Raw genomic sequence first — 56,797 nt, 5'->3', positions numbered from 1 at the left:
AGGTCCAGCGGGCGTTCGGGGACGCAGCCGCCGAGCTGCGGGCCGCCGGTATCCCTCTCGACGGGCGGCTCGGCGCCTACCAGTACGTCACGCGCGACGGTGAACGCATCCCCATCCACGGGGCGCCGCACATCCTCGGCGTCCTCGACGTGATCACCCCTGTGTGGGACCCCAGGGCCGGAAACACCGAAGTGACCCACGGCTCCAGCTTCATCCAGGTCGTGGCCTTCCCCGGCGGGCACGGCCCACGGGCGGCCACCCTGCTCACCTACGGGCAGTCCGCCAACCCCCGCTCGCCCCACTACGCCGACCAGACACGGCTGTTCTCGGCGGGGCGGTGGGTCACCGACCGGTTCACCGCCGCGCAGATCGCCGCCGCGCCGGGCCTGCGGACGGAGGTGCTGACCGGCGGCCGGTGAACAGGAACGTCCATGGACACGGCACATCTGAGAGGAAGGAGGCCGACATGCCGGTGGCTGCGGTGAACGGGATTCGGCTGCACTACAACGACATCGGCTCCGGCGAGCCGGTGGTGATGGTGATGGGAAGCGCGGGCAGTGGCCGGATCTGGCACACGCACCAGGTGCCCGCCCTGAAGGCGGCCGGATACCGCGTGATCACGTTCGACAACCGGGGGATCCCCCCGACCGACGAATGCGCCGAGGGGTTCTCCATCGGCGACCTGGTCGCGGACACCGCCGGGCTGATCGAGCACCTCGGCCTCGGCCCCGTCCGACTCGTCGGCACCTCGATGGGCGCCTGGGTCGTCCAGGAACTCGCCCTGCAACGCCCCGAGCTGGTGCGCGCGGCGATCCTGATGGCCAGCCGGGGCCGCAGCGACGCCCTGCGTGCCGCACTGGCCCGGGCCGAGATCGCGCTGTACGACTCCGGTGTCGAGCTTCCGCCCCGCTACCGGGCGGTGGTCCAGGCCATGCACTCGCTCTCTCCGCACACCCTGAGCGACGAACAGGCCGCGATCGACTGGCTCGACCTCTTCGAAATCGCCCATGGGCACCTCGACCACGCACCCGGAGTCCGCGCCCAGATGGCGCTGGAGCCGATGCCGGACCGGCTCGCCGCCTATTCCGGAATACGCGTGCCCTGTCACGTCATCTCCTTCGCGGACGATCTGATGACTCCGCCGCAACACGGCAGGGAACTCGCCGACGTCATTCCCGGAGCAAGCTTCCACGTGATCAGAAGGGCCGGCCACTACGGCTATCTCGAATGCCCGGAAACGGTCAACGAAAGCATCCTGGAATTCTTCGCCGACGGGTGGAAAGGAGCCGCATGAGATGAACAGAATACTTCTCGTGCCCTATCCGCTGCATGGGCATGTGTTTCCCATGACGGCACTCGCCGCAGAACTGAGAAACCGTGGTCACGAGGTCACGGTGGCGATCGGACCGCCCTTCGCCGAGGCGTTCGTGGAGGTCGGCTGCGAGGTCACCGAGGTTCGGATCGAACCGCGGGCGGGCATGTCCGAGCCGCCCGCCCGAAGCGGCCCGGTCGCCTCGGCACGGGCCGCGCGTCACGCCCGCCGGCGCACCGCGGACGAACGAGCCCGGCTGGCCGTCCGGCTGGCCGAGGAGATCGGCAGGGTGGATCCGCACCTGGTGGTGTCCGACGCGATGGCCTCCTGGGGCGCGGACGCGGCACGGGCGACCGGGGCCCGCAACGCCACGCTGTACGCGACGTACGCCCTCAACGAGGAGGTGATCCTGGCGGACCTGGCCCGACGGCTGGCCCCCCGGACGGTGCGGCTGCTGCGCCGCTCCCGGCTGCTGCGCCGCCATCCCGCGGTGCGCGACCCCGCGGCCCGCTGCGGGCTCGTCCTGGTCAACAGTGTTCCCGACCTGCAGCCCGAGCACGGCTCGTTCGACGACCGTTACCACTTCGTCGGCCCACTGCGCCCCGCCGTCGCCGACCGCGGGTACACCGTCCGCGATGGACCGGACCGGCTGCCCTGGGAGCGCATCGAGAAGGGCCCCACGCTGTATGTGTCCACCGGCACCTTCTCGACGCGCGGGGCGGAGTTCTTCAGGACCGTGGCCGAGGCGTTCGACGGGACCGAGTGGTGCGTCGTCCTGGCCACCTCCCACACCGACCCCGCGGACCTGGGCGTACTGCCGGAGAACGTCACGGCTCGGCGGTACGTCCCGCAGGCCGCGGTCCTCGAACACGCCGACGTCTTCCTGACCCATGCCGGGATGAACTCCGCACTGGAGGCCTTGGTCCTGGGGGTGCCGACGGTGCTCGTGCCGTCGTTCTGGGACCAGCGGACCATCGCCCGGCAACTGGTGGCCATGGGTGCCGGTGTCGCGGTGGAGCCGAGCGCGTCGGCCGCGGAACTGCGCGAGACGATCACCACCCTGGCGGCCGACACGGACGTGCGCGCCACGCTGAGGGACCTGTCCGGCCGCATGGCGCGCACCGACGGGCCCGCGCGGGCCGTGCGAGTCATCGAGAAGTACGCCGCCTGGGGAGCGGCGCGCCGGCGATGAACAACGGCGACCGGGGACCGCCGGACCCTGTGGTCCGACGGCCCCCGGTCGTCACTGCCCGGCGGATTCCCTCACCAACGGCTGGCCATGCCCGAGGTGTTGCCCGGCTTCCCGGGTTCCCCCATGCCCCAGTGGTTCCAGATGAACGTCTCCTCCGGCAGGTGCACGAACGTCGCCCCCACGTCCAGCAGCGCCAGCCAGGCCCCCCAGTCGTCGAACGGACAGCCGGGGAAGTCCTTGGGCAACTGGAATCCCCCCGCCTTCTTGAAGAGGTCGGTGCGCACCAACGTCGTGGTCTGGATGTACGAACGACGGCGCAGTTCCTCTTCGTCGAACGGCACCCCGTAGCGCCCCATCGGGTCCCGCCCGCTCTCGTACCGCGGCACGCGCGGGATGGGGTAGACGACGTCGGCGCCCGTGGTCTCGGCGCAGTCGCGGATCCGCTCCAGATGGTGCGGAAGGAACTCGTCGTCGTCGTCCAGGAACGCCGTCCAGGCGGTCGTCACCTTGGCCAGCGCCCTGTTCTTCGTGGCCGCGGCGCCGGTCCGCTCGTGGTCGTACTCGACGACTATCGAGGCGGGCTGCAGGGTCTGCCGCGTCACCGACGCGAGCGCCTTTCGCAGATGCTCCTGACGCGGTGGGATCGTGGCAATGCAGACGGTTATGTCATTCACGCGGACTCCGCTCGTCTTTCGATTCCCTATATCTCGCGCAGTCTGCTCCGCCGCACCGGAGCCGTCAATGCGGTCGCGTACTGTTTCATGTACTGCTTAACAAGGGTGACCGGAAAGTGCGGCGCTGTTAGTGTCCGCTGGCAAGAATCCATGAAACAGCAACCTGAGTGCGGGAAATGGGGGAATGCGTGCCCGAATTGGATACCCGTCGGCTGGAGGACGTGAGCAGCAACAGCTCGCCGATCTACACGCTGTTCGACGCGGAGGTCACCGACGATCTCCGTCCGGACCACCTGCAGCGGCTCGCCTCCGGCGTGCTCGGTGCGGTGCGGGTGCGGGGCTTCGGCTCCGCCGAGATGTGCGCGGAGATCATGAAGGCGCTCGACGAGCACCCGCTGGGCGCCTACGACGCCGAGGTCGTCTATCCGCCGGTGGCCAAACTCGGCCCGGCCGCCTACGACTACTACGGCGCCCGCGAGCTGAACCAGGACTACTGGCACAACGCCGAGGAGTCGGCCGCCGTCCGCAGGACCCTGCTGGGCGGCACCGACCCCCTGGACCACGCCGTCGAGCGCTTCCGGTCCGCCTGGCCGGGGCCCGTCACGCCGGCGACCTGTCAGGGGCGGCCGCTCTTCGCCGGGATGATCCGGGAGATCTCCACCGGAATGAAGATGCACTGGGACGAGATCGTCCGCGAACTGCCCGGGGCACTCGACACAGAGCCCATCTGCCAACTCGCCTTCAACTGGTATCTGTCGATGCCCGAGGGCGGCGGCGACACCTGGGTCTACCGGCGCCGATGGAGCCCGGCGGACGAGCAGTTCCGCGACGGCTACGGCTGGGCCGAGGACATGGTCGCCGACGAGCCGGTCGCCGCCGTGCGCCCCGAGGCCGGCGACGCGATCGTCTTCGACCCCCGCAACTACCACCTGGTCAGGGCGAGTGAGGGCGAGGGACGCCGGATCAGCCTGTCCTTCTTCCTGGGCGTCACCGGGCAGGGCCGGCTCCTGTACTGGTCATGAAGCAAGTGGAGGAAAGAGTGCAGCTCAGTCCCGATCAGATCGCCCAGTACCGGGAGAACGGCTTCCTGGTCCTCAACTCCCTCTTCGATCCCACCGAGACCGAGGCCCTGTCGGACGCCTTCGACGCCGACTGCCTGACCCCCGGGCCGCAGCGCATCCTGGAGGAGAACGGCGAGGCGGTGCGCGCGGTTTACGCCTCGCACGAGCGACGCCATGAGTTCGCCACGCTGGTGCGCACCCCACGACTGCTCGGGCCCGCCCGGCAGCTGATGTCCGACGACCTCTACGTCTACCAGTTCAAGATCAACGCCAAGCCGGCCTTCGGCGGCGACAAATGGGCCTGGCACCAGGACTTCCTGGCCTGGAAGCTCGCCGACAACCTGGCCGCGCCGCGCCAGGTCAACATCGGCGTCTTCCTCGACGAGGTGACCGAGTTCAACGGCCCGTTGATCTTCCTGTCGGGCTCCCACCGCTCCGGCCTGCTCCGGGACTTCCGCAACGACGCGGCCCGCTCCGTCCAGCACCTTGACCCGGACGACATCGCCCTGCGCCCCGAGCAGATGAGCGCGCTGGTCGACCGGCACGGCATGGTCAGCCCCAAGGGCCCCGCCGGATCGGTCATCCTCTTCGACCCCGAGGTCGTGCACGGCTCCGCGCCGAACATGTCGCCGTTCCCGCGGCGGCTGCTGATCGCCACGTACAACGACGTCGCCAACGCGCCTGTCCCGGTCGGGGAGCCCCGGCCCTCGTACGTCGTCGGCCGGGACACGACCCCCCTGCGGTTCAGCGACGACCCGATCGACCTCAGGGTCGGGGGAGCGGTATGACCCCTCGGGCCGGCGTGCTCGACGGCCGTGCGGTGGTGCTCGAACGCTTCGGTGAACCACTTGCGCTGCGTTCGTTCGAGGTGCCGTCGGCCGGACCGGGCGAACTCGTCGTCGCCTGCCACTACGGCGGGATCTGCGGCACCGACGTGCATCTGAGCCAGGGACACCTCGACATCCCGACGCCGCTGGTGCTCGGCCACGAGGGGCTGGGCACGGTCCACGAGACCGGGCCCGGCTGCGGACAGGACGCCGAGGGCCGCCCGTTGCGCGAGGGTGACACGGTCATGTGGGCCTCCTCGATCGCCTGCGGGGTCTGTGTGCCGTGCCGTCAGTACCGGGAGCCCACGCTCTGCGAGAACCGCGAGACGTACGGCGTGAACCGGCCCACCACCCAGTCGCCCGCGCTCTCCGGTTCCTGGGCCGAGTACATCCACCTGCGGGCCGGCACCACCGTGGTCCGGCTGCCTGAGGGTGTCGGCCCGCTGGCCGCCATGTCCTTGGCCTGCGCCGGCCCCACCATGGTGCACGCCCTGTACGACCGCCGGCCGGTGCGGGTGGGGGAGACCGTGGTCGTCCAGGGCAGCGGGCCGGTGGGCCTGGCCGCGGCGGCGTTCGCCCAACTGTCCGGTGCCGCACGGGTGATCGTGGTCGGAGGGCCCGCCGCCCGGCTGGACCTCGCCAGGCGCGCGGGCATCGGGGACGAGCACGTCGACATCGTCGACGGCGGCCAAGACGCCACCGACAAGGTCCTCCAGGAGGTGCGCGACCGCACCGGCGGCCGCGGCGCCGACCTGGTGATCGAGTGCGCCGGCGTGCCGGCCGCGGTGGCACAGGGGCTGCGCCTGGCCCGCCGGGGCGGCGCCTACCTCGTCGTCGGTCAGTATACGGACGCGGGGGACACCCTGATCAATCCGCACCAGATCGTCCACCGGCAGCTGGACGTCATCGGCTCGTGGGCGTTCACCGGGGCCCACCTCGTCGACTACATCCGGCTGCTGCCGACGCTGACCGCACGCTTCGACCTGGAGGCACTGGTGACCCCGTACCCTCTGGCGTCGGTGAACGAGGCCGTGGCGGCGGTGTCCGCGGGATCCGTCATGAAGGCGGTTCTGGCCAGCTGAGACGGCCGCGACGAGGGGCTGCCCGGGTGCGAGATCCGCACTCGGGCAGCCCCTCGTCGGCTGTCCGCTACCGGCCGGTGCTCAGCAGCCACAGCCAGGTCGACGGAGTGCCGAACGGCTCACGGCGCTCGACGTGCAGTCCCGCCTCGGCGAAGGCCTTCTCGTAGGTGTCCAGTCCGAGGATCGGGGTCTCCATGAAGGTGTGCACCAGCTCGAACTCCGCGGAGAACACCGGCAGCGGCCCGCTGTGCGCGGACCAGTCCTGGGCCACCGTGTCCGCGATCAGGAAGTGTCGTGCGTCCGGGAAGACGTCGCGCAGCTTGCGCATTACGCCCGCCGGGTCCCCGGTGAGTTCGAACAGGTCATGCATCATCAGGAAGCTGGTGACCAGGTCGATGCCCGGGAAGGTCCGCTCGTCGACATGGTCGAGCACGTCGGCCCGCACCACGTCCAGCCGGTCCGACAGACCCTCCTCACTGATTCGCTGCCGCGCTGCCTCGCAGGCCGCCGCGTTCACCTCGATGCCGACGCCCCGGCGCGCGGTGTCGGCACCGCACAACCGGATCAGCCGGGACGCGTCACCGCACCCCAGATCCGCCACCGACGTGTAGTCGAGGGCCGACGCGACCTGCTTCTCGACCGGCAGCATCATCGTGCGCCCCGCCAGGCCCGACCCCACCGCGATGCGCCGGCCGTCCCGGCCCACCTCGCGGCCGAACGTCACGGAGCCCTCGGCCAGCCCGGAGAGCTGGCTCATCAGTTCGCCGTAGCCGCCGACACCCCAGGTGAAGTACCCGGCGTGCCGGACGAGTTCACGGCCGGCCGCCGTCAGTTCCACCCGGTCCGGGCCGACCTGAAGGTGGCCCAGGAGCGCCGCGATCCGCAGCAGGGCGGAGAGCCTGGTCTCCTCGGCGCCGGTGTGCTCCAGAAGGTCGTCCAGGGAACGGGGGCCGTCGCCGAGCGCGTCCCACACTCCGAGTTCGGTGAGGGCGAGCACCACATGCGCGCCGACGTACCCATTGAACAGCGCGGCCGGTTCCTGCGGCTCCAGGGTGGGGAAGCGCTCGGCGCCGCGCGGGGCGCCCAGGCCGCTGCTCGCCATGCGGTGCGCCGGCGGGCGGGGGACCTCCGCGGCCAGCGCCCGGCAGAACCGCTCGACCTGTTCGGGCGTGCCGACGCTGACCCGCACATGTCCGGGCAGACCGAAGATCCCCAGGTCCCGGGTGGCGATGCCGTGGTTCCGCGCCAGCCGGCCGGCCAGCTCGGCGCCGCCGCCGGGCGCCTCGACGAGGACGAAGTTGGCCTGCGACCTGACATAACCGACCCCTGCGGACTCCAGCCCCGCGTACAGCAGTTCGCGGGCCTCGGCGTTGCGCTGCCGGCTCAGCTCCACATGTGCGGGGTGGTCCAGGGCCGCGGCCGCCGCCCGCTGGGCGACGCGGTTGACGCTGAACGGCACGGTCCGGTGGGTCGCGCCGATCCGGGCGATGAGATCCTTCGGGCCGAGGACGTATCCGGCCCGCAGCGCGGCCAGCCCCCAGGCCTTGGAGAAGGTGCGCAGGACGAGGAGCCGCCGTCCCGCCCGCACCGCCCCGACCGCGTATGCGTACTCCGGTGACGCGTACTCCATGTACGCCTCGTCGAACACCGGTATCACGCCGGCTGCTTCCGCCCGGTCGATGATCCGCTCCACGTCGCCGGTGTCCAGCACGGTGCCCGTCGGGTTGTGCGGATTGCAGACGAAGGCCAGGCGGACGCCGTCCTGAGCCAGGCCTGCGGACAGCGCGTCCACGGCAACCCGGTGATCGGCCAGCGGCACCCCGCGCACCTCGGCGCGGGCGAGCGCGGCGGCCGCGGCGTAGCCGGGGAAGGTCGAGTCGGTGACCAGCACCTTGTCGCCCGGGCGCAGAAAGGTCAGGGCGGTCAGCAGTACCAGTTCGTCCGCGCCGTTGCCGACCGCCACCATGGCCTCGTCCACGTCGTAGTGCGCGGCGAGTCGTGAGCGCAGCAGCGTGGACTCGCTGTCGGGGTACTGGGAGCACCGCTCCCGCAGTTCGGCGGCGGCGGCCTCGACGACCCCGTCGGGCGGACCGTAGGGGTTCTCGTTGCAGTGCAGGCGCAGTGCGTCGTCGTCGGTCATGTGATGCCCTCTCTTGGGTGGTCAGAAGTGCACGCCGGGGGACTGGAACGAAGGACCGACGACCGTGCCGCCGCCGTCCGGCACCTTGGTGCCGAGCAGCTTCTTGGCCTGCACCTGCATCTGGTACATGAGGCCGACGGCGTCGTCCATCTCCTCCGGATGGCCGTTGAACACCCGGTTCAGGGAGGTCAGGGCGCGGGTGTACGACTCGTCGCACTGCTCGGAGTCACGGCGGGCGACGGAGCCGGCCGGCAGTTTGTAGGTGTCCGGGTCGTCGGCCATCGGGTGCACCCCGTCGGGGTCGAAGGGCACGCGTGCCCCCTCGAAGGCCCAAGCACCCTTGCCGTTCCTGACCAGCCGCCGTCCCTTGACGATCTCCTGGAATCGGTAGTAGTGCCCGAACTCGCCGGGGTCGGCCACGCCGTTGCCGTTGAGGTCGTGCGGACTGCCCTCGCCCTGCTCGATGATCTGATGGATGGCCAGCAGCGCGGAGCGCTTGTCCTCGACGCGGAACAGCACGCCCGGGGCGCCCGGCCAGCTCACCTGGCGGGCCGGGTCGCCCGTGAACAGCTTGCCCTCGCGGTCGAGCCGGATGACGGCGCGGGCGATCTGGTTGTAGAACCAGCCGATGGTCTGGGGCTCGTACTCGGCCTTCTCGAACCAGCTCTCCAGCGTCCGCACGGCCTTGTCGTCGGCCGCCAGGATCTCGCCCTTACGGCTGACCTTGACATCGTCGGAGCCGATCACGGCCCCCTTGAAACGCTTTCCGTCGACCACCGGGTACTCCGGCCGTTCGATCGCCATGAAGACGTTCTCCACGTGCTCCAGCGAGAGCTTGCGCAGCCGCACCGTCAGGTCCGACAGCACTGGGCCCGGTAGCCGCCCGGGATACGTCGGTACCGGACCGGGGCGACCGATCCGCGGTGTCCCGCCGACCGCGTTGAGGAGATTGCCCACCTGGGCCATGTGCTGCATCTCCTCCAGGACCACCCCCCGGATGATCCCGGCGATCTCGGTGTTGTGGCCGGACTTCACCGACAGCAGCGCCGCCAGGTAGGGCGGGATGGTCGCGTGCTCGACGAGCAGTGCCTGCTGGAGTGCCGACCGCAGGTCGTCGATCGAGTCGATGTCGAGCACGGGCGGAGCCGGTTCGGTGGCCAGCCACTTCACGATGGTGTCCCGCTTTCCTGGTGAGAGGTCCCGTGTCACGGGCATGTGGTGGGGTGAGTCCCGGGGCGCGAGCAGCGACTTGGTGATGTACACGGCGTGCCCGGTGACATGGCCGTAGTGGCCCAGGTCGAACACGTCGTGCATCGCCGGGTAAAGGTTGGCGTACTGCTGCAGGACCGGCTGGACGTCACGGACCCAGGTGGGCCGTTCCGGGGTGCGGTACAGGCTGAACAGCCGGATGCTGAGGCGGCCCTCCGGCACCTTGGGGCCGTCCTCGACGCCGTAGCCGAGATCGGCCACGATGCCGTCGATGACGCGCCGCGGGTTCCCCGGGTCCGTTCCGGTCAGCGTGATCTCGGCCCGGCCGTCGGAGCCGGTCGTCACCGTCTTCGGCGCCCGCAGCACCGCGGGCAGTGACCCGGTGTCGAGCGCGATGCGTACGCCGGCGGCCGGACGGCCGTACCGGGTGGCGTGCACGACCGTGCTGACGGTGTCATGCGGAGCTTCGGGATAGATCCGGAAGACGCCGCCGTCCGCCCGCAGGAAGGTGGCGTCCTCGTTCTCGGCCAGGACCACGGCGGGCTCGTCGCCGGATCTGTCCACGACGGCGAGCCGGCGCTCGCGCACCGACTCGGCCTGCGCCGGCGTCAGCCCCAGTGCGACGATGCCGGCCAGCCGCTCGTAGAAGTCCGCCTCCAGGCCCTGGAGCCGCCCGAGGTCGTGCTGGGTGCCGTCGCCGTCCAGGGACACCAGGTGCAGCGGGTCCACGCTCTCCAACGGCCCGCCGCGCGAGGTGGCCCGGATGCTGTTGCCCAGGTCCACGAAGACCGTGCGGGTGTCCTCGTCGATCCGGCACGGAGCGTGGTTCAGGGGGCTGGAGTCGCCGGATGTGCGCAGGCGGCGCCCCGCCACCAGGTGCCGGGGCTCGTTCTCGGCGTGCAGGCCGATGGCCCCCACGATCCGGCCGAAGGTGAGGGAGTCGATCCACCGCTCGACGCCGTCCTCGACTCCGTCCAGGTTCAGCTTCACCGACAGTGTGTCGCCGTACGTGGCCTCGCGCATCGTGCGCAGCAGCGGTGACGTCAGGTCCTCGGCCCATCGCACGCCCGTGAGGACGGACTGGTAGGTGGCCGAGGGATCGCCCCGGCCCGACGGCAGCGTCGCTCGGATCCACACGTCCTCCATCGCCGCCGGCGCGAAGTCGCCGCGCAGCTGCTCCCGGCCGTCCTTGTCCAGCACCCGCAGGCGCAGGCCGTAGATCTCGGAGACCATCTGGTTCTGCGGGTCCAGGTCCACGAACTTGCCGTTGGGGCGCCGGTCGTCGTCCGCGATCCGGCCGCCCACCACCGGGTCCTCGGAGCCCTCGGCCAGCACGCGTCCGTCGGGCCTGCAGACGCTGGTCACCCGCACGTCGGTGAGCCGCAGCGCGCCGGAACCGCGGGGATTCCACAGCCCGTTGGGGTCGGGCAGGTTCATACGCCACTGGAAGCGCGGCTCGAAGAGGTCGTTGTCGAAATAGGGGGCGAGGTTGTTCGCGGTGGCCACATCGGCCTGGAAGGTGCCTGCGAAATTGAGCCGTGGAAATCCGAGGTACGACACGGGCGCCTCTCAGTCGCGTGGTTCGAAGGTGATCGGAAGGCTCTTCAGGAAGCGGAAGTTGATGCTGTCGAGCCAGTCGGGCTCGCTCGTTGCGAGTGCCCAGCCGTCCACCCGCCGCAGGAGCGTGCGCATCGCCACATCGATTTCCGAAAGAGCGAGTGAGGCACCCAGGCAGTAGTGAATTCCATGACCGAAGGAGAGATGGTCGGCGGCTCTGCGGGTGACGTCGAGGGTGTCGGGTTCGGAATACCTCCGGGGATCGCGGTTCCCGGCACCGAGAACCAGTGTCACCGACTGCCCACTGCGTATCAGCTGCCCCCCGATCTCTATGTCGGCGAGGGCGATCCGCGTGGTGAACTGAACCGAACTGTCGTAGCGCATCAGCTCATGAGCGGCGTTCGTTGTCAGCTCCGGGCTCTCGCGCAGCAGCCTGGTCTGCTCCTCGTTCTGCAGCAGGGCGAGCACCGCGTTGCCGATCAGGTGCGTAGTGGTCGCCTGGCCCGCGTCGATGAGCAGCAGGAAGTTGGCGAAGACCTCGTCGTCGGTGTACTCCGCGTCGCGCAGCTGCGCTCCGATCACCCGGCTGAAGAGATCGTCGGCCGAGCCGTCCCGTCGGCCCCGGTTGCCTCGGTCGAAGGACTCCCGGAGCGCCTCGATGCGCCCGTTCTCCGCGCTGGACTGGGTGAAGAACTCGTGCAGCAGCCCCTGCCAGTTCTCCAGCAGATGCGCGGCGTCGTCCGGAACCCCGGCCAGCTTCGCGATGATTCCGCGGCTGAGCGGCTCCGAGAAGTCATGGATGACGTCCATGTGCCCCTGCGCCACGACCCGGTCGAGCAGCTCGTTCGCCAACTCCTCTATGAGAGGGCGCATTTCCCGTACGAAACGAGGGGTGAGCCCCGGTTTGATGAGGCGTCGCAACCCGGTGTGGCGCGGCGGTTCGTTGAACAGCATCATGTGCGACAGCGTTCTGGCCAACAGGGCGACGTCGCCTCGTGACTGCGCCGGAAGACTCTCGTAAAATTCGGCGATGCGGGCACCGGAGAGCCGTTCGTCCTTGGAGAGCTGGACAATTTCAGGGTGTCCGAGTATCGCCCAGGACTGCATCCATTCGTCCCACTGGACTGGGTTGTTCGCTCGCAGCTCGGCATAGAATGGGTAGGGGTTCGCCGCCCATTCAGAACCGAACAGGTCGAGCAGGCTCGTCGTACTGGGAGCGGTCATGGTCGATCAGCCTGCCGCTCCGCATCACGAACCGTCAACTACTGTTGGAGAAGCGGCTATAAGACTACCGCTGATGTCGTGCGTCTTTCGTCTCAGACTTAATTACGGTGACTTGCATTCGGGGCGCTGTTAGGGTCGCGACTGCCGGTGGGAATTCTCCATGAATTCTCCTGTGGGAAGGCAGAGTTCATGACGCGATACCTCCTCGCCCCTTTTCCGTTGCACGGGCATGTGACGCCCATGGTCGCGCTCGCCGCCGAACTGGTGGGGCGCGGGCACCAGGTCGACGTGGTGATCAGCGCTCCCTTCGCCGAGGTGTTCCGCGAGGTGGGCTGCACGGTCACCGAGATCGCCATCCGGCCCCGAGGTGGCGTTCCGGAACAGCCGACGTTCGGCCACCGGCTGCGCCGGGTCCGCCGGATCTGGGATGTCTTCCGCGAACAGCGTCGGCTGACCCGGGACCTCGTCGGCCGCTGGCCGACCTGGGAGCCGACCGTCGTCGTCGCCGACATCATGGCCATCTGGGCCATCCGCGCCGCCGAAGCGGTCGGCGTGCCCTTCGCCTCCTTCTACGTCACGTATGCCGTCAGCGAGGAGGTCCTCCTCGACGAGGTCAGCCGGCAGCTCGGCCCCCGCGCGGCCGGTCTGGTCCGGCGACTGCGCCTGGCGCGCATCCAGCCCGGGCTGCGCCGCAGGGTCACGGCGGGAGCGGCGAAGGCACTGGTCAACACCGTGCCCGAACTCCAGCCGGCCCGGGAGTCGTTCGACGAACGCTTCCACTTCGTCGGGCCGCTGCGCCGCGAACCGGTCGGCACCGACGGCTCCGCCGCAGGCTACTCGGACGACCTCCCCTGGGACCGCATCGCGCGTGAGCGGTCCGTGTACGTGTCCACCGGCACCATGTTCACCCGGGGGCCGGAGTTCTTCCGCAAGATCGCCGATGCCTTCGCCGGCACCCCCTGGCTGGTGGTGCTCGCCACCTCGCACACCGACCCGGCTGCACTGGGACCGCTGCCCGAGAACGTGATCGCCCGTCAGTACGTGCCGCAGTCCGCCGTTCTGGAGCGCTGCGACGCCTTCCTCTCGCACGGCGGAATGAACTCGGCGCTGGAGGGTCTCGCGCTCGGCAAGCCCATGGTCCTCGTGCCCCGGGCGGCCGACCAGCGGGAGATCGCCCGTCGGCTCGCCGCCGCCGGTGTGGGTGTCGTGGTACCGGCCGAGAGCGAGGGACCGCGCTTCGTGGCCGCCCTCGACGCCGTGACGGCCGACCGGGACATCCGCCGCACGCTGACGGAACTCTCCGCCCGCATGGGCCGGTTGAACGGCCCCGGAGCCGCCGTCGACGTGCTGGAGAAACTCGCCCTGGAGACCCGGCACTCCCCGGGGCACACTCGATGACCGGGCCGCGCAGAAGGACGGTCCTGCAGGGATCGGCGGCCGTGGGCCTGGGGACCGCCGGGGCCACCGGACTTCTCGGCACCCCGGCCCGGGCGGCGGCCGCGGGGACCGACCCCTACGAGGAGTCCGTACGTGACGCCCGGATGATCTGGGAACGCCCGCCCGAGGCAGGTCACGACGCGCCCTGCCTCGGGGACGGCTCCCTGCGGGTGCAGGTCCTCAGCGGTGCCACCCCGGATCGGCTCGCCTTCGTGGTGCGGGGAGCGGACGAAACGTGGCAGTCGGCCGCGGGCGGACTCGTCCTGCGGCTCGCGGGCACGCCCACCGCGCACCATTGGCAGCTGGATCTGTGGAACGCGGAGCTCACGGCGACCATCACCACGACACGCGGCCGGGTCCGCTTCACGGCTCTCGTGCCGCACGGCCGCGCTCTCCTGGTGGTCCGACTGACGACCGAGGGGGCGGAATCGGCAGCCGCCTGGGAGCCCGCGACCGACACAGGCGCCGGCCACCCGCTGCCGTACCAGGAGGACACCCGCGCTGCAGTCCGGGTCCTGGTCGCCGGCGGCGACGCCGCGGCGGTCCGCCGGGCGCTCGCCGCCGCGGGCGGGGTCGACACCGAGCACCGCCGATGGTGGCACGACCACTACCGGCACGGCTTCCTGTCCGTACCGGACCGCACCGTGCAGCGGTTCTACTGGACCCAGATCTACATGTCGGCGGCGGCACTGCGCCGGGACGCTCCCGTCACTGGCTTCGGACACCCCTTGCTCGGCACCACCGACCACCTCGCACTCGACCCGGTGGTCGCGGCCACGGCACACCGGCCGCGCACGGCGAGCCACAGCCATCTCTACGGCGGACTGCCCGGCGTCGGTTCCAAGGGCGGGCGGGCCCCGGACCCCATCAGCGGGTGGGGGCTGCCGGCCGTCGAGGCGGCCTACCGCGCCGGCATGGACGTCCGCATCCTCCGCGACCGGCTGCACCCCGGGCTGCGCAAGGCGGTCGGTTTCTACACGCACTTCCTCGTGGCGGAGTCCGACGGGCGGCTGCACCTGCCGGCCACCCACTCCCCGTCCTATGCCGATGCGTCCGACGCCACCTACGTTCTGGCGCTGCTGCGCTGGGCCCTGACCGCACTGATCGACTCCACCCGGCGGCTCGGACTCACGGAAGCCGGACTCGACCGCTGGCGTGACATCGCGGCCCGCCTCACCCCGTACCCTAGCGGTCCCGACGGCGTGCTGATCGGCCGCCAAGTGGCCCTCACCCGCTCTCACCCGTACGCTTCGCACCTGCTGTGGCTGCACCCGCTGCGGGAACAGCTCGCGGACACCGGACTGGCCCGGCGCAGCTATGCCCACTGGGCCTCGATGCGCGACAGCTGGCACGGCTCCTCCTACGTCACCGCCGCGGGCCTCGCCGCGGCCACGGGCGAGGTGAGCGAGGCCCTGTCCCACCTCCGGCACTTCCTGGCGGGCCTCGGCGGCGGAGGGCTCTACCGCCCGGGCAGGGGCGAGGCCGGCGACGAGACCGCGGTGTCCGTACCCCTCGGCGCCGGACAGACGGCCCTGGACCTCCTGCTGGACTCGCGGAGCGGCACCCTGCGCGTGTTCCCGTCGACCCCGCCGGAGTGGCCGCAGGCGACGGTGGCGGGCATGCGGGCCCCCGGAGCCTTCCTCGTCGACGCCGCCCGCAGCGACGGCCGTACCGACTGGGTCCGCGTGCGCAGCGAGGCCGGCGAGCCATTGCTGCTGGACCACGGCATGGAAGGCCCCTTCGAGGTACTCGACGAGCAAGGCAGGCCCAGGCCCTGGCGGAGCGCCGGCCCGCGGACGGTGCGGGTCGCGCTCACCCGCGGTGAGACCGTCGTGGTGGTCCGGCCCGGACAGCGGCCGACCGCCTCGCCGCGGGTGGTGGAAGCCGCCGGAGCCCCCCGGGCCTGGGGGCTGTCCGGAAAACCGAAGTAGACCTGGCTCCCCTGCCGATGGAGGCCGCAAGCCGCTACGGTCACAGCGTGATCGCGCGCAATACGCTGGACGCCCTCGCCCAACGCCCGCTGAGCTTCCTCACGTCGTCCTGGCCCTGGCGGTCGCTGTCCTATCTGTTGTCCAGTGCTGTCGTGGGAGCCTGTGTCGCGGGCCTCGGAACGCTGCAGTACCTCCTGTGGGACCTGCTGGGGCCGCTCGCGGTCGTGGTCGTGCTGGCGGCGGCCGCGGTCGTGGCGTGGGGCGTGTCGGGCTACGAACGCCGGCGTCTGCGCCTGGTGATGACCATCGCGCGGACCGACACCGTCGAGCGGCCGGCCGGGCCGCCCTGGAGCAGGCTCAAGGATCATCTGCGCGCCGTTGGCCTGCGCGAACTCGGCTACGGACTCGTCGCGCTGCTGGTGCTGTGGTGGACGGACCTCGGCATCGCGCTCGTGTCCCTGGGCATTCCGCTGTTCCTGATGAGCGCACCCTTCCAGCCGACCGCGAGCTTCGCCGTCGGCTGGGCCGGAACGCTCGCCGGTCTGCTGCTGCTGCCGATCGCGGCCTATCCGGTCGCGGCCTGGGCAGGCGTACGTGCGGCGATGGCCCGTGCCGTGCTGGAGCCCGGTGACAGCGAACTGACCCAGGTGGTGGAGTCCCGGGCCCGTCTCGTGGACGCCTTCGAGGTGGAGCGCCGCCGGATCGAACGCGACCTGCACGACGGGGCGCAACAGCGGCTGGTCACCCTGTCCATGAAGCTCGGCCTGGCCGAGCTCGACCTGCCGCCGGGCTCACTCGCCGCCCAACAGGTGCGGGACGCGCGGGACCAGGCCAAGCAGGCCCTTCAGGAGCTGCGCGAGCTCATCCACAACATCCATCCCCAGGTCCTCACCGACCGCGGCCTGGAGGCGGCGGCACGCGACGTGGCCGGCCGCTCCGTGGTCCCGGTGGACGTCGACATCGCGCTGCCCGACCGGCTTCTCGCGCAGGTGGAGAGCACCGCCTACTTCGTGGTGTGCGAGGCCCTCGCCAACGTCGCCAAACACAGCAAGGCGAACCACGCCTGGGTCCGCGGCCGCCTCGGCGGCGGCCAGTTGGTGATGGAGATTCGGGACGACGGGGTCGGTGGCGCCGACACCGCGGCCGGCACCGGACTGGTCGGCATCACGGACCGCCTCGCGGTCCTCAACGGCAGAATGTTCCTCTGTTCACCGGTCGGTGGGCCGACCGTCCTTCGAGTGGAGATTCCGTGCAGTCACTGAGATTGGTCATCGCGGAGGATTCCGTCCTGCTGCGCGAAGGCCTGGTCGGGCTCCTGGAGCGCTTCGGGCACATGGTGCTCGCCGCGGTCGGCGACGCCCCGTCACTGATCGCTGCCACGGCCGAGCACAAGCCGGATGCCGTCATCGTCGACGTACGGATGCCCCCCGACAACACCGACGACGGACTGCGCGCCGCCCGTCGGCTGCGCGCCGATCACCCCGGCCTCGCGGTGCTGGTGCTCAGCCAGTACGTCTCCCAGGGATACGCCTCCGAGCTCCTCGCCTCCGATCGGCACGGCACCGGGATGGGGTACATGCTCAAGGACCGCATCGCCGAGGTCGAGGAGTTCGTCTCGGCGCTCGACACCGTGGCCCGGGGCGGGACCGTGGTGGACCCCGAGGTGGTGCGTCAGCTGCTGAGCCGCCACCACGACCCGTTGCAGCGGCTCAGCCCCAAGGAGCGGGAGGTCCTGGGCCTCATCGCGGAGGGCCGCTCCAACGCCGCCATCGCCCGTCGGCTCGTGGTCACGGAGGCCACCGTCTCCAAGCGCATCGCCGCCATCTTCACCAAACTGGACCTGCCGCAGGCACCGGACGATCACCGCCGGGTGCTGGCCGTTCTGGCGTATCTGAACGGGTGACGGAGGTGGTCGGGAGTCACGGGGGAGTGACGGGCGGGGAACCGTCCTGCAGCCGGGCGACCGACTCCAGGACCTGTTCCCGCCCCGCGTACACGCCCTCGCTGCGCGGGTAGTGGACGATCACATCGGTGAAGCCCAACTGGTGTGCCCTGCCGCGCATCTCCTCGAACCGCGTCACGCTGCTCAGCGAATACCCCGGGCAGGAGTCGAGCGAGAGGTGGCGTTGGAAAGCGGTGAGCGGCTGAAGTTCCTCCATCCGCGCGGCCAGCTCCCCTACCCCTGACCACCAAGTCCGCTCGTCGGTCGCGTTCGCGGGCCCGATCGTGACCCAGCCGTCTCCCAGCCGGCGGGCGAGCCGCAGGGTGCGGGGCCCGCTGCCCGCCACGATCAGGGGAACCCGGGGCTCGCGCACGCAACCTGGCGCCGTGCGGGCGTCCTTGGCTGTGAAGTACGTGCCCGCGTAGTCGACGTGGTCCTCCGTCAGGAGCCGGTCGAGCAGCTCCACGAACTCTGCCAGGCGGTCGACACGTTCACGCGGCGGCAGCACCGGGCGGCCGAGCATGGTCGCGTCGACGTCCACGGCTCCGGCCCCCACTCCGCACAGGAACCGGCCGCCGGACATGTCGTCCAGTGCCATCACCTCACGCGACCAGGGCACGGGGTGACGAAAGTTGGGAGACGTCACGAAGGTGCCGAGACCGATACGGGACGTCGAGGTCGCAGCCGCCGCCAGGGTGGCCGCCGTACCCAGCCACGGCCCGCCCGCCAGAGTCCGCCATGCCATGTGGTCGTAGGTCCAAGCGTGATCGAAGCCCAGCTCCTCGACTGCGCGCCACCGCGCTCGGGCCTGCGGCCAGGTGTATTCGGGGAGGATGACTACGCCGACTCGCACTGGTCACATCCCCCCTGGGGCCGTTCGCCGGCCATCGCACCGAAGCCGAGTGGGCGGAACGCGGTGATTTCCGGAGCAGGCGCACCAGGACACGACATGCTGACAGGGTAACGACCGCCTGGGGCCCTGTGTGGGGTTCGAGCGCCGGCCGACGCTCTCGTCCGAGTTGACGGCTGCGCATCTGCGCGCACATAGCCAAGTTGAAGTCCACGGGAGCAAAACCGTGGCAGTGGGCGGCGGCCCCGAAGGCTGCCACGTGCTGCCGCACACCTGTGCCTCGCTCATGCTGGAGGCCGGAGGGTCTGTCGTGACTGTGGCGCGGTGGCTCGGGCGCTCCTCGCCGGCGATCACCCTTGGTTACTATGCACACTTCGTGCCGGAGGCCGGGAGCCAGGGGCGAACCGCTGTCGATGGACTGCTCGGGAAGCTGGGGAAGCTGCATGCCGGTCGAAACTCCCCAGACTCTCCCCAGGCCGTTGACGGGCGATTCGTGATGCTGTGCCCCTTCAGTGCTTACCGTGGATTTCAAGGTTGATTGGATAGGTGGCCTGAGAATGCCGAATGAGGTCACCGTGACCCGCTACATCACGCCCCTGCGTGAGGGCGGCTCGCTGCCGGGGCTCGTCGAGGCCGACGACCGCGGGACGTACGTCATCAAGTTCACCGGCGCGGGTCAGGGCCGTAAGACACTGGTCGCCGAGGTGGTGGCCGGGGAACTCGCCCGCAGGCTCGGCTTCCGGGTGCCGCGGCTCGTGACGCTCGACCTCGACCCGGACCTGGGGCTCGGTGAGCCCGACGAGCGGGTGCAGGAGCTGCTGAAGTCCAGCGGCGGCACCAATCTCGGCATGGACTTCCTCTCCGGAGCGCTCGGTTTCGACCCGCTGGCCTTCGCGGTCGGCCCGGAGGAGGCCGGCCGGATCGTCTGGTTCGACGCGCTGGTCAACAATGTCGACCGCTCCTGGCGCAACCCCAACCTGCTGTGGTGGCGGGGCGAGGTGTGGCTCATCGACCACGGCGCGACCATGATCTGGCAGCACAACTGGCCCGGCGCCGAGAAGTCCGCCGCCCGCCCCTACGACGCCTCGGACCACGTCCTGAAGCCCTTCGCGCCGGATGTCGCCGCGGCCGCCGCTGAACTGGCACCCAGGGTCACCGAGGACCTCCTCGCCGAGGTCACCGCCGAGATCCCGGACGCCTGGCTGACCGGCGAACCCGGCTTCGAGTCGCCGGACGAACTCCGGCGGACCTACGCACGGCCACTGCTCGCGCGCGCGGCCGTCGTCCATGAGCGGATCGAGGGGATCAAGTGACCGAGCGCCACATCATCAGGGGCGGCCGCACCGACGACCGCGAGGTCTTCGAGTACGCCCTGCTGCGGGTCGTGCCCCGCGTCGAGCGCGGCGAGTGCATCAACGCGGGGGTGCTCGTGTACTGCCGCGCCAAGGCCTACGTCGGCGTGCTCACCCACCTCGACGAGGCACGGCTGCGGGCGCTCGACCCGGACGCGGACGTGGCCGGTGTCCGGGCCGCGCTCCACGCCGTCGAGGGGGTCTGCGCCGGTGGTGAAGGGGCCGGGCAGGCCGCCCGCGACGACGCCGGACGGCGCTTCCGCTGGCTGATCGCGCCCCGCTCCACCGTCGTCCAGCCGGGCCCGGTGCACACCGGGCTCACCACCGATCCGGCCGCCGAACCGGAGCGTCTGCTGGATCTGCTGGTCAGGTAATGGATCACACCTGGCTCGTGGGACGTTGACACCGCGTGCCATGGCTTCTAGCGTCACGTCTGCTGAAGGTACTAAGCGGTCGCTCACCGAATGGGCCGTACATTCTCAGGTCGATTTCCCCAGGTCGATTTCTCAAGGGCGAGGAGAACCAGCATGTCCACCACAGAGCAGCGGGTAGCCGTGGTCACGGGTGCCGCGCGCGGCATCGGCGCCGCCACCGCCGTACGACTGGCCGCCGAGGGGCGCGCGGTCGCCGTGATCGACCTCGACGAGGCCGCCTGCAAGGACACCGTGGAGAAGATCACCGCGGCCGGCGGCCGGGCGATCGCGGTCGGCGCGGACGTCTCCGACGAGGCCCAGGTGCAGGCCGCCATCGCGCGCGTGGCCGAGGAGCTCGGCGCGCCGACGATCCTCGTGAACAACGCGGGCGTGCTGCGCGACAACCTGCTGTTCAAGATGAGCGTCTCCGACTGGGACACCGTCCTGAACGTGCACCTCAGGGGCTCGTTCCTGGTCACCAAGGCCATCCAGAAGCACATGGTGGACGCGGGCTTCGGCCGGATCGTCAACCTGTCCTCGTCCTCCGCCCTCGGCAACCGCGGCCAGGCCAACTACTCCGCCGCCAAGGCCGGTCTCCAGGGCTTCACCAAGACGCTCGCCATCGAGCTCGGCAAGTTCGGCATCACCGCCAACGCCGTCGCCCCCGGCTTCATCGCCACCGACATGACCGCCGCGACCGCCGAGCGGGTCGGCATGGGCTTCGACGAGTTCAAGGCCGCGGCCGCCACCCAGATTCCGGTCGCGCGCGTGGGCGAGCCCGACGACATCGCCAACGCCATCGCCTTCTTCACGGGCGAGGCGGCCGGATTCGTCTCCGGCCAGGTGCTGTACGTCGCCGGCGGACCGCTCGACTAGGGAAACAGGACCATGACTTCGCAACTCCCCGAGCTTTCGGGCAAGGTCGCGCTCATCACGGGCGCCAGCCGCGGCATCGGTTACGGCATCGCCGAGGCGTTCGTCGCGCGCGGTGACCGGGTGGTCATCACCGGCCGCACCGAGGACTCCCTCAAGGAGGCCGTCGAGCAGCTCGGCGCCGAGCGTGCCGTCCACGTGGCGGGCAAGGCGCACGACGAGGCGCACCAGACCGCCGCCGTCGAGCGCGCCATGGAGGCCTTCGGGCGCGTCGACTATCTGGTCAACAACGCCGGTACCAACCCGGTGTTCGGGCCGATCGCCGACCTCGACCTGAATGTGGCGCGCAAGGTCTTCGAGACCAACGTGATCTCGGCGCTCGGCTTCGCCCAGAAGACCTGGTACGCCTGGCAGAAGGACAACGGCGGGGCGATCGTCAACATCGCCTCCGTCGCGGGCCTCGCGCCCTCGCCCTTCATCGCCGCGTACGGCGTCAGCAAGGCCGCGCTGATCAACCTCACCCAGCAGCTCGCGCACGAGTTCGCGCCGGGAGTGCGGGTCAACGCGATCGCCCCGGCCGTCGTGAAGACCAAGTTCGCGTCGGCCCTGTACGAGGGCCGGGAGGCGGAGGCCGCCGCGTCCTACCCGCTGGCCCGGCTCGGCGTGCCCTCCGACATCGGCGGCGCCGCGGCCTTCCTCACCTCGGCGCAGTCCGACTGGGTCACCGGTCAGACGCTCGTCGTCGACGGCGGCATCTTCCTCAACGCCGGAGTGAGCTGACCCTCGTCGTCTCGGCACGGGCGCCCGTTGACACCGACGGCGCCCGTGTCGACACACAAAAGCCTCACAGGGGATTTACAGGGTCATCACGTTGAGGCGATCGAGCTCCCTGTGAACGAACCGGTTGAGTGTGCGTGGCGCTGCGGTATGTTTTGCCGACTCTCGGCACGGCATTTCGAGGAGCAAGCGCGTGTTCAAGCGGAACCGATACCTGCCGCCCCTCGCGGCCCTCGTGTCCATATCCACGACGGCCGGATGCGGGGTGTTCTCCTCGGACTCCTCCGACGGCGGGAAGACGATCGTCGTGGGGACCACCAGTGCCCCGGCCACGCTGGACCCCGCGGCCTCCTGGGACAACTCCTGGGAACTGTTCCGCAACGTCTACCAGACGCTCCTGAACTATTCCCCCGGTGGATCCGACCCCGAACCCGACGCGGCCGAGAGCTGCGAGTTCACGGACACGTCGAGCACCGTGTACAGCTGCACGCTGCGCGAGGGCCTGAAGTTCTCCAATGGGCACACGCTGGACGCCAAGGCCGTCAAGTACTCCATCGACCGGATCAAGAAGATCAACGTCAACGGCGGCCCCGCCGGCCTGCTGGGGACGCTGTCCCGGGTGCAGGTGAAGGGTGACCGCGAGGTGGTCTTCCACCTCAGCCAGCCCGACGCCACCTTCCCCCTGGTGCTCACCACGCCGGCCATGTCGATCGTGGATCCCGAGGAGTACTCCGCGAACGCGATCCGCAAGGACGGGAAGATCAGCGGCTCGGGGCCGTACAGCCTCGACTCCTACCAGGAGGGCGAGAAGGCCGAGCTCGTCCGCAACGACAACTACAAGGGCATAGCGGACCTCAAGAACGACGCCGTCACCATCCGCTACTTCCAGCAGTCGGACGCGATGGTCAAGGCCCTCAAGGACAAGCAGATCTCGGTCGTGTACCGCGGTCTCGGGGCCTCCGACACCGTGGACATCGAGACCAACCAGCAGAAGGAGGGGCTCCAGCTCCTGGAGAACCCCACCACCGAGATCAGTTACCTGGTGTTCAACCCCAGCGACCCGTGGTCCGCGAAGCCCGCGGTCCGCAAGGCCGTCGCCCAGATCGTCGACCGCCCGGCGCTCGTGCACTACGTCTACAAGGACACCGTCGAGCCGCTGTACTCGATGGTCCCGGCCGGCCTCACCGGCCACACCACGGGATTCTTCGACGACTTCGGAGACCCCAGCGTGGCCAAGGCCAAGCGGTTCCTCACGGACGCGGGGATCACCAAGCGCGTCCCGCTGACCCTCTGGTACACCAGCGACCGCTACGGCTCGACGACCAAGCCCGCCTTCCAGGAGCTGAAGCGGCAGCTGGAGGCCTCGGGACTCTTCAGGATCACCCTCAAGAGCCGCCCGTGGAAGACCTACGTCGAGGGCTACCAGAAGGGCGAGTACCCGGTGTTCGGGCGCGGCTGGTTCCCCGACTTCCACGACGCCGACAACTTCATCGCGCCCTTCGTGGGCAAGCAGAACGCGCTCGGCACCCCGTACGACGCCCCCGAGATCACCGGCAAGCTGCTGCCCGAGTCGCGCGCGGAGAGCGACCGCGGGGCCGTGGGGCCGCAGATCGAGGAAGCCCAGCAGGTCTTCGTGGACGACACCCGGCTGGTGCCGCTGTGGCAGGGCAAGCAGTACGTGGCCGCGAACGAGGAGATCGCCGGTCTCGAGAAGGTCATCGACCCGGCGACCATGATGACGATGTGGGAGCTGTACCGGAAGACCAGCTGGTAGGACTCGGGCCCGGCCCTCACGGCACGGATGTCAGTGGTCGCCTGTAGGTTCTGAGGCCTGAAGTGACCGCACATCGTGAGGACGTTGACGTGACCGACACCGCCATGCTGCCCGAGTCCTGGCGCGGGGTTCTGGGCGACGAACTGCAGCAGCCGTACTTCAAGGAGCTGACGGAGTTCGTCGAGGACGAGCGGGCGAAGGGTCCCGTCTTCCCGCCCCGCGAGGAGGTCTTCGCCGCCCTCGACGCGACGCCGTACGACAAGGTGAAGGTCCTGATCCTCGGTCAGGACCCGTACCACGGCGAGGGCCAGGGCCACGGCCTGTGCTTCTCGGTCCGCCCGGGCGTCAGGACCCCGCCCTCCCTCCGCAACATCTACAAGGAGATGAAGGAGGAGCTGGGCCTGGAGATCCCGGACAACGGCTACCTCATGCCGTGGGCCCAGCAGGGCGTCCTGCTGCTCAACGCGGTGCTCACCGTCCGCTCCGGCGAGGCCAACTCGCACAAGGGCAAGGGCTGGGAGAAGTTCACCGACGCGGTGATCCGCGCGGTGGCCGAGCGCCCCGACCCGGCCGTCTTCGTGCTGTGGGGCAACTACGCGCAGAAGAAGCTCCCCCTGATCGACGAGAGCCGGCACGTCGTGGTCAAGGGCGCGCACCCCTCCCCGCTGTCGGCGAAGAAGTTCTTCGGCTCCCGCCCGTTCACGCAGATCGACGAGGCGGTCGCCCGACAGGGCCACGAGCCCATCGACTGGACGATCCCGAACCTCGGCTGACCCGGACCGCTGACCCGTCCGCCGGGCCGGTGCCGCACGGCCCGGCCCGGTCCCGCCTGACCTCGAATGTCAGTCGCGGCGGCTAGCGTCGGCAGAGACAGGGGACGACAGCCGACAAGGGCCGGAGGACGCTTTGACGGAGCGACAGGAGCAGGCGGCGCCGGACACCGTGATGACCCGGATCGGGCAGGTCGTCATGCTGTGTCACGCGGGGGACCGCGAGGAGGCCCGGCACCGCTTCCTGGCCCTGTGGGCGGAGATCGGCGAGGACGGCGACCCGTTGCACCGCTGCACCCTGGCGCACTACATGGCCGACGCCCAGGACGACCCCTGCGACGAACTCGCCTGGGATCTCAGGGCGTTGACGGCAGCGGAGGAACTCACCGAGGACCGGCCGGCCCGGCACGAGGGCGCGCTCGCCATGCGCGCCCTGTACCCCTCGCTGCACCTCAACCTGGCCGTCGACTATGTGCGCCTCGCCCGCACCGACGCCGCCCGCACCCATCTGCGCCGGGCCCGCAGAGCGGCGGACGCCCTGGGGGAGGACAACTACAGCGACGGGGTGCGGGCGGCGATCAGCAGGCTGGAGCTACGGCTCGGCGAGGGCGGATCCGCCGGTGACGGACGGTGGGGACCGCCGAGGCAGCGGCCCTGAGACCGCGCTGCCTCAACGCCCGTACGTCTGGTCGCAGATGACCGACTCGGGGCTGCCCTGCTGCCAGCCGCCGTACTTCCTGCCGAGCGCGCAGACGTCCTTCGGTCCCTTGGGGACCGACTTCGGGATGGACCTGGCCACGTCCGGGATCTCGACCCGGGGTGGCCGGTGGCGCCGGGAGTCCGGGTGCCGAGGTTCGGGATGTGCCGGGCGCGCGGGATGCTGTGGATGTCCCGGACGCGCCTGTGCCGGGTGTCGGGGCTGCGGCTGGGCGGGGGCCGCCGCGGTCCCCGGGGCCCTGTCGCGCGGGGCGGTTCCCTCCGGCTTCGAGGACGGGGACGGGTCGATCATGGACAGCGCCTCCTGGGCCGGGGCTTGCACGATCTGCGGCTGCGCCTGACCGTCCGGGCGGGCGCCACCCGGTCCCGGCAGCCGTGACGGTGCCGTCGCCGGCGGCGGCCCGGTCACAGGGGGACGCTGGACCGTCACACAGCCGGTGAGGGCCGAGACAGCCACGGTGACCAGGAGCGTTGCGGTAGTCGTGGTTCGATGCACCCGCGCCACTCTGCTGGTTCGAGCGACGTCGGCGACAGCGGACGAGCGGAGGTTGCCCCGCACGGGTGATCTCCGTCCCCGTACGGTGTGCTCAGGCCTCCCGGGGCTGACGTCAGTCGCCGGTGACGCCGTCGATGCGCTCGCGGATCAGGTCCGCGTGGCCGTTGTGGCGGGCGTACTCCTCGATCATGTGGGTGTAGAGCCAGCGCAGGTTGAACCGCTCCCCGGTCCGGCGGTGCTTGCCCACGGTGAGGTCGTCCAGGCCGAAGCGGGCCGCGTTCTGCCGGCTCTTCTCGATCTCGGCCTGCCAGGTGCCGTGCGCCTCCTGCCAGGTGTCGGCCTCGGTGAGACGGAACTCGCCGTCCGGGTCGGCCTCGCTGTAGTAGATCGGCGCCGCGTCCTCGTCGGTCAGGACCCGGCGGAACCAGCTGCGCTCCACCTCCGCCATGTGCCGCACCAGGCCCATGAGGGAGAGCGTGGACGGCTCCACCGCGGCGGTCCTGAGCTGGGCGTCGGTCAGGCCCTCGCACTTCCAGGCGAGGGTCTGCCGGTGGTAGTCGAGCCAGCCCTCCAGCATGCTGCGTTCGTCGGCGGTGGTCGCGGGTTCGGGGCGCTGTGTCGTCATGCTCGCATCCTGACCCACCTCACCCCTCACCACCAGCGAATTCCCGGTCGTCGGCCGGGGCCCGCCGAGGCCGCCGTATGCTTCCGGCAAGGCCCTGGCCGGACAAACTGAGGAGTCCAACGTGAAGGTCGGCTGCATCGGACTCGGTGACATCGCGCAGAAGGCGTATCTGCCGGTGCTCGGCGGCCGGCCCGGCGTCGAACTGCATGTGCAGACGCGGACGCCGGCGACGCTGACCCGGGTCGCCGACGGCCTCCACCTTTCCGCGGGACAACGGCACCAGGACCTCGACTCGCTGCTCGCCCAGGGACTCGACGCCGCCTTCGTGCACGCGCCGACGAGCGTGCACCCCGACATCGTCGCGCGGCTGCTGGAGGCGGGCGTACCGACGTACGTCGACAAGCCGCTCGCCTACGAACTCGCCGACTCCGAACGGCTGGTGGCGCTCGCCGAACAGCGGAACGTGAGTCTGGCCGTCGGGTTCAACCGGCGGTTCGCGCCCGGGTACGCGCAGTGCGCCGACCATCCGCGCGAGCTGATCCTCATGCAGAAGAACCGGATCGGGCTCCCCGAGGAGCCCCGCGCCATGATCCTCGACGACTTCATCCACGTCGTCGACACCCTGCGGTTCCTGGTGCCGGGGCCGGTCGACGACGTGACGGTACGCGCGCGCGTGGAGGACGGACTGCTGCACCACGTCGTGCTCCAGCTCGCCGGGGACGGCTTCACCGCGCTCGGGGTGATGAACCGGCTCAGCGGCTCGGCCGAGGAGATCCTGGAGGTGTCCGGACAGGACACCAAGCGGCAGGTGTTCAATCTCGCCGAGGTGATCGACCACAAGGGCCAGCCGACCGTGCGGCGGCGCGGCGACTGGGTGCCGGTGGCCCGGCAGCGCGGCATCGAGCAGGCGGTGCTCGCCTTCCTCGACGCCGTGCGCGCGGGAAAGGTGCTCAGCGCCCGGGACGCGCTGGCGACCCATGAGCTGTGCGAACGGGTGGTACACGCGGTTCAGGAGCGGTCCGCCTGAACCGCCGGCCCAGCCGGCCGGCGCACCACGCGGCGAGGATCAGCAGGGCCGCGTGCACCGGCCAGTCGCCGAAGCGGACGTACGGCGTCGTCCCGGTCGCCAGCGGTACGTCGTACACCCGCGAGGTGCTGGAGTCGGTGCCGATCCACCGGCCGACCCGCTGTCCGCTCGCGTCGTAGACCGCGGAGACACCGGTCAGGGTCGAGTGCACCATCGGGCGTCCGGTCTCCGCGGCGCGCAGGGCGGCGAGCGAGGCGTGCTGCTCGGGGGCCCAGCTCTGCTGGAAGGACGAGGTCGCCGACTGGGCGATCAGCAACTGGGCGCCGTCCTCGGCGAGATGGCGGCTCATGTCGGGGAACGCCGACTCGAAGCACACCATCGGCCCGACCTTCAGCCCGTGACCGACGTCCATCACGACCTGCTCGGAACCGTTCCTGCGGTTCTCGCCCGCCGCCTTGCCGACCGAGGTGGCCCAGCCGAGCAGCGAGCGGGCCGGGATGTACTCGCCGAAGGGGACGAGCCGCATCTTGTCGTAGCGGTCGCCGGTGAGTCCGCCGGGGCCCACGAGCACCGAACTCTTGTAGATGCCGGGTTTGTCGGAGCGGCGGGCGTCCACGTTGACGAGGATGTCGGCGCCGGTCTCCTCGGACAGCACCGCGATCCGCTTCGCCAGGTCGGGCCGGTCTCCGAGGTCGAAGCCGACACTGCTCTCGCCCCACACGATCAGGTCGACGTCCTGCCCGGCGAGGTCACGGGTCAGCTGCTCCTCGCGAGCGAAGCGCCGGTCGGGGCCGTCGATGACACCGGGCTGGACGACCGCGATCCGTGTCGTCCCCCCGGTGTCGGGACGCGGTGACCACATCCAGGCCGCCGAGGTCACGGCGGCCGTGGCGACCAGACCCGCCACCGCGGGGACCCTGGACTCACGGACCGTCACCAACACGGCGGCCGCCACATTGACGGCCACGATCAGGAAGCTGAGCAGCCACACCCCGCCCACCGAGGCCAGCCGCAGCGCCGGTTCCACCCCCCACTGGCTGGAGCCGAGGACGCCCCACGGGCCGCCGAGCCCCTGCCAGGAGCGGACGAGTTCGATACCGAGCCAGCCCGACGGCAGCACGGCGAGCGCCGCCGCGGTCCGGCCGCGCGAGGGCGTCCCGGCCAGGAAGTGCCGCACCAGCGCGCCCCACGGCGCCCACAGCGCGCCGAGCAGGGCGCCGATGACGAAGATGAACACGCTCAGGCTCGGCAGCAGCCAGTGGTGCATCCCCACCATGAAGCCGAAACCGCCGGCCCAGCCGTCGTACGCCGCCCGTTTCGCCGTGGGGGCCGAGCGGATCAGCGCGATCCAGGGGACGAGGGCGACGTAGGCGAACCACCACAGGGATGGTGCCGGGAACGCGAGGACGGGGAGAGCGCCTGCCACCGCGGCGACGATCGAGCGCCGCCACGGGGAGGCGAGCCAGTTGCCGAACGTGTTCATACGGCGCCTCCTACCCCACAGGTGACTCCAGTGTGCGTGTGGTCGACCACCCTGAGGGCGTCAGCTCAGTTGATCACAGGTACGGGCCGGGGGTCCGGCAGTCGCCGCCACTTCTCCTGTACGACGACCTCGCGCAGTCGCCAGCCGTCGTCCGTGCGCAGCAGAGCGAAGGCGTAGCGGCCGCCGCAGACGAAGTCGGGGGCGGTGGAGGCGGTGTCGTCGTCGGCGAGGCGCATCGGGTTGATGTAGTCGGCCTGGACGCGGGCCGTGTCGCCGGTGTCCTGGTCCAGGGTGCCGAATCGGACGCGGCGGTTGACGATCAGATGCTGCCGCATCGAGAACAGCCGCAGGCTCTCCGCGAGCCATGCGGCGACCTTGCGCGCGTCTCCCTCCACGCCGCCCGCCGAGCGGTAGTCGGCCCTCCCGTCGGAGGTGAACAGTCCTCGGAACGCCTCCCAGTCGCCGTCGTCCACGGCCACGGCGTAGTCGGTGACGAGTGCGTCCACGGTCAGCCGGTCCATCACGGTCGCGAGCTCCACACGCTGCGTCATCGGCTCAGTGTTGGGCATGGGAGGGGCCGCGCCAAGGGGCGTGCGGTGACATTCGGAGGGCGGGGCGGGGGTGATCGGGGGATGGGTTGAGGGTGGGGTCAGTCGTCGGCCAGGACGTCCACCGGCCAGGCGGCCGAGTGCGGGCCGAACCTGTTCTCGGCCGCGAGGGCGATCAGGCGGGCGTTGCGCGCCTCGGCCTCGGGGCCGTCCGGCAGGTGGTAGTCGTGGCCCGCGCGGGCGGAACTGGCCTGCACGGACGTGGCAGCCGGGGCCCGCCTGCGGACGTACCGGTCGAGCGCTTCGGGCACCTCGTCGGCTGCCGTGCCGGTCAGGCAGTCGCCGAGCACGGCCGCGTCCATGATGGCCTGGGCCGCGCCCTGGGCCTGGAAGGGCACCATCGCGTGCGCGCTGTCGCCGAGCAGGGTCACCCGGCCGACATGCCAGCGGGTGAGCGGGGCACGCGTGTGGATGCCGTAGCGCAGGACCTGGCCCGCGCGGTCGAGGACGGTCCGCAGCCGGGGGTCCCAGCCGGAGAAGGTGCGCAGCTGCTCGCCGGGTTCCGCCCGCGCGGTCCACGACTCTTGGGCCGCCTCGTCCGTCACGAACACGGCGACGACGTTGAGCAGTTCGCCGCGGCGCAACCAGTAGTGGACGACGTGACGGCCCGGGCCGAGCCAGCCCGCGTACTCCGGGAGGTCCAGGTCGGCGACCTGGGCGGCGGGGAGCAGGGCCCGGTAGGCGACGGTGTGCGAGAACACCGCCTCGTCCGCGCCGAAGAGCCACTGGCGGGCGGCTGAGCGGATGCCGTCGGCGGCCACGACGAGGTCGGCGTCCAGACGTTCACCGCTCGCCGTGGTCACATGGGCCGCGGTGTCGTCCTGGTCGATCCCCGCGACCGTGGTGGCCAGGCGCAGCGACTCGGGCGGTACGGCGGCGGCCAGGGCCTGTTGGAGATCGGCCCGGTGGACCTGGAGGTACGGCGCCCTGAACTCCTCCTCGGCCTCACGGCCGATGACATAGCGGCAGATCTCGGAGCCGTCGGACCAGGTGCGGAAGCTCACGTTCGCCGGGCGCGTGGACTGTTCCGCTACGGCGTCGAGCAGGTCCAGACGGCGCAGTACGCGCGTGGCGTTGGGAGCGAGCTGGATGCCGGCGCCGATCTCGGTGAGGCGCCGGGACTGCTCGACGAGCGTCACCTCATGTCCTGCCCGGCGCAGGCTCAGTGCCGCGGTCAGCCCTCCGATGCCCGCGCCCACGACGATGGCTCTCATGGCATGACCTCACTTCGACGGTCGTACCGGCCGGGTCGGTGGACGTGGGTTCAGGCCGCCTCGATGACGTCACTGCGGATCGCGGCCGCCCACTCGACCACCAACAGCTCGTACTCCGCGCGCTCCTGTGCCGACAGCTTGCCGCCGGCGCGCATCCAGAGCGCCCGGATCTGCTCGTTCACCTCGGCAGCAGACCGCGCGGAACCACGGGTCAGGGAATCGGGGGACATGCGCACAAGCCTAGGCGCAAGCACTGACAGTCCGCTACCGGACGGCTACGCAGAACGTATGCGATTGGTCACGGATTTTCGGGGCGCGCGCCCCGGTTCCGGTGGCCGGATCAGTCGACCCAGACGACGACTCACCATCCGCGATGGGCGGCCTCGCGGTAGAACTGCCGCATCGCAGCGAGTTGTCCGACCAGGTGGGCGCGGACGTCGCCGACGAACTCCGGGCCGAAGCCGCACACGACCGCCGCCTCGGCAGGGGAGGCCGGCAGGTCCGCGAGCAGGGCGGCCGACGTCGATGGCGTCGAGCCCGTGCGCGATGTCGGCCACGGCAGCGGGCCCGAACAGGCGCGGCGGGTCCGCGAGACCGTCGTACACCTCGTCGTGGTCGAGGAAGCCGATGTCGCCGTCCGGGTCGCCGGAGACCGCGCGTTCGAGCAGGGCCACCGTGACCGGGACGGCTCCTGACCCGCGGCAATGGCGGATGAGGCCCCACACCGCCCAGCCCGCGTCCAGAAGGTCCTCGGTCGGTGGGTTCCAGTTCGGTGCCGCGCCCGGCGAGCCCAGGGCCGAGGCGCGGCAGCGTTCCAGGTACTCCGGTGTGACCCGCGCGAACTGCTGGGTCAGGGTCATGCCTGTCAGCCCGCGGACTCCGCCGCGTGCGGGCTGAGGGCGCCCATCGTGACCAGGGCGATGATGACGATGCCCAGGGCGATGCGGTACCAGACGAAGGGCATGAAGCTCTTGGTCGAGATGAACTTCATGAACCAGGCGATGACCGCGTAACCGACGACGAAGGCGATCACCGTGGCGAAAATCGTGGGGCCCCAGGAGACGTGGTCACTCTCCATGGCGTCCTTCAACTCGAAGAGGCCGGAGGCCAGTACGGCGGGGACGGCGAGGAGGAAGGAGTAGCGCGCGGCGGACTCGCGCTTGTAGCCCATGAACAGGCCGCCACTGATCGTCGCGCCGGAGCGGGAGACGCCGGGGATCAGGGCCATGGACTGGCAGAGGCCGAAGATCAGGCCGTCCTTGACGCCGAGGTCCTCAAGTCCCTTGCGCTGCTTGGGCGCGCGATGCCGCCCGCCGTTCTCGTCGCGTGCGGCCAGCCGGTCCGCGACGCCTATGACGATGCCCACGACGATCAGCATCGTGGCGGTGATGCGCAGGTCGCGGAACGGCCCCTCGATCTGGTCCTTGAACAGCAGTCCCAGCAGGCCGATGGGGATGGAGCCGACGATCACCAGCCAGCCCATCTGGGCGTCGTGGTCGCTGCGCAGCTCCTTCTTGACCAGGGAACGGCTCCACGTCGAGATGATCCGCCCGATGTCCTTGCGGAAGTAGATCAGTACGGCCGCCTCGGTGCCGATCTGGGTGATCGCGGTGAAGGCCGCGCCCGGGTCCTTCCAGCCCGAGAAGGCCGCGGTCAGACGCAGATGCGCGCTGGAGGAGACGGGAAGGAACTCGGTCAGCCCCTGGACGAGTCCGAGGACGAGTGATTCAAACCAAGACATGAAGTTACGGCGTCCAAGTGCTGGTCGAGTGAAGGGAGTCGGGCGTGCCACATCACCGGGCGCGGTGATCGGGGTTCGAGGGCAGCGTAGCGCCCCGCGGTGACAGGCCGGCCACAGGGGCGGGCGTGGTGAGTGCCTACGCGGCCGTCGGGCCCGTCACCGTCCAGCCGGGGGTCTGCGGATGGGACGTCAGGTCCTCGTGCACCACCGTGCCGCCGCAGTCCGCGCAGGCGACGACGGGCGTCAGTTCATGGCCGCAGCTGTGCTCCAGGACCATGGGCCGGTCGTCGTCCGCGCGCAGGTGCCGGTCACCCCACGCCATGAGCGTCAGCAGCACTGGCTCCAGTTCGAGCCCTGCCTGTGTGGGCCGGTACTCGAAGCGCTGCGGTCGCTCGCTGTAGACCCGCTTGGTCAGGATCCCGGCGTCGACGAGCCGGCGCAGCCGGGTGGACAGGATGTCCCGCGGGGCCCCGATGTTGCGCACGAGCTGGTCGAAGCGGCCGTTGCCCAGGCAGACCTCCCGCAGCACGAGCAGGGAGTACTTCTCGCCGACGAGCGCCAGGGCGTCGGCGATCGAACAGGGACGCGGGTCTCGGGGGGCGGCCATGAAGCCCAGTCTAGGGGAGGGTTTGGTTCTCCAACTCAAGGGTTTGATTTCCCAACCCACGAGGTTATGGTGAGTTTGGATTTCCTACTCACTGGTAATCGCCCATCATTGATGGAGGCCCGGACCATGCGTGACGCAGTCATCGTCGAAGCCGTACGCACCCCCATAGGCAAGGGCAAGCCCAACGGCGCCCTCGCGCACGTGCACCCCGTCGAACTCCTCGCCCACACCCTGCGCACCCTCGTCGAGCGCTCCGGCGTCGACCCGGCGCTCATCGACGACGTCATCGGCGGCACCGTCGACCAGGTCGGCGAGCAGGCCATGAACACCACCCGCTACGCGGCCCTGTCGGCGGGATTCCCGGAGACGGTCCCGGCGACCACCGTGGACCGCCAGTGCGGCTCCTCCCAGCAGGCCGTGCACTTCGCCGCGCAGGGAGTGATCGCGGGCGCGTACGACCTCGTCGTCGCCTGCGGGGTCGAGTCGATGAGCCGCGTGCCGATGTGGTCGAACGTGCCCGAGGGCAAGGACCCCTTCGGCCCCGGGGTCGCCGAGCGCTACAAGGAAGGCCTCGTCCCGCAGGGCATCAGTGCCGAACTCATCGCCGCCAAGTGGTCGATCACGCGCGAGCGGATGGACGCGTTCGCCGTCTCCTCCCACCACAAGGCCGCCGCGGCCTGGGAGAAGGGCCTCTTCGACGCCGAGGTCGCGCCCCTGGAGGGCGTCTCGCGCGACGAGTGCGTTCGCCCGGGCAGTACCCCCGAGATCCTCGCCGGCCTCAAGCCCGCCTACTACGACCCGAACTTCGCCGAACGCTTCCCGCAGATCGAGTGGAGCGTGACCGCGGGCAACGCGAGCCCGATCAACGACGGCGCCTCGGCCGTCCTCATCACGTCGAGCGAGACAGCGGAACGCCTGGGCCTGCGCCCGCTGGCCCGCCTCCACAGCTTCGCCGTCACCGGCTCCGACCCGATCCTCATGCTCACCGGAGTCATCCCCGCCACGGAGCAGGTCCTGCGCCGAGCCCACCTCACCCTCGACGACATCGACCTCTTCGAGGTCAACGAGGCGTTCTCCAGCGTGGTCCTGGCCTGGCAGCAGGAGACGGGCGCGGATCCGTCCAAGGTCAACGTCCACGGCGGCGCCATAGCGATGGGCCACCCCCTGGGCGCGAGCGGTACCCGCCTGACGACGACACTGGTGCACGCGATGCGGGAACGCGGCGCCCGTTACGCCCTGCAGACGATGTGTGAGGCGGGCGGACTGGCCAACGCGATGGTTCTGGAGAGGGTGTGACCGACGCCTTTCAGGGGCGTCGCAGATGATGCCGCTTGCGCCACGCCACGATCGCTCCCGCCAACCCCGGCAGGGCGATCGCGGCCATGGCGATCAGAAACGCCGGCGAGGTCGGTGCGGAAGCCCGCGCACCGGCGACCACGTACGCGGCGGTGTTCGGAATCGACCCGAGCGCCGTCGCGGCGAGGAACGGCACATATCCCATACGGGACACGGCCGCGCAGTAGTTGGCCGCCCAGAAGGGCACCCCGGGAAACAGCCGCGCGACCAGCATCGAGCGGAACCCGTGCCGGCTGAGCTGCCCGTCCGCCGCCTTCAGCCACCGGCCCCGCAGCAACGGCCGTAGCGCGTCCTGCCCGAGCATCCGGCCCAGACCGAACGCGATCCCGGCCCCGAGCACCGTTCCGCCGAGCGCCGAGGCGAGCCCCAGCTGCGACCCGAAGAGCGCGCCCGCGGCCAGATTCAGCAGCGGCCGAGGCACGAACGCCACGGTGCACAGCCCGTACGCCACCCCGAACACGACCGCGGCCGCGACCCCGCCGAGCTGGGGCGGCCAGCCGTCGGAGAGCAGTCTCTGTGGCTCGAAGAGCAGGACCGTGGACGCGGCGCCCGCGAGCAGCGCGACGAGCAGGGACAACCGGGACCACGGCGACAGCAGCACTCTCGTGCAACGGGAGGTGAGACCCCCCGGCGCGGGGACGGGGAGAGCGAGCTCCGTGGCGATGGCCGGGGGAGTGGCCGTGGCGGTGCCCCCAGAGCGGGTGGTGGCATCGAGCATCCAGTGACGGTAACCGACATGGAGGTGTGATCGCCGTATGGATGCCGCCGCTTGCGTGGACGGGCGGTGACAAAAACCGTTCGACGTGGGACGACGCGTGGGACATGATCTGCGTCATGTTCCGGTACGCCTTCGCTCTCGCAGCATCCGCAGTCGCGGATGCGCCGAAGGCTGCCGTCCCCGTGTTCCTGGCCGCCGCAGACGGCGCCCGAAGCTGACCCTTCCCGGATCGTCCGGCGGACCCCGCAGGGGGAGGGTCGGCAAGTCCTTGGGGTCCCGTTCTTCCACGAACACGAAGAGGCTTCGAGGTACAGCCATGTCCAAGACCGCTTACGTGCGCACCAAGCCGCACCTGAACATCGGCACGATGGGCCACGTCGACCACGGCAAGACCACCCTGACCGCCGCCATCACCAAGGTCCTCTCCGAGCGCGGCAGCGGCACCTTCGTGCCGTTCGACCGCATCGACCGGGCCCCGGAGGAGGCCGCGCGCGGGATCACCATCAACATCGCGCACGTCGAGTACGAGACCGACACCCGCCACTACGCCCACGTGGACATGCCGGGTCACGCCGACTACGTCAAGAACATGGTCACCGGGGCCGCGCAGCTCGACGGGGCGATCCTCGTCGTCTCCGCGCTCGACGGGATCATGCCGCAGACCGCCGAACACGTGCTGCTCGCGCGGCAGGTGGGCGTCGACCACGTGGTGGTCGCCCTCAACAAGGCGGACGCGGCCGACGAGGAACTGGTCGAGCTCGTCGAGCTGGAGGTCCGTGAGCTGCTCACCGCGCACGGCTACGGCGGCGACGCCGTGCCCGTCGTACGGGTCTCGGGGCTGAAGGCCCTGGAGGGGGACCCGCGTTGGACGGCGTCGATCGAGGCGCTGCTCGACGCGGTGGACACCTATGTGCCCATCCCCGAGCGGTATCTGGACGCGCCGTTCCTGATGCCCGTCGAGAACGTGCTGACCATCACCGGCCGGGGGACCGTGGTGACCGGCGCGGTCGAGCGGGGCACCGTGCGGGTGGGTGACCGGGTCGACGTGCTCGGGGCCGCCGTGGAGACGGTGGTGACCGGCGTCGAGACCTTCGGCAAGCCGATGGACGAGGCGCAGGCCGGGGACAACGTGGCCTTGCTGCTGCGGGGCGTTCCCCGGGACGCGGTCCGGCGGGGCCATGTCGTGGCAGCGCCCGGCAGCGTGGTGCCGAGCCGTCGCTTCACCGCGCAGGTGTATGTGCTGTCGGCGCGGGAGGGTGGGCGTACGACGCCCGTCTCCACCGGGTACCGGCCGCAGTTCTACATCCGTACGGCGGATGTCGTGGGGGATGTCGACCTCGGTGAGGTCGCTGTCGCCCGGCCGGGGGAGAAGGTCGTCATGACCGTGGAGTTGGGTCGGGACGTGCCTCTTGAGCCAGGTCTCGGATTCGCCATCCGTGAAGGTGGTCGGACCGTCGGGGCGGGGACCGTTACCGCCCTTGTGTGAGGGTGGTTTCGGTGTGTGGGGGACTGCGGGGCCGTTGTGGCTGGTCGCGCCCGCGCGGCGGAGCCGCAGATCGATACAGCCCCGCGCCCCTGAAGGGGCGCTGTGGCACAGGCACAATGAGCAGATGACCGAGTCCCTGCCCGTCGCCCGTGCCGTTGATCACGGGTTCGCCAAGCTGATGCCCGATGTCGATCGGGAGCGGGCCTGGTTGTTGACCGTGGACGGGGCTCCGCAGTCCTACGTCGATCTCGACGAGCCGACGCATCTGGAGTTCGAGTACGCGCAGCGGCTCGGGCATGTGCTGGACGGCATCGGGGAGGCGGGGCGGCCGCTGGACGTCGTACATCTCGGTGGCGGTGCTCTGACCTTGCCGCGGTATCTGGCGGCCACCCGGCCGGGCTCCCGGCAGGACGTCGTGGAGGCCGACCGGGCGCTGCTGGAACTGGTCGTCGAGCATCTGCCGCTTCCGGAGGGGGCGGGGATCGCGTTGCACGCGGCCGATGCGCGGCGATGGCTGGAAGGCGCCCCGGCGGCCTCTGCCGACGCGCTGGTCGCCGACGTCTTCGGGGGGTCACGGGTTCCCGCCCATCTGACGTCCCTTGAGTACGCCTGTGAGGCGGCCCGTGTGCTCAGGACCGGCGGGGTCTATCTCGCGAATCTCGCCGACGCCGCGCCCTTCGCGTTTCTGCGGTCCCAACTCGCCAATTTCGCCGAGGTGTTCCAGGAGCTCGTGCTGATCGCCGAGCCGGCGGTCCTGCGGGGGCGGCGGTTCGGGAACGCGGTGCTCGTCGCCGGACAACTGCCCCTCGACACACCGGCCCTGGCCCGGCGGACCGCGGCCGACGCCTTTCCCGCGCGGGTCGAACACGGCGCCGGGCTGCGGAAGTTCATCGGGGCGGCGCGGCCGGTGCGGGACGCGGAGGCGGTGCCGTCACCCGAGCCCCCCGACGGGGCGTTCGGCATCGGCTGAGTCCTTCGTGGTGACCTGGGTGACCGTCCTGGTGCTCCGGCGCAGGTTACGGACGTCCGGTACGCACAGGACGGCCGCCGTGACCGCCGCGATCAGGCCCGCGCAGCCCCACAGGGCCGCGGTGCGTCCGAACGCCGACTCCGCCGGGCCCGCCAGAGCCGCTGCGAGCGGCATGAGGGCGACCGAGCCGAACCAGTCGTAGGCCGAGACCCGGGAGAGCTTGTCCTCCGGTATCTCCTGGTGCAGGGCGGTCATCCAGGAGACGCCGAACACCTCGACGGTCGCGCCGGCCACGAACATCGCCGTGCACAGGAGCGGTACCGACACCGGTACGGCCAGCGCGGCGGACGGCAGCGTCATCGGGAACACGCAGAGGATGCCCACGAAGAGCAGCCGGCGCGGCTTCCAGCGGGTCATGAGGAGGGCGCCGACGACCGTGCCCGCGCCGAAGAAGCCGAGGGCCACACCCCAGGGGCCCGCCCCGCCCAGGTCGTCCCGGGCGACCAGCGGGCCGTAGACCGCGTCGGCGGCACCCAGCACCGCGTTGGCCACGGAGAACTGGACGACGATCCCCCACAGCCACGGCCGCCCCGCGACCTCCCGCCAGCCGTCGCGGAGGTCGGCGAGCATGCCGGCGCCCGGTTCGCGTGCCGGGATGTGACTGACGTCGAGGAAGGCGCGGAGCGAACCGGCGACCGCGAAGGCCACCGCGTCCGCCGCGAGCACCCAGCCGGGGCCGACCGCGGCGACCAACGCACCGCCGAGCGCGGCGCCGCCCAGCGCCGCGCCCTGCATCGCCATCCGGAACACCGCGAAGGCACGGCCGGCCTGTTCGCCGCGCACCGAGGACAGCAGCATGCCCTCGGCCGCCGGGCTGAAGAACGCGTGCCCGGTGCCGCCGAGCGCGGTCAGCACCATCATCTGCCAGAGCCGGGGCTCGCCGGCCAGGACGAGGACGGCGAACGCTGCCTGGGAGAGGCAGTTGAGGGTGTTGGCCGCGACCATCACCCGGTGCCGGGGCAGGCGGTCCGCCACGGCGCCCCCGATCAGCAGGAACACCACCAGCGGGAGCGTGCGCGCGGCGGCCACCAGGCCCACGTCGCCACTGTCCCCACCTGCCTCCAGTACGGCGAACGCGGCGGCGATCAGGGCGCCGTTGCTGCCGAGGTTGGTCACGAACGCGGCGGCGGTCAGCAGGCCGTAGTTGCGGCTCGCCCAGGCGGGTCTGCGGGCGCGGCGGGAGGAGTCGGCGGAGGCGGTCACCGGCCGACTATCGCCGCCGGGGTGCTGTCTTGCCAAACCCTTTGCAGGACGGATCGGGAGGCGGTGAGGCCTGGAAGGAGACGTCTGTCACTGGTACCAGGCCTGGTCAGCGCAATTTACTCGTGGGTAACATCCCGGCATGAGCGCAGACCAGATGTCCGTCGGCGAGATGCTCGCCGCCACCGTGCCCATGGTGCGGACCCTGAACCTCGAGTTCGTGGAGACCGGCCCGGAGAAGGTCGTGGTCGCCCTGCCCGACCAGGGCGAGTTCCACAACCACGTGGGCGGACCGCACGCCGGGGCGATGTTCACGCTCGCCGAGTCCGCCAGTGGGGCGGTCGTCCTGGCCGCGTTCGGCGACCAGCTCTCGCGCGCCGTGCCGCTCGCCGTCAACGCGGAGATCGCCTACCGCAAGCTCGCGATGGGCCCGGTGACCGCCACGGCGACCCTGGGCCGCCCGGCCTCCGAGGTCGTCGCCCAACTCGACGCCGGGGAACGCCCCGAGTTCCCCGTGACCATCGAGATCCGCCGCGCGGACGGGGCGATCACGGGCGAGATGACGGTGGTGTGGACCCTGCGGCCCAACGGCTGAGCGCGGGACCGGGGGTGTGGGGGCGCCCCAGGGGGCCGGCGGGCCCGGGGTGAGCGGTCCAGTCGTCAGGCCGCCGGCCGCCTCCGCCCCACCCCCTCGCCGCTTTCCCACTCCGCCACGAACCCCTTGAGCCAGTCGATGAACTCGGGGCCCAGGTCCTCGCGGTCGCAGGCCAGACGTACCACCGTGCGGAGGTAGTCCGCCTTGTCGCCGGTGTCGTAGCGAAGGCCGTCGAAGACGACGCCGTGGACCGTGCCGTCGGTCGCGAGGTGCTGGAGGGCGTCGGTGAGCTGGATCTCGCCGCCGCGACCCGGTGGGGTGCGGTCCAGGACGTCGAAGACGTCGGCGTCGAGGACGTAGCGGCCGATGACCGCGTAGGCGCTCGGCGCGTTCTCGGGAGAGGGCTTCTCGACCAGGCCGGTCACGCGGAGCAGGCCCTTCTCCTCCGTGGGCGCCACGGCCGCGCAGCCGTAGAGGTGGATCTGCTCACGCGGTACCTCCATGAGGGCGACCACGCTCCCGGCGTACCGGTCGCGGACGTCGAGCATCGTGCTGAGCAGGGTCTCGCGCGGGTCGATCAGGTCGTCGCCGAGAAGGACGGCGAAGGGCTGGTCGCCGACGTGGCGGCGGGCGCAGAGCACCGCGTGGCCGAGGCCGAGCGGCTCGCCCTGGCGGATGTGATGGATGCTGGCCAGGCGCGCGGGATCGCGCACGGCGTCGAGGCGCATCGCGTCGCCCTTGGCCGCGAGGGCCTGCTCCAGCTCGAAGGCGTTGTCGAAGTGGTCCTCGATGGCCCGTTTGTGGCGGCCGGTGACCATCAGGACATCGTCGAGCCCGGCCGCCGCGGCCTCCTCGACGACGTACTGGATGGCCGGCTTGTCGACGACCGGAAGCATCTCCTTCGGCGTCGCCTTGGTCGCCGGCAGGAATCGGGTGCCGAGCCCGGCGGCCGGGACGACTGCCTTACGGACCGTGCGGGTGGGGACAGTGGTGTCGGTCGTGTGGGGGACGATCATGCGGATCATGCTGCGTCACCCGGATGAGAGCCCACCGGGAGACGCCTGGGAGCCTGCTGTGGACCCGGCCCGGAGTGGGAGATTTCGTGTGCCAAGCACCCGGCCGTGTACACAACTTGAGTCGTGCGCCCCGCTCAACTTCGAATACGGGTACGGATACCGGCGGTAACATTTCTGAACTCGCCTCTTTTTGAACATGCGTCACTCCACCTTCTTGTTTGCTGTACATCAATTGTGCGAAGGTGAGCGCCCCCCGGGATGACCGGGTCGCATCTGATGCGGCATAGGTATGCACCAATCAGGCGCCTGCTTTCCGAGGACGCGCATATCCCATGCCGTCCTGCGGCTTGGAAGGAATTGGTCCCGTGCAATCCGCCAACCCCCCACGACCCCCTTACCCCCCACGCCCCGGATCGAGCCCGGCGGATTCCGACCGCAATCTCCTCGCCCGGCTGGGAGAGAACGGCGTGGACGGCCATGCCGTCGCGCTGTTGATGGCACGACACTGGCAGGCGACCTACGAATACTCGGTCATCTGCCTTGCCTCCTGGTCGGGTTCGGCCTCGATGGCGGCCGCGGCGGCATTTCACCGAGTGCTCGGCCGGGCGGGTGATGGTGCGCTGCGCCCCCAACTTCTTGTTGCGGTGAGGGAGTTCGTCAAGGAATGGGCCGCGGACGACGAAATCTCCGCCGTACTGCCGGAACTTCGCAAGACGATCGGCGGCCGTGGTCTACGCGCGGCGAGGTCCGCCACCCCGGAAAGAAGACAGCTCGCCGAACGCGCATTCAGGGCCCTTCCCGGCGCCTCTCAATGCCTGCTGTGGCACAGTGAGGTCGAGGCCGAACCCATATCCGTACCGGCCGGTCTGCTGGGTGTGGACGCGGCCCGCGCGGCGGCCGCCCTCGATCAGGCACGCGAGCAATTCCGTACCGGCTGTGTCCGTGCTCACCGGGAACTCGCGCCCACCAGTGAATGCCGTTTCTACAATCGGCTGCTGGATGTCCCGATTCGCCGGGGCGGGGGCCTTCTGCCCGATGTCCTCAAGCATCTGACGGATTGCCGGTATTGCCGGCACGCCGCCGAACAGCTCAGCCACTTCGAGGGCGGTCTGGAGGTGCTGCTCGCCGAGACGGTGCTCGGCTGGGGTGCCCACCGCTATCTCGACTCGCGGCCCGCGCGTTCCGCCGAGCGTCCGGCCCCGACCCCGCCCGGCGCGGCCCGTGCAAAGCCCGGCGGCCGCCACCGCCCCGTTCCCGCAGGCATCCTCGCCCAGCCGCGCAAAAGCGCCCGAGCCGTTCTCGTCGGTGCCGGTCTGACCTCCCTGGCCCTGCTCGCCACGGTGCTCGTGGCCAAGGGCTGGTCGGACGACGGGGGTGTTCCCACACCCGGCGCCACCTGGGGCGCGGTGAGCGGGAACACCGTACGGCCGAGTCCGTCGACCGTCTCCCAGGACGCCGGATCCCCGTCCACGGCCTCGATGGGCAACCCCGCGGAGGTCGGTCACGGCAGGCTCCGCAACGCCGACGCCGGCCTGTGCCTCGACACCCGGGACGCCCCCCATGCCCGCACCGCGGCCGGTACGAAGGCCGTGCTGGCGGAGTGCTCCTCCGCCGGGTCCCAGCAGTGGTCGTACCAGGAGGACGGACTGCTGCGCAGCGCCGCCGATCCCAGGCTCTGCCTCGACTCGGACACCGAGAAGCGGTCGGTCGTGATCGCCGACTGTCTGACCCACACAGGCGAGGTCCGCTACGACCTCACCGTGCGCGGCGAACTGCTGCTGCGCCGCGGGAAGGGGCTCCTGGTCGCGCCCGGCAAGGGCAAGGCCGTCGTCGTCACCGAGCGGAGCGGTGCGCAGGGGCAGAGGTGGCTGCTGGAGTTCACCGACGAGAGCGCGCCGGCACCACAGGGCACGCAGTCGCCCGACGACGCGAAGACGGGTCGCCCCTCCGGGGGGCCGGGCATGGATCCGGGCGCACCCCCTCTCGCTCCCGCCCCGCCCTCGGGTTCCGACGACCACCCCGACAGCGGCCCCGAACAGGGCCCAGGCCGGCCCTCGGACCAGCACGGCACCCCGCCGCAGTACGGAACACGGGTCGCCCAGGTCGATGACAGAGACTCCGAGCCGGCCGCTCCGGCAGCGCCGGTCGAGGGGGCCGGGGCTGTGGTGGGTGCGGTCGTGGACACCGTGACCTCGGTGACGGCGCCCCTCGCGTCGACGCTCGGGACCGCACTGCCGTAGGCCGAAGGTCAGCTGTTGCTCCGGACGTCGGTTCTCCTGAACCGGTAGGCTGCCACGGTGTGCGCCGGTGCCTGGCGCACGCCGGGAACGCGACTCAGGAGGAACCGGCGTTGCACGTCCAGGAATGGCTCGACACCGTGCCCCCGGCCGCCGTCTACGCCCTGGTGGGCCTGGTCATCGGCCTGGAGAGTCTGGGCATTCCGCTGCCCGGCGAGATCATCCTGGTCTCCGCCGCGCTGCTGTCCTCGCAGCACGCGGGCATCAATCCCGTGGTGCTCGGAGCGTGCGCCAGCCTCGGGGCGGTCGTCGGTGACTCCATCGGTTACGCGATCGGGCGCAAGGGCGGACGGCCGCTGCTCACCTGGCTCGGCAACAAGTTCCCGAGGCACTTCAGTGAGGGCCATGTCGCCACGGCTGAGCGGTCCTTCGAGAAGTGGGGCATGTGGGCGGTGTTCTTCGGCCGTTTCGTCGCGTTGCTGAGGATCTTCGCCGGGCCGCTCGCCGGTGTGCTGCGGATGCCGTACTGGAAGTTCCTGATCGCCAACGTGCTGGGCGGGATCATCTGGGCGGGCGGGACGACCGCGGTCATCTACTACGTCGGGATCGTCGCCGAGTCGTGGCTGAAGCGGTTCTCGTGGCTCGGACTCGTGCTCGCCGTGCTGATCGGGCTCACCTCGATGCTCGTGCTCAAGCGCAGGGCGGCGAAGGCGACGGAGCAGATGCGGGCGGCCGAACCGGAGACCGTCCCGGCCGCCGACTGAGGCTCACGGCTTGTCGTGCACCTCGCTGTGGGCCTGGGCCAGGTCCGCGTAGAGCGTTCCGTTCAGGGTGACCCCCTGACGCTCCTCCTCGGTCAGCTCCCGCCGTACCTTCGCCGGCACGCCCGCCACCAGGGAACCGGGCGGTACCCGCATGCCCTGCGGTACCAGTGCCTGGGCCGCCACCAGGGAACCCGCCCCGATCACCGCGCCGTTCAGCACCGTCGCGCCCATGCCGATCAGGCAGTCGTCCTCGACCGTCGCGCCGTGGACCACCGCGTTGTGGCCCACCGAGACGCGCTCGCCGATCGTCACCGGGAAGCCGGGGTCGGCGTGCAGGGTGCAGTTGTCCTGGATGTTGCTCTGCGCGCCGACTGAGATGCGTTCTACATCACCGCGGGCCACCGCGCCGTACCAGAGGCTGGCCCCCGCCTGCAGCGTCACGTCACCGATCACCGACGCGGTGGGCGCCACGAAGGCCTCCCCGTCGATCTTCGGTTCCTTTCCGCCGATGCCCGTGATCAACGCCTTGTGCGCCACTTTCGCCTCCTGGTTCGCGATATCCCGAACCGTACGCCACCCGGGTGGGGCGAAGATCACAAGCCCTCCGTCTCATCTGTGCGCCGCGCGCTCAGTACGGTGAGCTCGTGCCGAAGAGTAGGAACACGTTCTCATCCTGGCGGGGCCGTCTCGTCCAGCGTGCTGTCCACGCGGGCTGGGCCTGGGTGCAGCGCACGGGCTCGGTCACCGCCGAGCGCCCGGGGCGCTTCCGCTTCGGCGCGCTGGGCGCGCACACCAGGCTGACCTTTCCGCTCGGCACGGTCTTCGGTGAACCGTGGATCCATGTCGGGTCCCACTGCATCGTCGGCGAACAGGTCACTCTGACCGCCGGCCTGATGCCCGACCTGGACCTCGGTCCGGAGCCGATCCTGCGCATCGGCGACGGGGTCGTGCTGGGGCGCGGCAGCCATGTCATCGCCGACACCACGGTCACCATCGGCAGCGACTGCTACTTCGGCCCGTACGTCTATGTCACGTCCACCAATCACTCGTACGACGATCCCCACGAGCCCATCGGCAAGCAGTGGCCGCGGATGGAGCCGGTGGAGATCGGGCCGGGGTGCTGGATCGGGACCGGGGCGGTGATCCTGCCCGGTGCGCGGATCGGGCGGAACGTCGTCGTGGCCGCCGGGGCCGTGGTGCGGGGTGTGGTGCCGGACCACGCGGTGGTGGCGGGGGCGCCCGCCCGGGTCGTACGGCGCTGGACCGCCGAGGACGGCTGGCAGCCGCCGCTCAGGACACCGGCGCCGGTACCGATACCCGAGGGAGCCACGGCGGAACAGCTCAACGCGCTGGCCGGGCTGGACGAGGAGACGGCGGCGAAACTCGCCGAACTGGACGAGGGCGCGGCGGGGCGGCTTGCCGGACTGGACTGAGGGACGGAACGGCGGGGCGCGTTCGGTCAGTCGGCGCGGGGGATGCCGGCAAACCGTGCCCGGCGTGGGATGTGACCGCCGGGTCGTCGGGTCGCCGGCTCGCTGAACCGTGGTCAGCCTGTCGCGAGGAGCAGGGTGCCCATCGGAGTGCTAGGCCCCTGCCGCCTGCCGCCTGCCGCCTGCCGCCTGCCGCCTGCCGCCTGCCGCCTGCCGCCTGCCGCCTGGAGGGTGCGGGGTGCGGGGGCGTTTGCTGGGGAGTCGTGTCTGGGGATGTGACCACCGGGGAGTGGGGGCAGGGTGGAGCGGCTGCGGGTGCCGGCCGTGGTCAGCCTGTCGCCAGGAGCAGGGTGCCGATCAGGGCCAGGCCCGCGCCCGTCGCCTGGAGGGCGCGGAGGCGTTCGCTGAGGAAACCGCGGGCGGCCAGGGCGGTGACCACCGGGTAGAGCGAGGCGAGGACCGCGGCCACCGTGACCGGGCCGTGCTGGGCGGCCACCGAGTACGTGCCGTTCGCCGCCACGTCCGCGAGGCCGATGAAGGCGAGCGCGGGGAGGGAGGACCAGGGGAAGCCGGTCGTCGGGAGCGCGGGCGTGCCGCGTTTCACCGAGACGTACAAGGCCGCGCCGCCCACCGCCACGTTGACCAGTCGCTGTACGAACAGGGCCAGGAACAGGCCGGTGACGGTCGTGGACGCCTCCGCGATCAGCGCGAACACCGTACCGAAGCCGAGGGCCGCGATCAGCGTGAGGACGATCGCCCGGCGTTGCACCGGGGCGCCGCGCAACTGGGGCCCGCCCGCCAGGATCACTCCGGTGACGGCCACCGCGATGCCCGCCACCTGTGTGAGTCCGGGACGCTCGCCGAGGAAGAGACCCACACCGACCGGGACCGCCACGCTCAGCGTGCCCAGCGGGGAGACGACACCCATCGGCCCCATCGCGAGCGCCTTGTAGAAGCAGATCAGGGCGACCGGACCGGCCAGACCGGCGGCGAACGCGAACCACAGCCGGGGCCCCGCCTCGCTCCAGCCGCCGGTCGCGACCACGATCGCACCGAGCACGGCCGCGGCGATCGCCTGCGATACCACCACCACCGTGAGCGCCGGGAGCCGTCGGGTCAGCACACCGCCGCCGAAGTCGGCCAGGCCCCACAGCAGGCTGGTGGCCAGGGCGAAGAATGCTGTCACGGGTCGCCTCGCAGTACAGTTCGGTGAACGGTCGGTGCACCCCACCGTAGTTCATTCAGTTGCACTGTGGCATACAGAATATTGGACGTGAAGTGTCGGACCTCGACCTGCTGACCCAGTCCCTGGCGCGCAACGTCAAGCGCTGGCGGACCGAGCGCGGCTTCACTCTGGACGCGCTCGCCGCACGAGCCGGGGTCAGCCGCGGCATGCTGATCCAGATCGAGCAGGCCCGGACCAACCCCAGCCTCGGCACGGTCGTGAAGATCGGCGACGCGCTCGGCATCAGCATCACCACGCTGCTCGACTACGAGCAGGGGCCGAAGGTGCGGATCGTCCCGCCGGAGCAGGTGGTGCGGCTGTGGAGCACGGACGCGGGCAGCTGGAGCCGACTGCTCGCGGGCGCGGAGGCCCCCGGTCCGCTGGAGATGTGGGAGTGGCGGATGATGCCGGGCGAGAGCAGCCGATCGGATCCGCACCCTGCCGGGACGGTCGAGATCCTGCATGTCACGGAGGGCGAGATGACCCTGACCGTCGACGGCGTCGAGCACCGGGTCGCCGCCGGGGCGAGCGTCACGTTCGAGGCCAACGCCGAGCATGTGTACGCCAATCAGGGCGACGTTCCCGCGCAGTGGATGCTGGCCGTCTCGGTGCCGGGCGTGCCGTGAGCGGCTGTTAGCGTGCCGCCATGGACGCACCCATCGGACACTTCGACCACGTCACCCCTGCCCCCGGCGCCCTCGACGAGTTGACCCGCCCGGTCGCCGACGCCGTACGCCAATGGAGCGGCAGCGTCCCCGCCGAGCAGATCGTGTACGTCGACACCGACCCGCGGTGGGCCGACACCGCGGTCTTCGTCGAGCACTACGGCCGGGAGTTGCTTGAGCGGTCGGCGAACTGTGTGGTCGTCGCGGGCAAGCGCGGTGGCGAGAGCACCCTCGCCGCTTGTGTGGTGCTCTCCACCACCCGGGTCGACGTCAACGGGGTCGTCCGCCGCCAACTCGGCGCACGGAAGGCCTCGTTCGCCTCGATGGACACGGCCACGGGTGAGACCGGCATGGAGTACGGCGGCATCACCCCGATCGGACTCCCCGGCGACTGGCCCCTGTTGGTCGACTCGGCCGTGATCGACCTGCCGTACGTCCTGGTCGGCAGCGGGCGCCGACGCGGAAAGCTACTGGTGCCGGGAAAGGCATTCGCGGAACTGCCCGGCGCGGTGGTGCTGGAGGGACTCGGCATCGCCTGAACCGGCCGGGGGCCTGGCGTCGGGTTGATGGGTTCCTGAGCTCGGGCTGGAGGGTGTTGGCTTGGGCCGGGGGTTCTTGATCTCGGGCGCAAGGGTTCCTGAGCTCGCGCTGGAGGTGCTGCCCTGGGGCGCCTGCGCGAGGTGGGCGTCGCGCATCGCGGCGGAGGGCACGTCGGCGGCCACGCTGGTCGGGTCCTGGCCTCAGGCCGGTGGGCCCTGGCCCGGGCTCGCGGGTTGGTCGCGTGCCGGAGGGTGCTGGTCTCGGTGGGTGGGTGTTGCCCTGGGGCGCATGTGCGCGGTGCGGTCGCGTGTCGCGAGGGTGTGCTCGTCGGCGGTCGCGCCGCTGGGGTGCTGGTCTCGTGTCGGAGGTGCTGGTCTGGGTGGGTGCTGCCCTGGGGCGCATGTGCGCGGTGCGGTCGCGTGTCGCGAGGGTGTGCTCGTCGGCGACCACGCCGCTGGGGTCCTGGTCTCGTGTCGGAGGTGCTGGTCTGGGTGGGTGCTGCCCTGGGGCGCCTGTGCGAGGTGCGTGCCGCGTGTCGCGATGCAGTGCTCGTCGGTGGCCGCGCTGGTGGGGTGCTGGCCGCGGGTTGGAGGGCTCTGGTCTCGGGCCCGAGGGTGCTGGCCTTGGGTCGCTGGGTGCGGGCCTCTGCCCTAGGACCCCGTCTCAGGCCGGTGCGTGGTGGGCCAGAGCGTGATGCGGGTCCGCTTCGCCCGGGATCGGGGCCGGGTCGGCGTGTACCAGGGCTGCTGTGAGGCGGGGTACCGCGTGCAGCAGGGCGTGCTCGGCCTCGACGGTGACCGCGTGCGACTGGTGCACCGTCATCTCACCGTCCACCACGACCGCCACCTCCGCCCGCAGCCGGTGCCCGATCCAGCGCAGCCTCAACTCGCCCACCCCGCGCACCCCTTCGACCTCCCGCAGCGCGCCCTCGGCCCGGTCCACCAACTCCGGGTCGACGGCGTCCAGTACGCGCCGGAACACCTCGCGTGCCGCGTCCCGCAGTACAAGTGTGATCGCGGCGGTGATCGCCAAGCCCACGATCGGGTCGGCGAGTTGCCAGCCCAGGGCCGAGCCGCCGGCCCCGATGAGCACGGCCAGTGAGGTGAACCCGTCGGTGCGGGCGTGCAGCCCGTCCGCCACCAGTGCGGCCGATCCGATGTCCCGGCCCACCCGGATGCGATAACGGGCGACCCACTCGTTGCCCGCGAAGCCCACCAGCGCGGCCGCGGCGACCGCCGGGACGTGCGCCACGGGACGCGGATCCAGCAGCCGGTCGATCGCCGCCCACCCCGCGAAGGCCGCGCTCGCGGCGATCGTCAGCACGATCACGATGCCCGCGAGATCCTCGGCACGGCCGTAGCCGTACGTGAAACGGCGGGTGGCCGCGCGCCGGCCCAGCACGAAGGCGATGCCCAGAGGTACGGCGGTCAGGGCGTCCGCCGCGTTGTGCACGGTGTCGCCGAGCAGCGCGACGGACCCGGACACGGTCACGACGGCCGCCTGCATCACGGCCGTGGCACCCAGCACCGCCAGCGAGACCCACAGGGCACGCATGCCGCGGGCGGAGGACTCCAGGGCGGAGTCGAGTTTGTCCGCGGTCTCGTGGGAGTGGGGGGTGAGGACGTGCGCCAGGCGATGGCGGAAGCCACGGCGTCCGTGCTCGTGCTCGTGCCGGTGCGGATGGTCGTGGCCATGACCGTGGCCGTGCTCGTGGTCGCTCACGTGGCTCCCCTTCCGATGCGCGCGGTGGTGGACGTACCGCGCCCACGAAGCCATTATGTGCGTATGAGCGCACGCATGCACCTATCAACTGCGCACAATGCGCACCCGCGCACCCCCGGCGAGGAACAGTTCGCCCTGGCCGCCGAGATCCTCGCGCTGCTCGGCGACCGCACCCGCCTCACCCTCCTCCACGCCCTGACCGGGGGAGAGGCCGACGTCACGACCCTCACGGAGGCGTGCGGAGCGGCCCGGCCGGCCGTCAGTCAGCACCTGGCGCGGCTCAGGCTGGCCGGGCTGGTGAACACGCGCAAGGAGGGGCGGCGGGTGATCTACGCACTGCGTGACGGGCACCTGCGCCGGCTCGTCGACGAGGCCCTGAACGTCGCCGACCACCGGCTCAGCGACCGGCCGGTGCACGACTGAGAGGTCAGTACGTGGCCGCCGTACCGAGATACTGCTCCGCGAAGGCCGCAGCGGCGGCAGGCGAGGTGAACAGGCGCCGGAGGCGGGCGAAAGTGGTGCCCGCGCGATACTCGTCGCCCGACGACGTGCCGTGGTAGACCTCGGAGAGCCACTGCGAGAACTCCTGGTAGTCCCACACGCGCCGCAGACAGGCCTCCGAGTAGCCGTCCAGGCCGCTGCCGTCGCCCTTGCCGAGGTAGGCGACGAGCGCGTCGCCGAGCAGGAAGGCGTCGTGCAGGGCGAGGTTCATGCCCTTCGCCGCTATCGGTGCGGTGAGATGGGCGGAGTCCCCGGCGAGGAAGAGTCTGCCGTACGTCATGGGCTCGACCACGTAGTTGTGCATGTCCAGCACGCGCTTCTCGATCAGCCGGCCCTCGGTGAGCGGCGGGGTGCCGTCCGCGCCCAGGCGCTGCTGGAGTTCGGCCCAGACGCGGTCGTGGGACCAGTTCTCGGGGTCGTCGCCGGGCGGGCACTCCAGGTAGTAGCGGGTGATCTCGGGGCTGCGGGCCATGTGCCCGGCGAAGCCGTTCGGGTGGATGCCGAACAGGACGCAGTCGGAGGACGGCGGCGCCTCGGCGAGCAGCGCCAGCCAGCCGACTCCGTAGTCGTGCCGGGCGATGTCCGTGGTCTCGGGGAGGACGGTGCGGGTCACCCCGCGGGCCCCGTCGCAGCCGGCCACGAACTCGCAACTCACCAGCTGACGTTCGCCCGTGGCGGCATCGGTGTACGACACCGACGGCCGGGGCGTCTCGAGGTCGTGCAGCTGGACGTCCCGCACGTCGAAGCGGATCTCGCCGCCCCGTACGTCGGCGTACTCGCGCACCAGGTCCGTCACCAACAGCGGCTGCGGATACACGAAGTGGTGCTGTCCCGTCAGCTCGCCGTAGGAGAAGCGGAAACGCTCGCCGGCGAAGCGGAACTCGCACTCGGTGTGCAACTGGGCGCGCTCCAGCAGGGCGTCGGCGAGGCCGCGCTCCTGCAGACCGCGTACGGCCCACTCCTCGATGACGCCCGCACGCGGCCGCTGCTCGATGAACTCGCGGGTCTCCACCTCCAGCACGAGGCAGTCCACCCCCGCGGCTCGCAGGATGTTGCCGATGGTGAGTCCGGCGGGTCCGGCGCCGACGATGACGACCGGAAAGCGTTGCGGGGCACCGGAGTTGGAGGGGGAGGCGGAGGTCACCCGAACATTATGTCGGTGCCCTGGGGAGGGCGGGAGTGCTGCCGGGGCGCCTCCACACGCGGAGGCGCCCCGTCCGGACTGTCTCCTCAGTGCGCGGGCGCCTCGGTGACGACGGCCAAAGACATCAGCGCAGGCGAGGGATCTCGATCGCCGGGCACCGGTCCATGACCATGTCGAGGCCGGCGGCGCGGGTGCGGTCGTAGGCCGCCTCGTCGATGACGTCCAACTGGAACCAGACCGCCTTCGCGCCCTTGGCCACGGCCTCGTCGGCGACCGCTCCCGCGAGGTCGCTGTTCACGAACACGTCGACCACGTCCACGTCGAAGGGGATCTCCGCGAGGGAGGCGTACCCCTGCTCGCCGTGCACGGTCTCCGCCTTGGGGTGGACCGGCACGATCCGCTTGCCGTGGCGCTGGAGCACTTCGGCGACCCCGTAGGCCGCGCGCCGCTGGTTCGACGACAGGCCCACGATCGCCCAGGTGTCGCCGAGCTCGGTGAGGATCCTGCGGACAATTGCTGAGTCGCCGTACACGCTCGGCTCCTTGCTCTGGATGCGAGGACTGTTGTGGTCGGGAACAGCCGTCGGGCGCGGTTGATTCCGGACGGCGGGAGACGGGAGGGCGTCGTAGAAGCCCTCCCGGCCCCGGCGAGCAGCCGTCCGCGATCGTCGCAGCTGCACGGCCTCCGGTTGGTTGAATCCCGTACCCATGTCCGAAATACCGGCCAGTCACCTGCGCGGAGCCCTCCGTCCGCCTACGCTCGCCCCGTGCTGCGCATCACCGACGCCCGAACCGGCCGGCCCGTGGACGCCGTCCCCGCCCGCCGGGGCCTGACCCGAGTCGAAGCCCATGTACGGGGCTACGACCTCTCCGCCCTGCGTGTCCTGCTCGCAGCAGATCTCCTCGTCAGGGCCCTGGAGATCGGCGGCACGCCCGTGTGGGCGCTGCTCACCGCCGACCGCGAACAGGCGGAGCTGCACGCGGGCGCCGCCGCCCTGGGCATCCGGCCCTTCGAGGACCGCCGGGACGTCGGTCCCGGGTGGGGCGAGTCCCAGGTCGTGCATGTGGTGGAACAGGGCGGTGCGACTCCGGACGGCGTACGGGTCGCCGTCGCGCCCGTCGAGACGCCGGACCTTCCGGAGGGCGCCGACCCCGCCGTCGTCCGCCTCGCGCTGCTCGTCCCGCCCCGGAGCACGCCCACCCGGCTCGACGAGGCAACCCTGGGCGAGGCCCACGACACCCTCGTACGCTGGCGCCGGGCCGTCGCCGCCTGGGCGCGGCATCCGTCACGGCCCGTCCCCGAGAAGGTGCGCGGACGCCTCCGTGCCGCCTGGGAGGACGACCTGGACGTTCCCGAGGTGTTGAGGGTGCTGCGCTGGGTCGAGGAGTCGGACCTGCCGGAGGGCGCCCGGTTCGAGACGTACGCCCACGCGGACCGGCTGCTCGGTCTGGAACTCACCCGCGACCTGGGATCCCCGGCATGACGGCGCGCACCGGAGCGGGCCCGCTGCGCCGTCTGGTCGTGCTGCGACACGCCAAGTCCGCCTGGCCCGAGGGCGTCGCCGACCACGACCGCCCACTGGGACCCCGCGGCCGCCGGGACGCACCCGAGGCGGGCCGCGCTCTCGCCGCCTCCGACCTGCTCCCCGACCTCGCCCTGTGCTCCACCGCCGTACGCGCCCGACAGACCTGGGAGCTGGCCTCCGCCCAGTGGGGCACCCCACCGCCGGTACGTCTGGACCCGGAGCTGTACGGGGCCGACGTACCGGAACTGCTGGCGGCCGTGCACGAGACACCTCCCCAGGTCGTGACGCTGCTCCTCGTCGGGCACAACCCGGGTCTGGAGGAACTCGTCCTCACGCTCGCCGGGGACAGCCTCGACGACGCGCTGGACGACGTGCGGGTGAAGTTCCCGACCTCGGCGATCGCGGTGCTGGCCTGGCACGGCACGTCATGGCGGAGCCTGGAGCCGGGGACGGCACTGCTCACGTCCCTGATGGTGCCGCGGGGCAAGCTGCGCTGAGCCGCCCCGTCGGGACGCCCGCACCGACGGATTAGGCTGACCGGATGCAGGACGAGTACCGCACAGTGGCCCACGCGGGTGTGCACGAGACCGAGGTCAACCGCTCCCGCTTCCTGTGCGCCCTCGCCCCGGCGGCCACCGAGAAGGAGGCGCAGGACTTCGTCGCGTCCGTCCGCAAGGAACACGCCGACGCCACCCACAACTGCTACGCGTACGTCATCGGCGCCGACGCCGCGATCCAGAAGGCGAGCGACGACGGCGAACCCGGAGGCACCGCGGGCGTCCCCATGCTCCAGATGCTGCTGCGCCGCGACATGCGGTACGTCGTCACCGTCGTCACCCGCCACTACGGCGGCGTCAAGCTCGGCGCGGGCGGACTCATCAGGGCGTACGGCGGCGCGGTCGGCGAGGCCCTGGACGCGGTGGGCACCCTCACCCGGCGCAGGTTCCGCCTCGCCACGGTGACCGTCGACCACCAGCGCGCCGGCAAGGTGCAGAACGACCTGCGCTCGACCGGACGCGAGGTGCGGGACGTGCGGTACGGCGAGGCGGTCACGATCGAGATCGGCTTGCCGGACGCGGACGTGGAGGCGTTCCGGGGATGGCTGGCGGACGTGACCGCGGGGACGGCGGGGTTCGAGCTCGGTGGAGAGGCGTACGGGGACACCTAGTTGCACTTTTCGGGCATAACGTCCTTTCCTGTCTCTGGTCATGACGGGTCGATACGGGAGTAACCACCCGTGCTGTCAGACCCGGCCGTTAGTCTCGGGGATCATGAGACTGCTGCACACTTCCGACTGGCATCTCGGCCGTGCGTTCCACCGGGTCAACATGCTCGAGGCGCAGGCCGAGTTCATCGGTCACCTCGTCACGACCGTGCGGGAGCACGGGGTGGACGCGGTGGTCGTGTCGGGAGACGTGTACGACCGGGCGGTGCCGCCGCTCGCCGCGGTCGAGCTGTTCGACACCGCACTGCACCGGCTCGCCGACCTCGGCGTGCCGACGGTGATGATCTCCGGGAATCACGACTCCGCCCGCCGCCTCGGTGTCGGCGCGGGGCTCATCGGGCGCGCCGGCATCCATCTGCGGACCGAACCGGCGGCGTGCGGGACGCCCGTGGTCCTCTCCGACGACCACGGCGACGTGGCCTTCTACGGGCTGCCGTATCTCGAACCCGCCCTGGTGAAGGACGAGTTCGGCGTGGAGAAGGCGGGCCACGAGGCGGTGCTCGCCGCCGCCATGGACCGCGTCCGCGCCGACCTCGCGACGCGCGCGCGGGGGACGCGGTCCGTCGTCCTCGCCCATGCCTTCGTCACCGGCGGCGAGGCCAGCGACAGCGAGCGGGACATCACCGTCGGCGGGGTGGCCGCCGTGCCGGCCGGGGTCTTCGACGGGGTCGACTACGCGGCCCTGGGGCATCTGCACGGCAGCCAGACCATTACCGAGCGCGTGCGCTACTCCGGCTCCCCGCTGCCGTACTCCTTCTCGGAGACCGACCACCGCAAGAGCATGTGGCTGGTCGACTTGGACGCCGAGGGCGCGGTCACCGCCGAGCGCGTCGACTGCCCGGTGCCGCGGGCGCTGGCCAGGATCCGGGGGACGCTGGAGGAGCTCCTCGCCGACCCGCGGCTCGTGCCTCAGGAGGAGGCCTGGGTCGAGGCGACCCTCACCGACCCGGTCCGCCCGGCGGAACCCATGGCCCGGCTCTGTGAGCGCTTCCCGCACACGCTCAGCCTCGTGTTCGACCCCGAGCGGACCCCGGACGACCCCGATGTGTCGTATGCCCGGCGACTGGCCGGGCGCAGCGACCAGGAGATCGCCGAGGACTTCGTGGCACATGTGCGCGGCGCCGGGCCCGACGAGCGTGAACAGACCGTGCTGCGGGACGCGTTCGACGCCGTCCGTGCGGACGAGACCGTGCGGGAGGTGGCGCGGTGAGGCTGCACCGGCTGGACATCACGGCCTTCGGGCCGTTCGGCGGTTCCCAGACGGTCGACTTCGACGAGCTGTCCGCGGCGGGGCTGTTCCTGCTGCACGGCCCGACGGGGGCGGGCAAGACGTCGGTGCTGGACGCCGTGTGTTACGCGCTCTACGGCGCCGTGCCGGGGGCCCGGCAGAGCGGACAGGGCATGACGCTGCGAAGCGATCACGCCTCTGCGAGTACCCGCACGGAGATCCGCCTCGAACTCACCGTCGCCGGACGCCGGTTGGAGATCACCCGGCAACCGCCGTGGGAGCGACCGAAGAAGCGCGGTTCCGGTACGACGCTCGACAAGGCCCAGAGCTGGCTGCGCGAGTACGACGGGACCGCCGGGACGTGGAAGGACCTGAGCCGGTCCCACCAGGAGATCGGTGAGGAGATCACCCAGCTGCTCGGCATGAGCCGCGAGCAGTTCTGCCAGGTCGTGCTGTTGCCCCAGGGCGACTTCGCGCGCTTCCTGAGGGCCGACGCCGAAGCACGCGGCAAGCTGCTGGGACGGCTCTTCGACACCCACCGGTTCGCCGAGGTCGAGAAGCGGCTGGCCGAGCGGCGCCGCGCCGCCGAGGCGCAGGTGCGTGAGGGCGATGCCGCGCTGCTGGCCGACGCGCACCGCATGCAGCAGGCGGCCGGCGACGCCATGGAGCTGCCCGAGCTGGCGCCCGGTGAGCCGGGCCTTGCCGAGGCCGTCCTGAGCGCGGCTGCCGTGGCCCGCAGCACCGCCCGTGAGCAGCTGACGATCGCCCATTGCGGACTCGGTGCCGCGGAGTCCGCCCAGGCCGCCGCCGAGCGCGACCTGGCCGACGTACGCGAACTCGACCGGCTGCAACGCCGGTTCGCCCAGGCGAACGAGCGGGCCGCGCTGCTCGAGGAGCGCGCCGACGGCTACCACCAGGCGCAGGCCAGGATGGAGCGGTCCCGCAAGGCGGAGGCGGTGGCGCCCGCGCTGGAGCTGCGGGAGGCGGCGGAGACGGAGCACCGCCGGGCGGCCGTGGCCGAGGCACGCGCGCGTGGGCTGCTGCCGGACACCTTCGCGGGGGCGGGCGCCGCCGGACTCGCCGCCGCGGCACGCCGCGCGGCCGAGGAGCTGGGCGGCCTGGACTCGGCCCGGCGCGCCGAGCAGCGCCTGGCCGAACTCGTCGCGGAACGCGCCGACCTGGACCGCCAGGAGCGCTCCGACGAGGAGGTTCTCCAGGAGGCCGAGGCATGGCTGGCCGGTTGGGAGGAGGCCCGCGCGGGTCTTCAGCACGGCGTCGAGTCCGCCCAGGAGGCGGCCACCCGCGCCGAACAACTGGCCGTGCAGCGGGAGCCCGCCCGCAAGCGGCTCGCCGCCGCACGCCAGCGCGACCAGTTCGCCCGGGACACCGACGACGCCCAGCAGCAGGTCATCGACGCGACGGACCGCGCGCTGAAGGCCCGCGCGGAATGGCTGGACGTCAAGGAGCAGCGGCTGAACGGCATCGCCGCCGAGCTGGCCGCACAGCTCACCGCCGGCGAGCCCTGCGCGGTCTGCGGCGCCACCGAGCACCCCGCCCCCGCTCGCAAGGACGCCGGACACGTCGACCGGGAGACCGAGGAGCGGGCGCTCGCCACCTCGCAGCATGCCGACGAACAGCGCGCCGAGGCCGAGCGGCGCCTCGCCTTCGTCCAGCGGGCCCTGGCCGCCGCCCAGGGCGAGGCCGGCGACACCTCCACAGAGGAACTCGCCCTCCACGCCGACGAGTTGGAACGCGAGTACGCCCAGGCCCGCACCGCCGCCTCGGCACTGCACACCGCGACGGAGCAGCTGCGCCAAGCCGAGCGGGAGCGCGAACAGCGGCTGTCGGCCCAGCAGGACGCCGCCGTGCGCACCGCGTCCCGCGGCACCCTCCGGGACGCCCTGGACCGGGAACGCACCACCCTGGAAGCGGAGTTGACCGAGGCGCGCGGCGCCGCCGACAGCGTGGCCGTCCGCGCCGCCCAGCTGGAGCGGCAGGCAGCGCTGCTCACCGACGCAGCCGACACCGCGCGCGTCGCCGAGGACACCGCCCAGCGGCTCAAGGACGCCGACGCCCGGCTCGCCGACGCCGCCTTCCGGGCCGGCTTCGACACCCCACAGGCCGCGGCCGCCGCCCTCCTCGACGAGATGGCCCACCGCGAGCTGCAGCACCGGCTGGACGCCTGGCAGGCCGAGGAGGCCGCCGTACGGGCCGTACTCGCCGAGACCGACACCACGGACGCCGCCCGGCAGCCGCCCGCCGACGTGGCGCGGGC

General features: G+C 71.1%; 55 protein-coding genes (1 of these 55 cut by a window edge). 34 read left to right on the top strand and 21 right to left on the bottom strand.

What is annotated here, in order from left to right:
- The 3 genes in view from BFN33_RS46595 to BFN33_RS46585 are tightly spaced (at most 47 nt apart) and all read left to right on the top strand, a layout consistent with a single transcriptional unit that may run on beyond the window.
- Positions 1 to 419: the 3' portion of a penicillin acylase family protein gene (locus tag BFN33_RS46595; RefSeq protein ID WP_069766292.1), read on the top strand. The gene continues 2,023 nt to the left of window position 1, outside the view; only the last 419 of its 2,442 coding nucleotides appear in the window; the start codon falls outside the window, past its left edge; the stop codon is at positions 417 to 419.
- 47 nt (positions 420 to 466) lie between these two features.
- Complete coding sequence (locus BFN33_RS46590) at positions 467 to 1,294, top strand: alpha/beta fold hydrolase (RefSeq protein ID WP_069766291.1); 828 nt, start codon at positions 467 to 469, stop codon at positions 1,292 to 1,294.
- Between the two features lies 1 nt (position 1,295).
- Entirely contained in the window at positions 1,296 to 2,504 is a 1,209-nt protein-coding gene (locus BFN33_RS46585; RefSeq protein WP_069766290.1) for a nucleotide disphospho-sugar-binding domain-containing protein, read from the top strand.
- A 71-nt stretch (positions 2,505 to 2,575) separates the two neighbouring features.
- Here BFN33_RS46585 and BFN33_RS46580 read toward each other — a convergent pair whose 3' ends face one another.
- Positions 2,576 to 3,106, bottom strand: coding sequence for a glycosyltransferase (locus tag BFN33_RS46580; protein ID WP_069766289.1), 531 nt, complete (start codon positions 3,104 to 3,106; stop codon positions 2,576 to 2,578).
- A gap of 260 nt (positions 3,107 to 3,366) precedes the next feature.
- On the opposite strand from BFN33_RS46580, the gene BFN33_RS46575 reads away from it, so the two are divergent.
- The 3 genes from BFN33_RS46575 to BFN33_RS46565 are packed head-to-tail and all read left to right on the top strand — an operon-like array spanning position 3,367 to position 6,148.
- A complete protein-coding gene (locus tag BFN33_RS46575; RefSeq protein WP_141758075.1) occupies positions 3,367 to 4,200 on the top strand; it encodes a proline hydroxylase in 834 nt (277 codons plus the stop codon).
- A 17-nt stretch (positions 4,201 to 4,217) separates the two neighbouring features.
- Positions 4,218 to 5,027: a phytanoyl-CoA dioxygenase family protein gene (locus tag BFN33_RS46570; protein WP_069766287.1), complete on the top strand. Its 810-nt coding sequence runs from the start codon at positions 4,218 to 4,220 to the stop codon at positions 5,025 to 5,027.
- On the top strand, positions 5,024 to 6,148 hold the full coding sequence (locus tag BFN33_RS46565; protein ID WP_069766286.1) for a zinc-binding dehydrogenase: 1,125 nt from the start codon (positions 5,024 to 5,026) through the stop codon (positions 6,146 to 6,148). The genes BFN33_RS46570 and BFN33_RS46565 overlap by 4 nt, the downstream gene beginning before the upstream one ends.
- 67 nt (positions 6,149 to 6,215) lie before the next feature.
- Here the strand turns inward: BFN33_RS46565 and BFN33_RS46560 are convergent, their stop codons facing one another.
- The 3 genes from BFN33_RS46560 to BFN33_RS46550 are packed head-to-tail and all read right to left on the bottom strand — an operon-like array spanning position 6,216 to position 12,278.
- Positions 6,216 to 8,288: an aminotransferase class I/II-fold pyridoxal phosphate-dependent enzyme gene (locus BFN33_RS46560; RefSeq protein WP_069766285.1), complete on the bottom strand. Its 2,073-nt coding sequence runs from the start codon at positions 8,286 to 8,288 to the stop codon at positions 6,216 to 6,218.
- Between the two features lie 21 nt (positions 8,289 to 8,309).
- Positions 8,310 to 11,057 (bottom strand): ferritin-like domain-containing protein, encoded by a 2,748-nt coding sequence (locus BFN33_RS46555; protein ID WP_069766284.1) that lies wholly within the window; start codon positions 11,055 to 11,057, stop codon positions 8,310 to 8,312.
- Positions 11,058 to 11,066: 9 nt separating this feature from the next.
- Positions 11,067 to 12,278, bottom strand: coding sequence for a cytochrome P450 (locus tag BFN33_RS46550; RefSeq protein WP_069766283.1), 1,212 nt, complete (start codon positions 12,276 to 12,278; stop codon positions 11,067 to 11,069).
- Between the two features lie 189 nt (positions 12,279 to 12,467).
- Here BFN33_RS46550 and BFN33_RS46545 point away from each other — a divergent pair, with 189 nt between their 5' ends.
- From BFN33_RS46545 to BFN33_RS46530, 4 genes are read left to right on the top strand one after another with little or no spacing between them, the layout of a single operon-like run.
- Positions 12,468 to 13,676, top strand: coding sequence for a nucleotide disphospho-sugar-binding domain-containing protein (locus BFN33_RS46545; protein WP_079141390.1), 1,209 nt, complete (start codon positions 12,468 to 12,470; stop codon positions 13,674 to 13,676).
- Between the two features lie 41 nt (positions 13,677 to 13,717).
- Positions 13,718 to 15,646, top strand: a complete 1,929-nt coding sequence (locus tag BFN33_RS46540) for a glycoside hydrolase family 95-like protein (RefSeq protein ID WP_069766281.1) — start codon at positions 13,718 to 13,720, stop codon at positions 15,644 to 15,646.
- 47 nt (positions 15,647 to 15,693) lie between these two features.
- The gene (locus tag BFN33_RS46535; protein ID WP_069766302.1) at positions 15,694 to 16,908 is read left to right on the top strand and encodes a sensor histidine kinase; all 1,215 of its coding nucleotides are present in this window, start codon (positions 15,694 to 15,696) and stop codon (positions 16,906 to 16,908) included.
- Entirely contained in the window at positions 16,896 to 17,549 is a 654-nt protein-coding gene (locus BFN33_RS46530) for a response regulator transcription factor (protein WP_218109082.1), read from the top strand. The genes BFN33_RS46535 and BFN33_RS46530 overlap by 13 nt, the downstream gene beginning before the upstream one ends.
- A 16-nt stretch (positions 17,550 to 17,565) precedes the next feature.
- On the opposite strand, the gene BFN33_RS46525 is transcribed toward BFN33_RS46530, so the two are convergent.
- A complete protein-coding gene (locus tag BFN33_RS46525) occupies positions 17,566 to 18,441 on the bottom strand; it encodes an LLM class flavin-dependent oxidoreductase (RefSeq protein ID WP_069766279.1) in 876 nt (291 codons plus the stop codon).
- A gap of 554 nt (positions 18,442 to 18,995) precedes the next feature.
- Between BFN33_RS46525 and BFN33_RS46520 the strand changes: the two genes are divergently transcribed.
- The 7 genes from BFN33_RS46520 to BFN33_RS46490 all read left to right on the top strand — a co-directional run bounded on the left by BFN33_RS46520 (position 18,996) and on the right by BFN33_RS46490 (position 25,055).
- Positions 18,996 to 19,751: a HipA family kinase gene (locus BFN33_RS46520; protein ID WP_069766278.1), complete on the top strand. Its 756-nt coding sequence runs from the start codon at positions 18,996 to 18,998 to the stop codon at positions 19,749 to 19,751.
- Positions 19,748 to 20,164, top strand: a complete 417-nt coding sequence (locus tag BFN33_RS46515; protein ID WP_069766277.1) for a DUF3037 domain-containing protein — start codon at positions 19,748 to 19,750, stop codon at positions 20,162 to 20,164. Before BFN33_RS46520 ends, BFN33_RS46515 begins: the two co-directional genes overlap by 4 nt.
- Positions 20,165 to 20,317: 153 nt before the next feature.
- Positions 20,318 to 21,079 carry a 3-oxoacyl-ACP reductase FabG gene (fabG, locus tag BFN33_RS46510; RefSeq protein ID WP_069766276.1) on the top strand — a complete coding sequence of 254 codons (762 nt, stop codon included), beginning with the start codon at positions 20,318 to 20,320 and terminating at the stop codon, positions 21,077 to 21,079.
- A gap of 12 nt (positions 21,080 to 21,091) precedes the next feature.
- Positions 21,092 to 21,856, top strand: a complete 765-nt coding sequence (locus BFN33_RS46505) for an SDR family oxidoreductase (protein WP_069766275.1) — start codon at positions 21,092 to 21,094, stop codon at positions 21,854 to 21,856.
- 190 nt (positions 21,857 to 22,046) lie between these two features.
- Positions 22,047 to 23,627, top strand: a complete 1,581-nt coding sequence (locus BFN33_RS46500; protein ID WP_069766274.1) for an ABC transporter substrate-binding protein — start codon at positions 22,047 to 22,049, stop codon at positions 23,625 to 23,627.
- Positions 23,628 to 23,716: 89 nt separating this feature from the next.
- Positions 23,717 to 24,400, top strand: a complete 684-nt coding sequence (gene ung, locus BFN33_RS46495) for a uracil-DNA glycosylase (RefSeq protein WP_069766273.1) — start codon at positions 23,717 to 23,719, stop codon at positions 24,398 to 24,400.
- 133 nt (positions 24,401 to 24,533) lie between these two features.
- On the top strand, positions 24,534 to 25,055 hold the full coding sequence (locus tag BFN33_RS46490; protein ID WP_069766272.1) for a hypothetical protein: 522 nt from the start codon (positions 24,534 to 24,536) through the stop codon (positions 25,053 to 25,055).
- A 12-nt stretch (positions 25,056 to 25,067) separates the two neighbouring features.
- Here the strand turns inward: BFN33_RS46490 and BFN33_RS46485 are convergent, their stop codons facing one another.
- Both BFN33_RS46485 and BFN33_RS46480 read right to left on the bottom strand, forming a co-directional pair.
- Positions 25,068 to 25,523: a hypothetical protein gene (locus BFN33_RS46485; protein ID WP_256123056.1), complete on the bottom strand. Its 456-nt coding sequence runs from the start codon at positions 25,521 to 25,523 to the stop codon at positions 25,068 to 25,070.
- Between the two features lie 199 nt (positions 25,524 to 25,722).
- Positions 25,723 to 26,235 carry a DinB family protein gene (locus BFN33_RS46480; RefSeq protein WP_069766271.1) on the bottom strand — a complete coding sequence of 171 codons (513 nt, stop codon included), beginning with the start codon at positions 26,233 to 26,235 and terminating at the stop codon, positions 25,723 to 25,725.
- A 121-nt stretch (positions 26,236 to 26,356) separates the two neighbouring features.
- Here BFN33_RS46480 and BFN33_RS46475 point away from each other — a divergent pair, with 121 nt between their 5' ends.
- On the top strand, positions 26,357 to 27,262 hold the full coding sequence (locus BFN33_RS46475) for a Gfo/Idh/MocA family protein (RefSeq protein WP_069766270.1): 906 nt from the start codon (positions 26,357 to 26,359) through the stop codon (positions 27,260 to 27,262).
- Here the strand turns inward: BFN33_RS46475 and lnt are convergent.
- From lnt to BFN33_RS46455, 4 genes are all read right to left on the bottom strand, one after another.
- The gene (lnt, locus tag BFN33_RS46470; protein ID WP_069766269.1) at positions 27,186 to 28,745 is read right to left on the bottom strand and encodes an apolipoprotein N-acyltransferase; all 1,560 of its coding nucleotides are present in this window, start codon (positions 28,743 to 28,745) and stop codon (positions 27,186 to 27,188) included. The genes BFN33_RS46475 and lnt overlap by 77 nt on opposite strands.
- A 65-nt stretch (positions 28,746 to 28,810) precedes the next feature.
- Complete coding sequence (locus tag BFN33_RS46465) at positions 28,811 to 29,296, bottom strand: nuclear transport factor 2 family protein (RefSeq protein WP_069766268.1); 486 nt, start codon at positions 29,294 to 29,296, stop codon at positions 28,811 to 28,813.
- 98 nt (positions 29,297 to 29,394) lie between these two features.
- Entirely contained in the window at positions 29,395 to 30,567 is a 1,173-nt protein-coding gene (locus BFN33_RS46460; protein WP_069766267.1) for an FAD-dependent monooxygenase, read from the bottom strand.
- 50 nt (positions 30,568 to 30,617) lie between these two features.
- A complete protein-coding gene (locus tag BFN33_RS46455) occupies positions 30,618 to 30,797 on the bottom strand; it encodes a hypothetical protein (protein ID WP_069766266.1) in 180 nt (59 codons plus the stop codon).
- Between the two features lie 309 nt (positions 30,798 to 31,106).
- Here BFN33_RS46455 and BFN33_RS55030 point away from each other — a divergent pair, with 309 nt between their 5' ends.
- Complete coding sequence (locus BFN33_RS55030) at positions 31,107 to 31,262, top strand: hypothetical protein (protein ID WP_256123055.1); 156 nt, start codon at positions 31,107 to 31,109, stop codon at positions 31,260 to 31,262.
- A gap of 170 nt (positions 31,263 to 31,432) precedes the next feature.
- Here BFN33_RS55030 and BFN33_RS46445 read toward each other — a convergent pair whose 3' ends face one another.
- Complete coding sequence (locus BFN33_RS46445) at positions 31,433 to 32,308, bottom strand: undecaprenyl-diphosphate phosphatase (protein WP_069766265.1); 876 nt, start codon at positions 32,306 to 32,308, stop codon at positions 31,433 to 31,435.
- 136 nt (positions 32,309 to 32,444) lie between these two features.
- Positions 32,445 to 32,915 (bottom strand): helix-turn-helix domain-containing protein, encoded by a 471-nt coding sequence (locus BFN33_RS46440; protein ID WP_069766264.1) that lies wholly within the window; start codon positions 32,913 to 32,915, stop codon positions 32,445 to 32,447.
- Between the two features lie 126 nt (positions 32,916 to 33,041).
- Here BFN33_RS46440 and BFN33_RS46435 point away from each other — a divergent pair, with 126 nt between their 5' ends.
- Positions 33,042 to 34,211 (top strand): thiolase family protein, encoded by a 1,170-nt coding sequence (locus tag BFN33_RS46435; RefSeq protein ID WP_069766263.1) that lies wholly within the window; start codon positions 33,042 to 33,044, stop codon positions 34,209 to 34,211.
- 10 nt (positions 34,212 to 34,221) lie between these two features.
- On the opposite strand, the gene BFN33_RS46430 is transcribed toward BFN33_RS46435, so the two are convergent.
- A complete protein-coding gene (locus BFN33_RS46430; protein WP_069766262.1) occupies positions 34,222 to 34,989 on the bottom strand; it encodes a TVP38/TMEM64 family protein in 768 nt (255 codons plus the stop codon).
- Positions 34,990 to 35,305: 316 nt separating this feature from the next.
- On the opposite strand from BFN33_RS46430, the gene tuf reads away from it, so the two are divergent.
- Together tuf and BFN33_RS46415 are read left to right on the top strand one after the other, a co-directional pair.
- Entirely contained in the window at positions 35,306 to 36,475 is a 1,170-nt protein-coding gene (gene tuf, locus BFN33_RS46420; RefSeq protein ID WP_069766260.1) for an elongation factor Tu, read from the top strand.
- Positions 36,476 to 36,599: 124 nt separating this feature from the next.
- Positions 36,600 to 37,445: a spermidine synthase gene (locus BFN33_RS46415; RefSeq protein WP_069766259.1), complete on the top strand. Its 846-nt coding sequence runs from the start codon at positions 36,600 to 36,602 to the stop codon at positions 37,443 to 37,445.
- Here the strand turns inward: BFN33_RS46415 and BFN33_RS46410 are convergent.
- On the bottom strand, positions 37,407 to 38,708 hold the full coding sequence (locus BFN33_RS46410) for an MFS transporter (RefSeq protein ID WP_069766258.1): 1,302 nt from the start codon (positions 38,706 to 38,708) through the stop codon (positions 37,407 to 37,409). The genes BFN33_RS46415 and BFN33_RS46410 overlap by 39 nt on opposite strands.
- 154 nt (positions 38,709 to 38,862) lie before the next feature.
- Here BFN33_RS46410 and BFN33_RS46405 point away from each other — a divergent pair, with 154 nt between their 5' ends.
- Positions 38,863 to 39,300 carry a DUF4442 domain-containing protein gene (locus BFN33_RS46405; protein ID WP_069766257.1) on the top strand — a complete coding sequence of 146 codons (438 nt, stop codon included), beginning with the start codon at positions 38,863 to 38,865 and terminating at the stop codon, positions 39,298 to 39,300.
- A gap of 65 nt (positions 39,301 to 39,365) precedes the next feature.
- Here BFN33_RS46405 and galU read toward each other — a convergent pair whose 3' ends face one another.
- Positions 39,366 to 40,316: a UTP--glucose-1-phosphate uridylyltransferase GalU gene (galU, locus tag BFN33_RS46400; RefSeq protein WP_069766256.1), complete on the bottom strand. Its 951-nt coding sequence runs from the start codon at positions 40,314 to 40,316 to the stop codon at positions 39,366 to 39,368.
- Positions 40,317 to 40,783: 467 nt separating this feature from the next.
- Here galU and BFN33_RS46395 point away from each other — a divergent pair, with 467 nt between their 5' ends.
- Both BFN33_RS46395 and BFN33_RS46390 read left to right on the top strand, forming a co-directional pair.
- Positions 40,784 to 42,556: an RICIN domain-containing protein gene (locus BFN33_RS46395; RefSeq protein WP_079141388.1), complete on the top strand. Its 1,773-nt coding sequence runs from the start codon at positions 40,784 to 40,786 to the stop codon at positions 42,554 to 42,556.
- A 110-nt stretch (positions 42,557 to 42,666) separates the two neighbouring features.
- Entirely contained in the window at positions 42,667 to 43,317 is a 651-nt protein-coding gene (locus BFN33_RS46390; RefSeq protein WP_069766255.1) for a DedA family protein, read from the top strand.
- A gap of 3 nt (positions 43,318 to 43,320) precedes the next feature.
- Here the strand turns inward: BFN33_RS46390 and BFN33_RS46385 are convergent, their stop codons facing one another.
- Positions 43,321 to 43,854, bottom strand: coding sequence for a gamma carbonic anhydrase family protein (locus tag BFN33_RS46385; RefSeq protein WP_057610556.1), 534 nt, complete (start codon positions 43,852 to 43,854; stop codon positions 43,321 to 43,323).
- Positions 43,855 to 43,961: 107 nt separating this feature from the next.
- On the opposite strand from BFN33_RS46385, the gene BFN33_RS46380 reads away from it, so the two are divergent.
- Positions 43,962 to 44,750 (top strand): acyltransferase, encoded by a 789-nt coding sequence (locus BFN33_RS46380; RefSeq protein WP_069766254.1) that lies wholly within the window; start codon positions 43,962 to 43,964, stop codon positions 44,748 to 44,750.
- 325 nt (positions 44,751 to 45,075) lie between these two features.
- Here the strand turns inward: BFN33_RS46380 and BFN33_RS46375 are convergent, their stop codons facing one another.
- A complete protein-coding gene (locus tag BFN33_RS46375) occupies positions 45,076 to 45,933 on the bottom strand; it encodes a DMT family transporter (RefSeq protein ID WP_069766253.1) in 858 nt (285 codons plus the stop codon).
- A gap of 92 nt (positions 45,934 to 46,025) precedes the next feature.
- Between BFN33_RS46375 and BFN33_RS46370 the strand changes: the two genes are divergently transcribed.
- On the top strand, positions 46,026 to 46,598 hold the full coding sequence (locus BFN33_RS46370; protein ID WP_069766252.1) for a helix-turn-helix domain-containing protein: 573 nt from the start codon (positions 46,026 to 46,028) through the stop codon (positions 46,596 to 46,598).
- Between the two features lie 20 nt (positions 46,599 to 46,618).
- On the top strand, positions 46,619 to 47,176 hold the full coding sequence (locus BFN33_RS46365; RefSeq protein WP_069766251.1) for a YbaK/EbsC family protein: 558 nt from the start codon (positions 46,619 to 46,621) through the stop codon (positions 47,174 to 47,176).
- 664 nt (positions 47,177 to 47,840) lie between these two features.
- Here the strand turns inward: BFN33_RS46365 and BFN33_RS46360 are convergent.
- On the bottom strand, positions 47,841 to 48,899 hold the full coding sequence (locus tag BFN33_RS46360) for a cation diffusion facilitator family transporter (RefSeq protein WP_069766250.1): 1,059 nt from the start codon (positions 48,897 to 48,899) through the stop codon (positions 47,841 to 47,843).
- A 63-nt stretch (positions 48,900 to 48,962) separates the two neighbouring features.
- On the opposite strand from BFN33_RS46360, the gene BFN33_RS46355 reads away from it, so the two are divergent.
- Complete coding sequence (locus BFN33_RS46355; protein ID WP_069766249.1) at positions 48,963 to 49,322, top strand: metalloregulator ArsR/SmtB family transcription factor; 360 nt, start codon at positions 48,963 to 48,965, stop codon at positions 49,320 to 49,322.
- Between the two features lie 4 nt (positions 49,323 to 49,326).
- On the opposite strand, the gene BFN33_RS46350 is transcribed toward BFN33_RS46355, so the two are convergent.
- Both BFN33_RS46350 and BFN33_RS46345 read right to left on the bottom strand, forming a co-directional pair.
- Positions 49,327 to 50,544: a 4-hydroxybenzoate 3-monooxygenase gene (locus BFN33_RS46350; protein WP_069766248.1), complete on the bottom strand. Its 1,218-nt coding sequence runs from the start codon at positions 50,542 to 50,544 to the stop codon at positions 49,327 to 49,329.
- A 124-nt stretch (positions 50,545 to 50,668) separates the two neighbouring features.
- Positions 50,669 to 51,076, bottom strand: a complete 408-nt coding sequence (locus BFN33_RS46345) for a CoA-binding protein (RefSeq protein ID WP_059207656.1) — start codon at positions 51,074 to 51,076, stop codon at positions 50,669 to 50,671.
- 234 nt (positions 51,077 to 51,310) lie between these two features.
- Here BFN33_RS46345 and BFN33_RS46340 point away from each other — a divergent pair, with 234 nt between their 5' ends.
- The 5 genes from BFN33_RS46340 to BFN33_RS46320 form a co-directional block, all read left to right on the top strand.
- Entirely contained in the window at positions 51,311 to 52,027 is a 717-nt protein-coding gene (locus tag BFN33_RS46340; protein ID WP_069766247.1) for a hypothetical protein, read from the top strand.
- On the top strand, positions 52,024 to 52,566 hold the full coding sequence (locus BFN33_RS46335) for a histidine phosphatase family protein (RefSeq protein ID WP_069766246.1): 543 nt from the start codon (positions 52,024 to 52,026) through the stop codon (positions 52,564 to 52,566). Before BFN33_RS46340 ends, BFN33_RS46335 begins: the two co-directional genes overlap by 4 nt.
- A gap of 44 nt (positions 52,567 to 52,610) precedes the next feature.
- Positions 52,611 to 53,237 carry a YigZ family protein gene (locus tag BFN33_RS46330; RefSeq protein WP_069766245.1) on the top strand — a complete coding sequence of 209 codons (627 nt, stop codon included), beginning with the start codon at positions 52,611 to 52,613 and terminating at the stop codon, positions 53,235 to 53,237.
- Between the two features lie 103 nt (positions 53,238 to 53,340).
- The gene (locus tag BFN33_RS46325; protein WP_069766244.1) at positions 53,341 to 54,504 is read left to right on the top strand and encodes an exonuclease SbcCD subunit D; all 1,164 of its coding nucleotides are present in this window, start codon (positions 53,341 to 53,343) and stop codon (positions 54,502 to 54,504) included.
- Positions 54,501 to 56,797 (top strand): AAA family ATPase (locus tag BFN33_RS46320; RefSeq protein WP_069766243.1); only part of this gene is annotated, 2,297 nt, incomplete at its 3' end. The genes BFN33_RS46325 and BFN33_RS46320, both read left to right, overlap by 4 nt.

It is taken from the genome of Streptomyces sp. LUP47B (genome assembly GCF_001746295.1).
In the GTDB taxonomy this organism is placed as follows: Bacteria; Actinomycetota; Actinomycetes; order Streptomycetales; family Streptomycetaceae; genus Streptomyces.
This window is presented reverse-complemented; position numbering and strand designations above follow the sequence as displayed.

Coding starts and splice junctions, on each gene's coding strand:
- BFN33_RS46590 (WP_069766291.1), top strand. CDS start 467: ATGCCGGTGGCTGCGGTGAACGGGATTCGGCTGCACTACAACGACATC.
- BFN33_RS46585 (WP_069766290.1), top strand. CDS start 1,296: ATGAACAGAATACTTCTCGTGCCCTATCCGCTGCATGGGCATGTGTTT.
- BFN33_RS46565 (WP_069766286.1), top strand. CDS start 5,024: ATGACCCCTCGGGCCGGCGTGCTCGACGGCCGTGCGGTGGTGCTCGAA.
- BFN33_RS46560 (WP_069766285.1), bottom strand. CDS start 8,288: ATGACCGACGACGACGCACTGCGCCTGCACTGCAACGAGAACCCCTAC.
- BFN33_RS46550 (WP_069766283.1), bottom strand. CDS start 12,278: ATGACCGCTCCCAGTACGACGAGCCTGCTCGACCTGTTCGGTTCTGAA.
- BFN33_RS46545 (WP_079141390.1), top strand. CDS start 12,468: ATGACGCGATACCTCCTCGCCCCTTTTCCGTTGCACGGGCATGTGACG.
- BFN33_RS46520 (WP_069766278.1), top strand. CDS start 18,996: ATGCCGAATGAGGTCACCGTGACCCGCTACATCACGCCCCTGCGTGAG.
- fabG (WP_069766276.1), top strand. CDS start 20,318: ATGTCCACCACAGAGCAGCGGGTAGCCGTGGTCACGGGTGCCGCGCGC.
- BFN33_RS46505 (WP_069766275.1), top strand. CDS start 21,092: ATGACTTCGCAACTCCCCGAGCTTTCGGGCAAGGTCGCGCTCATCACG.
- BFN33_RS46480 (WP_069766271.1), bottom strand. CDS start 26,235: ATGACGACACAGCGCCCCGAACCCGCGACCACCGCCGACGAACGCAGC.
- lnt (WP_069766269.1), bottom strand. CDS start 28,745: ATGAACACGTTCGGCAACTGGCTCGCCTCCCCGTGGCGGCGCTCGATC.
- BFN33_RS46465 (WP_069766268.1), bottom strand. CDS start 29,296: ATGACGCAGCGTGTGGAGCTCGCGACCGTGATGGACCGGCTGACCGTG.
- BFN33_RS46460 (WP_069766267.1), bottom strand. CDS start 30,567: ATGAGAGCCATCGTCGTGGGCGCGGGCATCGGAGGGCTGACCGCGGCA.
- BFN33_RS46455 (WP_069766266.1), bottom strand. CDS start 30,797: ATGTCCCCCGATTCCCTGACCCGTGGTTCCGCGCGGTCTGCTGCCGAG.
- BFN33_RS46445 (WP_069766265.1), bottom strand. CDS start 32,308: ATGTCTTGGTTTGAATCACTCGTCCTCGGACTCGTCCAGGGGCTGACC.
- BFN33_RS46440 (WP_069766264.1), bottom strand. CDS start 32,915: ATGGCCGCCCCCCGAGACCCGCGTCCCTGTTCGATCGCCGACGCCCTG.
- BFN33_RS46435 (WP_069766263.1), top strand. CDS start 33,042: ATGCGTGACGCAGTCATCGTCGAAGCCGTACGCACCCCCATAGGCAAG.
- BFN33_RS46430 (WP_069766262.1), bottom strand. CDS start 34,989: ATGCTCGATGCCACCACCCGCTCTGGGGGCACCGCCACGGCCACTCCC.
- tuf (WP_069766260.1), top strand. CDS start 35,306: ATGTCCAAGACCGCTTACGTGCGCACCAAGCCGCACCTGAACATCGGC.
- BFN33_RS46415 (WP_069766259.1), top strand. CDS start 36,600: ATGACCGAGTCCCTGCCCGTCGCCCGTGCCGTTGATCACGGGTTCGCC.
- BFN33_RS46405 (WP_069766257.1), top strand. CDS start 38,863: ATGTCCGTCGGCGAGATGCTCGCCGCCACCGTGCCCATGGTGCGGACC.
- galU (WP_069766256.1), bottom strand. CDS start 40,316: ATGATCGTCCCCCACACGACCGACACCACTGTCCCCACCCGCACGGTC.
- BFN33_RS46365 (WP_069766251.1), top strand. CDS start 46,619: ATGGACGCACCCATCGGACACTTCGACCACGTCACCCCTGCCCCCGGC.
- BFN33_RS46355 (WP_069766249.1), top strand. CDS start 48,963: ATGAGCGCACGCATGCACCTATCAACTGCGCACAATGCGCACCCGCGC.
- BFN33_RS46335 (WP_069766246.1), top strand. CDS start 52,024: ATGACGGCGCGCACCGGAGCGGGCCCGCTGCGCCGTCTGGTCGTGCTG.
- BFN33_RS46330 (WP_069766245.1), top strand. CDS start 52,611: ATGCAGGACGAGTACCGCACAGTGGCCCACGCGGGTGTGCACGAGACC.
- BFN33_RS46325 (WP_069766244.1), top strand. CDS start 53,341: ATGAGACTGCTGCACACTTCCGACTGGCATCTCGGCCGTGCGTTCCAC.